Genomic DNA, 57,058 nt, shown 5'->3' on the forward strand with positions numbered 1-57,058 from the left:
TTCGTCGTCGAGGACGGCCGCTACCTGTCCGCCCGATGGCCGGGCGACGCGTATCTGTTCGCCCGCCGCTACCTCGCCCTCCTCGCCCGGGGCACGGCGGGCTGAGGTACGCGGCGCCGCGTGAACCGCGCTCGTGTCAGATCGTGGCCGCGTCGATGACGAAGCGGTAGCGCACGTCGCTGTCGAGGACCCGCTCGTACGCCTCGTTGATCTCGTCGGCACGGATCAACTCGATCTCCGCGCCGATGCCGTGCCCGGCGCAGAAGTCCAGCATCTCCTGCGTCTCGGCGATGCCGCCGATGTTGGAGCCTGCGACGCTCTTGCGGCCGGTGACGACGGAGAAGAGGTCGAGGGCGATCGGCTCCTCCGGGAGCCCGACGTTGACCAGGGCGCCGTCGGTCTTCAGCAGGGACATGTACGCGCTGTAGTCGAGCGCCGCCGAGACGGTGGAGAGCACGACGTCGAAGGTGCCGTCCAGTTCCTCGAAGGTCTTCGGGTCACTGGTGGCGCGGTAGTGCTCGGCGCCCATCCGCAGCCCGTCCTCCCTCTTGCGCAGTGACTGCGAGAGCACCGTCACTTCGGCGCCGAGCGCGTCGGCGCTCTTGACGGCCAGGTGACCGAGGCCGCCCATGCCCACGATCGCCACCTTCTTGCCCGGGCCCGCACCCCAGTGCCGCAGCGGCGAGTAGGTGGTGATGCCGGCGCAGAGCAGCGGCGCGGCGACGTCCAGGGAGAGGCCGTCGGGGATGCGCACCACGTAGTTCTCGTCGACGACCATCGTCCGGGAGTAACCGCCGTAGGTGGGCCGGCCGTCCTTGCCGGTGTCGTTGTACGTCTCGACCTTGCCGCCGCTGCCCGTGCAGTACTGCTCCAGCCCGGCCTCGCAGTTGGCACAGGTGCGGCAGGAGTCGACCATGCAGCCGACGCCCACCCGGTCGCCGGCCCGGAACTTCGTGACACCCGCGCCGACTTCGCGGACCACTCCCGCGATCTCGTGGCCGGGGACCATGGGGAAGATCGCCTCGCCCCACCCCTCGCGGACCTGGTGGATGTCGGAGTGGCAGATGCCGGCGTACTTGATGTCGATCAGGACGTCGAACTCGCCGACCGCACGGCGCTCGATGGTGGTGCGCTCCAGCGGAGCCTTGGGGGCGTGCGCGGCATAGGCGGTGGTGCTGGTCATGTGGGGGATCTCCTGATGGGCTGATTCCGATGCGTTCGGTGAGCGTGGGTCGGGTGACCCGGCCCCGGCTGCCGTGGCCCTCGACCGTCGTCCGGCGCGGCAGTGGACCCCGGCGCCGGCCCGGTGGGCCCTCGCCGTCCAGGACACCACGCGGTCTCCGCCCCGCGGAGGCCGCTTTCCGGCCCTGGCCTGCCGGGGAAGCCGATGCGTAGGACTCGGCGGCCCCCTTTCCCCGGTCCCCCGCACGGGCGCCCCGGCGCAGAATGGAGACGTGGCCAGAAACGTCGAGCTCAGCGAATTCCTGCGCCGTTCCCGCGCCCGCATCACCCCCGAGTCGGCGGGGCTGCCCGAGCGAGGGGCGTACCGGCGGGTGCCGGGGCTGCGCCGCGAGGAGGTCGCCCTGCTGGCCGGGGTGAGCACCGACTACTACACCCGCCTGGAGCAGGGACGGCAGATCAGCCCCTCGGCGGGGGTACTGGAGGCGGTGGCCGCCGCCCTGCGCCTGGACGCCGCGGAACGCGCCCACCTGTTCGACCTCGCCGGGCCCAAGCCCGGCACGGCCCGCCGCAAGGCACCGGCCGTGCAGCGCGTCCGGCCCGGGGTCAGGCGGTTCCTGGACTCCTTCACCGACCAGGCCGGCTTCATCCTCGGGCGCCGCACCGACGTACTGGCCAGCAATCACCTGGCCCGCGCGCTGATCACGGACTTCGACGCGCTGCCCGCGCGGGAGCGCAACCTCACCCGCTGGATCCTCCTCGACGAGGCGGCCCGCTCCCTGTACCCGGACTGGGAGCAGGTCGCCGAGGAGATGACCGCCATCCTGCGGCTCGACGCCGGCCGCCACCCCGAGGACACCCGCACCGCCGAACTGGTCGGCGAACTGGCCATGAAGAGCCGGCACTTCCGCTGCTGGTGGGCCGACCACAAGGTCTACGACCGCACTCACGGGCACAAACGCCACCACCACCCCGTCGTCGGCGACCTGACCGTGGACTATCAGGCCTTCACCATGCCGGGCGAGACCGACCAGACCGTCTTCCTGTACCTGCCGGCCCAGGACCCGGTCTCCCAGGACGCCTGGAAGCTGCTCGCCAGCTGGAGCGCCGGGCAGCCGGCCCGACGGACGGGCTCCGGGGCGACCGGCAAGACCGTCCACGAATAGGAGACCGCGCTCGCGGGGCGCGGCGCGCCCCTGATGACGCGGACCGGCGCTGCCCGGGCCGGGACTCCCCCGGGTCCTCCGGCGTCCCCCGCCCGACGTCACAGGAGCCGCCGGCGACACCTCCCTCGGATACCTCTCGACGTTTTTCGCTCAGGTGTTCTATTCTCTGACCAGAGCAACAAAAGGAGGCGGCATGAGGTGGGACAACCTGAGCCGCGACACGGCGGCGACCACGCCCGCGCTCTTCGGCATGGACGCCGTGACCCGCACGTTCGACACGCCCGAGTTCCGCGGCATCACGTTCCACGAGGTGCGTGCCCGCAGCATCGTCAACCGGGTGCCGGGAGCGTCCCGGATGCCGTTCGAGTGGACGATCAACCCCTACAGAGGGTGCAGCCACGCCTGCGTGTACTGCTTCGCCCGCAAGACACACAGCTATTTGGACCTGGACTCCGGCCTGGACTTCGACTCGCAGATCGTCGTCAAGGTCAACGCGCCGGAGCTGCTGCGCCGCGAACTGGCCGCACCGCGCTGGCAGGGCGAGCACATCGCCATGGGCACGAACGTCGACTGCTACCAGCGCGCCGAGGGACGGTACCGGCTGATGCCGGGCATCCTGGCGGCGCTCCGCGACCACGCCAATCCGTTCTCGATCCTGACCAAGGGGTCGCTGATCCTGCGCGACCTCGACCTGCTGGTCCAGGCGTCGCGTGTCACGGAGGTCTCCACCGCCGTCTCCGTCGGCTTCCTGGACCGGAAGCTGTGGAACACCGTGGAGCCGGGCACCCCGGCGCCCGCGCGGCGGCTGGACGTCTGCCGGACGCTCAATGACCACGGCATCCCCTGCGGCGTCCTGATGGCACCCGTGCTCCCCTACCTCAGCGACTCGCCGGAGCAGTTGCGGGAGACCGTCCGCGCCATCGCACAGGCCGGCGCCACCTCGGTCACCCCGCTCGTCCTGCATCTGCGCCCCGGCGCCCGCGAGTGGTACATGGCGTGGCTGTCGGTGCACCACCCCCGTCTGATCTCCCGCTACAAAGCGCTGTACGAGAGCGGTGCCTACGCCCCGACCTGGTACCAGCGGCGGATCACGCGCCAGGTGCACGAATTCGCCGACGAGTTCGGCATAGGCCCCTCGCGTCCGGCGGCCGCCCGGCGTCTGCGGTCCGTGCCCGCGCTGCCCGCCGACGAGACGGCCGCCCAGGAACCGGTACCGGAGCCGACGCAATTGACGCTGCTCTGAAAAAAGCCCCTGGCCTGCGCCGCACTCGTGCGCATAGCGTCCGGTGCATGACCGATATACGGGCGATGGCCCGCGAAGACATCGACGCCGTGTGCGCGATCCGCGTCAGCGGCTGGCGGGCGGCGTACGCGGGGATCGTCCCGCAGCCCTACCTGGACGCCATGGACGCCGCGGCGGACGCGGAAACGCGCCGGGGGTGGTTCGACGCGGGCAGCGGCCGGGTCGACAACCTTGTCGCGTCCGACGGCGCCGGACTCACGGGATGGGCGGCACTCGGCCCGTACCGCGGCGAACAGGACGGCGGCGAGGTCGGCGAGTTGTACGCCATCTATGTGCGTCCGGACCGCATCGGCCAAGGCGTCGGACGCGCCCTCATGGACGCCGTCCGGACGCGGGCAACCGAACGCGGCTTCCGGCGGCTGCGGCTGTGGGTGCTGGCCGACAACGCGCCCGCGCGGCACTTCTACGTCCGGGCCGGCTTCGGACCGGACGGCACCGACCAGATCGAGATGTACAACGAGGTGCCCCTCAAGGAGCTCCGTTACGCCGCGGACCTGGACTGAGGCGTCCCGCCAGCCTCCGCGTCGCGGCACTGGGCGCCTCCTTGCGCGCCCTGGCCAGCACGGACGCGGCGACCGGGTCGCCGGAAGACGCCAGCGCCCGCACGACGCGCCGCGGGTAGGGCGGCGCGCACAGCCCGGCGAGCGCGGCGGTGGCACGGGGCTCGTCCCGGTAGCGGGCGAGTCCGCGCGCGGCGGCGCTGCGCACCTCCTCGTCCGGGTCACCGGCCGCGGCCAGCAACACGTCCAGCACGGCCGCGCCGCCGATCCGGCCGAGGGCGTCCACGGCCGGGGCGCGCAGGGCCGGAACCCCGGCGGCACGGCCCAGCAGCGGCACCGCTCGCACGTCCCCGAGCCGGCCGAGCTCCTCCGCACAGCCGCGGGCGGCCTGGAGGCCGGGCCGCCCCTCGTCCAGGAGCCACTGCAGGGTGGCCGTCAGGGCCGGCACCGACTCCGGAGCGCCCAGGCGGCCGAGCAGGCGGATCGCGGCGAGGGCGTAGGTGATGCGCAGCCGGTTGGTCGCGAGCGCGGCGGCGGCACGGGCGGTACGGGGGTCCCCGAGCCGGGCGAGGGTGTCCGCCGCGGTCACGTTGCGGAGGGCGTCGCGGTGGTTCAGGAGCAGGACGAGCGTCTCGAAGGCCCGGCGGTCGCCGGCCCGCCCGAGCAGGACGGCGGCGATCTCCCGGTCCCCCAGGGAGCGCGACGGCTCGGTCAGGACACCGGCGAGCGCGTCCCGCGCATCGTGATGGTCCGTCCTCCCGAGCGCCACGAGTGCCGCTTCCCGCACGGCCGCCTCGGGGTCCCGGGCGGCCGCCGTGAACAGGGCGAGGTGGGCCGCGTCCCCGGCGAGGCCCAGGAGATCCAGGGCGAGTGCCCTGGCCCGGGGCACGGGATGGGCGGCGTACCGCAGCAGCAGCGGCACGCTTCCCGGCGCGGGCGGCGCCACCGCCGGGCTCGGTGTCCGGCGCCAGTGCGGGCGCCCACCCCCGTGGACGACGCGGGCGACGGTCCGCTCGAGCCGGTCCGGGTACCAGGAGGGCGCGCCCGGTTCCGCAGCGGCGTCGGCGAGGAGCGCGAGGAGCGGCCCGGCGGTCTCCGGGGCGCGTGCGGCCGTGAGCGCCTCCAGGGCGTAGCGGCGCTCGTCCTCCGTGCCGCCGGGCAGGACGCCGAGCAGGGCGGGGACTCCGGGCGACCGGCCCGCCGCCACGTCGAGCAGTGCCCGTTCCTCCGGGCCGAGGAACGGCCGCACCATGGCGGCGGCATCCCGGGACGCCGCCATGCGCCGTACATAGGCGTCGCGGGACTCACGGTCCCCGGGGGTGGCGAAGGCCAGCAGCCCGAGGACACGGCGCGGCTCGCCCCGCTCCCGCAGGGCGGCCAGGGTGGTGCCGCCGGAGTGTACGGACGGGTACAGGGCGCCGGCCCGTCGCGCCGCACGGCTCCCAGGGAAGCGCGTGTCCTCCGCACCGTCCACAGCGTCCCCTTTCGCCTGCGCTCACCCTAGTGGCCCGCTCATCTGTCATGGGTACAAATCACATGGGCGGAGGGGCTGGCGCGTCGGTTACTCGCCAGTTACCCTCTAACCAACGCACACCGCGGCCTGGTGACGCAGCCGCCGTGTGCCGCCGTTGTCGGTTCGGCACCATCGCGGCGCAGCCCCGGGACAGGGCTCGCCAGCCTCTCCACGCGGGCACGCACACCCACGCGTACGCACCCCGCGGCTCCTCACAACTCCTCTCCCGCCCGCGCCTGTGCCACGAAGACGCACGGCGCGGACCCTCAGCAACTGGAGTTCCGCGATGGACCGTCCACGTCCCTTCCGCACTGTCGCCGTCGTCGGCCTCGGCACCATGGGCACCGGCATCGCCGAGGTCATGGCCCGTGCCGGTCACGAGGTGATCGGCATCGAGACCGACGAGGCCGCGGCGCGTCGCGCCGTCAGCTCCCTGGAGTCCGCCACCGCCCGCGCCGTGCGGCGCGAGCGCATGACGGAGTCGGAGCGCGGCGGCGTCCTGGCCCGCTTCCGCACCTTCTCCGACCTCCAGGCGGCGGCCGACGCCGACCTGGTGATCGAGGTCGTCACCGAGCACTTCGAGATCAAGCGCGAGGTCCTGTGCGGGCTCGACGCGGTCGTCAAGCCCGACGCGATCATCGCGACCGGCACCAACGCCTTGTCGGTGACGGAGCTCGCCTCCCGCACCTCGCGCCCCGACCGCGTCCTCGGACTGCACTTCTTCGCGCCGGCCCCGGCCATGAAGCTGGTCGAGGTGGTCTCGACGGTGCTCACCTCGCCGGAGGCCACCGAGGGCGTCACCACGCTCGTCCGCGGCTTGGGCAAGGAGCCGGTGGCGGTCGGCGACCGTCCGGGCTTCATCGCGGACGGGCTGCTCTTCGGCTACCTCAACCAGGCCGCCGCCATGTACGAGTCGCGCTACGCCACCCGCGAGGACATCGACGCGGCGATGCGGCTCGGCTGCGGTCTGCCCATGGGCCCGCTCGCGCTGCTGGACCTGATCGGCATCGACACCGCCCAGACCGTGCTGGAGGCGATGTACCAGGCCTCCCACGACCGTCTGCACGCCCCGGCACCGATCCTCGGGCAGCTCACCGCGGCGGGCCTGCTGGGCCGCAAGACCGGTCGCGGCTTCTACACGTACGAGGCCCCCTGCAGCGCCACGGTCGTGGCGGACACCGAGACGCCCGCCGCCGGCGGCGGGGCCGCGTCCGGCCGCCCCGTGCGGCGCGTCGGCGTGGCGGGCTCGGGCACCATGGCCACCGGTATCGCGGAGGTCTTCGCGAAGGCGGGCTACGAGGTCGTGCTGGCCGCCCGCGGCCAGGAGAAGGCGGACAACGCCCTGGCGGCGCTCACCAAGTCCCTGGACCGGTCGGCGGCCAAGGGCCGGCTCACCCAGGAGCAGCGGGACGAGGCCGTGGCCCGGGTGACCGCGGCCGGTTCGCTGGACGCGTTCGCGGAGGTCGACCTGGCCGTCGAGGCCGTCGCCGAGGACCTGGCGGTCAAGCAGCAGCTCTTCGCGACCCTGGACAAGGTCTGCAGGCCGGGCGCGGTCCTGGCCACGACCACCTCCTCGCTGCCCGTGGTCGCCATAGCGACCGCGACGTCGCGTCCCGGTGACGTCATCGGCATGCACTTCTTCAACCCCGCTCCGGCCATGAAACTGGTCGAGGTGGTCCGCACCGTCCTGACCGCCGACGACGTGCACGCGACGGCGCACGAGGTCTGCGGCAGGGTCAGGAAGCACGCCGTGGACTGCGGCGACCGGGCCGGGTTCATCGTCAACGCGCTGCTGTTCCCCTACCTGAACAACGCGGTGAAGATGGTCCAGGAGCACTACGCCACGGTGGAGGACATCGACGCCGCGATGAAGCTCGGGGGCGGTTACCCGATGGGCCCGTTCGAGCTGCTGGACGTCGTGGGCCTGGACGTCTCGCTGGCGATCGAACAGGTGCTGCACAAGGAGTTCCGCGACCCCGGCCTGGCGCCGGCGCCGCTCCTGGAGCACCTGGTGTCGGCGGGCTGCCTGGGCCGCAAGACCGGTCGCGGCTTCCGCGAGTATGCCCGGCGCTGAGCCCGCGGACGGCTGGGGCGGCCTGCTGGGGCCGCCCCACAGGCTGCGGAAGCCGGGCCCTGCCCATGAGGCGGCGGGAATGCAGTACGTTCGCGGTATGTCCCAGCCCGCGAAGCCCACTCGTACCTCCTCCGCGACCGCCCAGCGCCATCGCGTACGCCAGGAGCTGGCGGCCTCCGCAATGCACCTCTTCGCGAGCCAGGGCTACGAGGCGACGACCGTGGACGAGATCGCGGCGGCGGCCGGGGTCGCCCGGCGGACGTTCTTCCGGCATTTCCGCTCCAAGGAAGAGGCGATCTTCCCCGATCACGACGACACCCTGGTGCGCGTCGGGCAGGTGCTGGACTCCGCGGAGCCCCACGAGCACCCCTTGGACACGGTCTGCCGCGGCATCACCGAGGTATTGCGGATGTACGCGGAGGCGCCCGAGGTCTCCGTCGAGCGCTACCGCCTGACCCGGGAGATCCCGATCCTGCGCGAGCGCGAGATCGCCTCGGTGGCCCGTTACGAGCGGTTGTTCACGCGCTACCTGCTGGGCCACTTCGACGAGAGCGCCCAGCACGACGGCGACGACGACCCGCTGCTGGCGGAGGTCGCGGCGTCCGCGGTGGTCGCCGCCCACAACCACGTGCTGCGGCGCTGGCTGCGGGCCGGGGGCAAGGGCGACGTGGAGGTGCAGCTCGACCACGCCTTCGAGGTGATCAAGGCCACCTTCGGCACGGGCATCGGCCGCCGGCCCGTCCCGACCCCGGTGCTCGCCTCCCGGCAGGGCGAGGTGGTCGTGGCCGTCGCACGCACCGACGCCTCGCCCGCGGAGGTCATGCGGACCATCGAGAAGGCCCTGAAGGGCGCGTAGGCGCTGCGCCCGGCTCCCGGGGGCGACCCCGGAGGCGCCGCGTCCGGACCCCGGCGCACCCGCGCACGGCATGGGGGTGGCACCCCGTGCCACCCTCCTCCACCGCGCTCCGGGCGGCCGCCGCCCGACTCGCCGCCCGGGCCGGCCGGTGGGACCGTGGGATGTCCCCACCCCGGCCACGACCACCGTCCCGGACAGCCACACCCCGCTCAGATGTGCAGCCGTGATGCCATTTGAGAAAATTTGTTGGCACCCAGTGTCTTGCCGAGTGGCACGCGGTGCCATACCGTGAAAGCAGTCCGGGCGGGCGGCGTGCAGCGAACCCTCGCACGCCGTCTGTCCCCAAAGGCCCGGACGCCTGCGTCACAGGCACTCCACCGCGCCACCAAGCGCTCTTGCTCGATCCGTGCGACCGTCACGGAAAAAGCACAACCGCCGAACCGACGGCACGACCCACCGCAACCCCCGACGTTCCCTCAAGCGTCCCTACGTCGCGCTTCGCCGGAGGCATCACCGTGAAGGACATCCTCGACGCAATCATGGCGTCCGAAAGCACGGCCGCGGACTTCGCGGCCCTGCCGCTCCCCGAGTCGTACCGTGCCGTCACCGTCCGCAAGGACGAGGCCGGCATGTTCGAGGGCCTGGAGAGCAGCGAGAAGGACCCGCGCAAGTCGCTGCACGTGGACGACGTGCCCGTGCCCGAGCTCGGTCCGGGCGAGGCCCTGGTGGCCGTCATGGCCAGCTCGGTCAACTACAACTCGGTGTGGACCTCGATCTTCGAGCCGATGTCCACCTTCGGCTTCCTGGAGCGGTACGGCAAGCTCTCCCCGCTCACCAAGCGGCACGACCTGCCGTACCACATCATCGGCTCCGACCTGGCGGGCGTGGTCCTGCGCACCGGCCCCGGTGTGAACGCCTGGCGGCCCGGCGACGAGGTGGTCGCGCACTGCCTGTCCGTGGAACTGGAGTCCGCGGACGGCCACAACGACACGATGCTCGACCCCGAGCAGCGCATCTGGGGTTTCGAGACCAACTTCGGCGGCCTCGCCGAGATCGCCCTGGTGAAGTCCAACCAGCTGATGCCCAAGCCGAAGCACCTCAGCTGGGAGGAGGCAGCCGCCCCCGGCCTGGTGAACTCCACCGCCTACCGGCAGCTGGTCTCCCGCAACGGCGCCGGGATGAAGCAGGGCGACAACGTCCTGATCTGGGGGGCCAGCGGCGGCCTCGGTTCCTACGCCACCCAGTTCGCGCTGGCCGGCGGCGCCACCCCGATCTGCGTGGTGTCCTCGCCGCAGAAGGCGGAGATCTGCCGCAGCATGGGCGCCGAGGCGATCATCGACCGCAATGCCGAGGACTACCGGTTCTGGAAGGACGAGCACACCCAGGACCCGAAGGAGTGGAAGCGCCTTGGCAAGCGCATCCGCGAGCTGACCGGCGGCGAGGACGTCGACATCGTCTTCGAGCACCCGGGCCGCGAGACCTTCGGCGCCTCGGTGTACGTCACGCGCAAGGGCGGCACGATCGTTACCTGCGCCTCGACCTCGGGCTTCACCCACGAGTACGACAACCGCTACCTGTGGATGTCGCTCAAGCGCATCGTCGGCTCGCACTTCGCGAACTACCGCGAGGCGTGGGAGGCCAACCGCCTCGTGGCCAAGGGGAAGATCCACCCGACCCTGTCGCGGACGTACAGCCTGGAGGACACCGGCCAGGCCGCCTACGACGTGCACCGCAACCTCCACCAGGGCAAGGTCGGCGTGCTGGCGCTGGCCCCGCAGGAGGGGCTCGGCGTCCGCGACGAGGAGATGCGGGCCCAGCACATCGACGCCATCAACCGCTTCCGGAACATCTGAGGTCGGGAACGAGCATGAGCGAGCGTCAGAAGGATCGTCCGTGGCTGATGCGGACCTACGCCGGGCACTCCACCGCCGAGGCGTCCAACGCCCTCTACCGGCGCAATCTCGCCAAGGGCCAGACCGGCCTGTCGGTCGCGTTCGACCTCCCGACGCAGACCGGTTACGACCCCGACCACATCCTCGCCCGCGGCGAGGTGGGCCGGGTCGGGGTCCCGGTCGCCCATCTCGGTGACATGCGCCGGCTCTTCCAGGACATCCCGCTGGACGGGATGAACACCTCGATGACCATCAACGCCAGCGCCATGTGGCTGCTGGCGCTGTACCAGGTCGTCGCGGAGGAGCAGGGCGCGGACATCACGAAGCTCCAGGGGACGACGCAGAACGACATCGTCAAGGAGTACCTGTCGCGCGGGACGTACGTCTTCCCGCCGGTGCCCTCGCTGCGGCTGACGACCGACATGATCGCCTACACGGTCGGCCGCATCCCCAAATGGAACCCGATCAACATCTGCAGCTACCACCTGCAGGAGGCCGGCGCCACGCCGGTCCAGGAGATCGCGTACTCCATGGCGACGGCGATCGCCGTCCTGGACGCCGTCCGCGACTCCGGCCAGGTGCCGCAGGAGCGCATGGGCGACGTCGTGGCGCGCATCTCCTTCTTCGTGAACGCCGGCGTGCGCTTCGTCGAGGAGATGTGCAAGATGCGGGCCTTCACCCGCATCTGGGACCAGGTCACCAAGGAGCGCTACGGGATGGAGGACCCCAAGCAGCGCCGCTTCCGCTACGGCGTCCAGGTCAATTCGCTCGGCCTGACCGAGGCCCAGCCGGAGAACAACGTCCAGCGCATCGTCCTGGAGATGCTGGCCGTGACGCTCTCCAAGGACGCCCGCGCCCGCGCCGTGCAGCTGCCGGCCTGGAACGAGGCGCTCGGCCTGCCGCGCCCCTGGGACCAGCAGTGGTCCCTGCGCATCCAGCAGGTGCTGGCGCACGAGAGCGACCTGCTGGAGTACGCGGACATCTTCGACGGCAGCCATGTCGTCGAGGCGAAGGTCGGCGAGCTCGTCGAACAGTCGCTGGCCGAGATCGGGCGGATCCAGGAGATGGGCGGCGCCATGGCCGCCGTCGAGTCGGGCTACCTCAAGTCGCAGCTGGTCTCCTCGCACGCCGAGCGCCGTGCGCGGATCGAGTCCGGCGACGAGAAGATCATCGGGGTCAACTGCTACGAGGGCACCGAGCCCAGCCCGCTCACCTCGGACCTGGACGGCGCCGTCATGACCGTCGACCCGGAGAACGAGGCCCGGGTCGTCGCCGCCCTGCACGACTGGCGGGACAACCGGGACGAGTCCCGCGCCCAGAAGTCGCTGGAGGCCCTGAAGGCGGCCGCCGCCGGAACGGCCAACCTGATGGAGGCCACCTTGGAGTGCGCGCGGGCCGGCGTCACCACCGGCGAGTGGTCCTGGGCCCTGCGCGACGTCTTCGGCGAGTACCGGGCCCCCACGGGCGTCGGCGGCGCCCCCGTCGCGGTCACCGCCGAGGAGGGCACGCCGCTGGCCGAGGTGCGCCGCAAGGTGGCGCTCACCGCGCGGGAGCTGGGCGGCGGCAAGCTGCGGCTGCTGGTCGGCAAACCGGGACTGGACGGCCACTCCAACGGCGCCGAGCAGATCGCCGTGCGAGCCCGTGACGCCGGCTTCGAGGTGGTCTACCAGGGCATCAGGCTGACGCCCGAGCAGATCGTCTCGGCGGCGGTCGCCGAGGACGTGCACTGTGTCGGCCTGTCGATCCTGTCCGGCTCGCACGCCGAGCTGGTGCCGGACGTCCTGGAGCGGCTGCGCCGTACGGGGGCGGACGACGTCCCGGTCATCGCCGGGGGCATCATCCCCCCGGCGGACGCGGCCAAGCTGATCGAGTGCGGCGTCGCCGCCGTGTTCACGCCGAAGGACTTCGGAATCACGGAGATCATCGGCAGGATCGTGGACGAGATCCGCAGGGCGAACAAGCTGGACCCGCTGGAAGTCCCCGCGTGACCTCAGCGGCAGTCACCCGTACGAGCAAGCACGACATCCCGGAGGCGCAGAAGCGATGCAGTTCGGCCGCACGTATGAAGAGTTCGAGGTCGGCGCTGTCTACAAGCACTGGCCCGGGAAGACGGTCACCGAGTACGACGACCACCTCTTCTGCCTCCTGACCATGAATCACCACCCGCTCCACATGGACGCGAACTACGCCGAGCAGACGACCGATTTCGGCCGGAACGTCGTCGTGGGCAACTACATCTACTCGCTGCTGCTGGGCATGTCCGTCCCGGACGTCTCCGGCAAGGCGATCGCCAATCTGGAGGTCGAGTCGCTGAAGCACGTGGCGCCGACCTTCCACGGCGACACCATCTACGGCGAGACCGCCGTGCTGGACAAGTGGCCGTCGAAGTCCAAGGACGACCGGGGCATCGTCCATGTGGAGACCAAGGGCTACAAGCAGGACGGCACCCTGGTGTGCGTCTTCCGCAGGAAGGTGATGGTCCCGACCGCCACCTACATCAAGGAGCGAGGCGGCGAGCAGCCCGGCCGTCCGTCCGTCGCCCACTGAACTCGTAGGAGAAACGACAGATGAGCCGTCTCGCCCAGACCGACGGGCTGACCGACATCCAGCAGGAGATCCTCTCCACGGTCCGCAGCTTTGTCGACAAGGAGATCCTCCCGGTCGCCAACGAGCTGGAGCACAAGGACGAGTACCCCACCGACATCGTCGAGGGCCTGAAGGAACTGGGCATCTTCGGCCTGATGATCCCCGAGGAGTACGGCGGCCTCGGCGAGTCCCTGCTCACCTACGCCCTGACGGTCGAGGAGATCGCCCGGGGCTGGATGAGCGTGTCGGGCATCATCAACACCCACTTCATCGTCGCCTACATGCTCAAGCAGCACGGCACACAGGAGCAGAAGGACCACTTCCTGCCCCGGATGGCCACCGGCGAGGTGCGGGGCGCGTTCTCGATGTCGGAGCCGGGCCTGGGCTCCGACGTCTCCGCCATCCGCACCAAGGCCGTCCGTGACGGCGACGACTACGTCATCAACGGCCAGAAGATGTGGCTGACCAACGGCGGCACGTCCAACCTCGTCGCGGTCCTCTGCCGCACGGACGAGGGGCACCCGGAAGGGGCGGCCCCGCACAAGTCCATGACGACCTTCCTCATCGAGAAGGAGCCGGGCTTCGGCCCGAACCCGGCGGTGAAGGGCCTCACCGTGCCCGGGAAGATCGAGAAGATGGGCTACAAGGGGGTCGACACGACCGAGCTCATCCTCGAGGACGTCAGGATTCCGTCACATCGCGTCCTCGGCGGCGAGAGCGGCCGCGGTTTTTACCAAATGATGGACGGCGTGGAGGTCGGCCGGGTCAACGTGGCCGCCCGGGGCTGCGGCGTGGCGCGGCGCGCCTTCGAACTGGGGATCGCCTACGCCCAGCAGCGGGAGACCTTCGGCAAGCCGATCGCGCAGCACCAGGCGATCCAGTTCAAGTTGTCGGAAATGGCCACCAAGGTCGAGGCCGCGCACGCCCTGATGGTCAACGCCGCGCGCAAGAAGGACTCCGGCCAGCGCAACGACCTGGAGGCCGGCATGGCGAAGTACCTGGCCTCGGAGTACTGCAAGGAGGTCGTCGAGGACGCGTTCCGCATCCACGGCGGTTACGGCTTCTCCAAGGAGTACGAGATCGAGCGTCTGTACCGCGAGGCACCGATGCTGCTGATCGGCGAGGGCACCGCCGAGATCCAGAAAATGATCATCGGTCGCCGGCTGCTCGAGGAGTACCGGATCCAGGGATGAATGTCTGGGTTGTGACGCTTTGCGCTAGCCAAAGGTCACACCCAGTCATCAATAACCGGCCACGGACTCCGCCACTGGCTTGCCCAGTTGCCCGTCACTGCCGATACCATTCACGGAAAGCCGCCGTCCCCAGAACCATCTTGCGGCACCCTCCGCTACGAAGGTCTTCCATGCCCCACAGCCAATCCTCTGCTAAACGCGACAGCCTGGCCGGCGTACGCCTCGCGCGCGGAGCATCGCCGTGGCTCCTCCCGACCGTGGCCACCGCAGCGGTCAGCCTGGCCCGCGCCCGCCGTTCCGGGCGCTGGGCGGCCGTGGCCGTCCCCACCACCGCCCTCGCGGCGGGCATGCTGTGGTTCTTCCGCGACCCCGAGCGGGAGATCGCCCAGGGCCGCGTCATCTCGCCGGCCGACGGCGTGGTGCAGAGCATCATGCCGTGGAAGGACGGGCGCACCCGCGTCGCGATCTTCATGAGCCCGCTGAACGTCCACGTCAACCGCGCCCCCCTCGCGGGCACGGTCACGTCGGTGGAACACATCCCGGGTGGGTTCGTTCCGGCGTTCAACAAGGAGAGCGAGAACAACGAGCGCGTTGTCTGGCACTTCGACACCGAGCTCGGTGACATCGAGATGGTGCAGATCGCCGGTGCCGTCGCGCGTCGCATCGTGCCCTACGTCCCGCAGGGCACCAAGGTCGAGCAGGGTGACCGGATCGGACTGATCCGGTTCGGCTCCCGTGTCGACATCTACCTTCCCGAGGGCGTCGAGCCCGCCGTCGAGGTCGGCCAGACCACCGTTGCCGGGGTGACTCGCCTTGACCGTGATTGAGCCCGACGCGCAGGCACCGTGGGTCGCCGCGGTGGACGAGGACGACGACGATGACATGCCGCTGTCAACGCGGCTGTCGATAGCGGACGGCCTGACCCTCGGCAACGCGATCTGCGGATTCATGGCGGTGTACTTCACCACCACCGGAGTCCTGGTCCCGCACCTCATGGGCAGCACCGACGGCGGCATGACGCGGCACAGCGCCGCCACCGCCGTACTGCTGATGCTCATGGCGTCGGTCTTCGACCTCTTCGACGGGCTCGTGGCGCGCAAGCTGCGCAGCTCGGCGATGGGCGCGGAGCTCGACAACCTCTCCGACCTCATCAGCTTCGGCCTGGCCCCCGCCTACTTCGTGGTGGTCTGGGGTCTGATCTCCGACGACGCCTACGGCAAGCTGTCGGCGGTGGCCGCCGTCGTCGTGCTGCTCGCGGTCGTGCTGCGGCTGGCCCGGTTCTCCTGCACGACGGTCCGCGAGGGCATCTTCCAGGGCATGCCGAGCCCGTTCGGGGCCATGACCGTGATCTCGGTGGTGCTGCTGGAGCTGCCGTTCATCCCGACGGTGCTGGCCATCGTCGGTGTGGCGTGGCTGATGGTCAGCCGGGTCGAGTACCCCAAGCCGCGGGGCCGGCTCGCCCTGATCACCCTCGCCTGGATCGTCGTCAGCATGGGCTGCCTGGTCTGCTGGGCCTTCGCGGTCCCCGGTGGCGACGTGCTGCTGCAGACAGGCGCGGCCCTGCAGATCTGCGCGGCGGCGGTCATCCCGCTGTTCGCGACGACCCGCAGGGTCAACACGATCCGCAACAACCGCCGTGAGGCGCGTACGGCCCAGCTTCCATAGCCGTACGAGGAACTCCGTGGGGCCCCGAGCCGGGTACGGCTCGGGGCCCCACGTGTCTGCGGCGGCCCGGACGCGACGGCTCAGAGCAGGACGTCGCGCGCGATGTCGACGGCGAGCCGTTCCAGCAGCGGCCCGGCCTCGGCCATGCAGCGCGCCGGGTCCGGCTCGATGTCGGTGAGGGCGTACGCGCGCCGGATGCCCGCGGCGGTCAGCGCGGCCGGCGGCAGGGCGAGGCGCCCGCAGACGGCGACCACCTCCACGTCCCGGGCGCGGGCGGCGGCCGCCACACCGGCCGGGGCCTTGCCGTGCAGGGTCTGTTCGTCCAGGGAGCCCTCGCCGGTGATCACCAGATCGGCTCGTTCGAGCGCCTCCGCGAAACCGAGCATGTCCATCAGGACCTCCACCCCGGGCCGGAACCGCGCCCGCAGCCCGACGAGGGCGCCGAAGCCGACACCGCCCGCCGCGCCCGCGCCGGGCGCCTCGGCCGCCGCGGCGGCGTCCAGTACCTCGGCGAAGCGGGCCAGGGCGGTGTCCAGGGTCGCGACGTCGTCCGGGGTGGCGCCCTTCTGCGGCCCGTAGACCGCGGCCGCCCCCTTCGGGCCGAGCAACGGATTGTCGACGTCGCTGGCGAGGACCACCTCGGTGTCCGCCAGGCGGGCGTCGAGTCCCGACAGGTCCGCCGTCGCCACGTCGGCGAGCGCCGCGCCCCCGGGACCCACCGGCACACCCCGCGCGTCCAGCAGCCGGGCGCCGAGCGCGGCGAGCATGCCGGCGCCGCCGTCATTGGTGGCGCTGCCGCCGACCCCGAGCACGAGGGAGCGGGCCCCCGCGTCGAGCGCCGCGCGCAGCAGTTCGCCGGTGCCATAGGTGGTGGCGGTCAGCGGGGCGAAGACCCCCGGCGGCAGGTGCCGCAGCCCGGACGCCTCGGCCATCTCGACGACGGCGGTGCCGCCGCGCAGCGCGTAGGCGGCCGTGACCGGCTCCCCCAGCGGTCCGGTGACCTCCACCAGACGTCGTTCGAAGCCCGCCGCGACGGCGGCGTCCACGGTCCCGTCCCCGCCGTCCGCGACAGGTACGGACTCGACGACGACGTCCGGGGCGGCGCGCCGCAGCCCGGCGCCGATCCGCTGGGCCACCTCGACGGCGGTGAGTGAACCCTTGAACTTGTCCGCGGCGATCAGTACTCGCGCTCGCCGTGTGTCCGTCACATTGATCTCCCTTACCGCAGGTCGCGCCGCTTGGACCCTATCCCGGGTGCTCCGCGCTGCCCAGCGGCCCCCGCGGCGGCCGACGTCAGGGAGCGGGGCGGTAGTAGGCGGCGACGGCGGGCTGACCGGTCCAGTTGGGACCGGCCTGGGGGTCCGCCCCGAGGTAGTGGAAGGGCAGGTGGACGGCCCGCGTTCCGCGCAGGGTGAGCAGGTGCCGGCGGGAGTCGTAGGTGAAACCCGCCGACCGCAGGGCCGCCAGCACCGGGCGGCCGGCCGGCGAACCGTCGGCATGGCGGACCGAGCCGGGGTCCAGGTGCGCGACCAGCACCCCTTGGGAGCCGAGCCAGGAGGCCGCCCGGGAGAGCAGACCGAGCCGGTCTCCGACGTAGTGCAGCCCGTGGACGCAGGTGATCAGGTCGTACGACCGCCGGGGTGTCCAGCCGGCGACCGAGGCCGTCACGAGCTCCACCATGGGCGGCGCCGGCACCGGGACGAGGGGGCCCACCAGGTCGACGCCGGTCAGCACCGCCGTCGCCGGGAGCCGCGCCGCGGCCTCGCGCAGGGCACGGCCCTCCCCGCTGCACAGGTCGAGCCAGGAAGGCGACGCGTACCGGGCGAGCAGGTCGTCGACCGGATCGAAACCGAGCTCACGGGCGTAGCTGTTCACACCGGACAGGCCGCGCTCGCGGTTCATGGTGCTGTTGGCGACCACGGTGGACCGCTCCAGCTCACCGTCGGGCAGCAGAGGCGGCGTACTCGTCGCGGTGGCCGGACCTGAGGCTTCTGACACCCGGTCATTGTCCCAGCGCACCCCTTGCGCCTGCGGGGCGGAGGCAGGTGCCCGGCGACGCGCCGCGGCCGCGGCCCCGGGCTGCCCACCGGAGCCGTGCGGTTCCGGTAGACCGGGGGCATGACGTCACCAATCCCCGGCCTCCAGGACAGGGTCCTCGGCGGCTGGCTGGGCCGCATCGCCGGCAACATGCTCGGCAAGCCCGTCGAGCGCGGCGACCACTGGACCAGGGACCGCATCGACCGCTACCTGCGCAGGGCGGACGCCCTCCCGCTCACGGACTACCTCCCCGCCCTGTCGCCGCCGCCGGACCCCGACGAATTCGACCTGCGCCCGGAATGGCCGCAGTGCACGCGCGGCGGCATCGACGGCAGCGTGCGGGACGACGACGTCGACTACGCGATCCTCGGCCTGCACCTGCTGGAGACGCACGGGACGGACTTCACCACCGAGGAGGTCGGCGAACTGTGGCTGCTGCGGCTGCCCTACCTGCAGACCTTCACCGCCGAGCGGGCCGCGTACCGCAACCTGGCGAGCGGTATCGGTCCCCCGCTCAGCGCGACGGTCGACAACCCCTACCAGGAGTGGATCGGGGCCCTCATCCGCGCCGACGTGTACGGCTGGACCTCTCCCGGGGACCCGCGCCGCGCCGCGTCGCTGGCCCGGCGCGACGCGGTGCTGTCGCACACCGGCAACGGCGTCTACGGCGCGATGTGGGCGGCGGCCCTGATCGCGGCCGCGTTCACGGCGCCGGACGCGCGGACCGCGCTGGAGGCGGCGCTGACCGAGATCCCGCCCGGCTGCCGGCTGTCCCGCACGGTGCGGCGCACCATGGCGCTGCACGAGGCCGGGCTCGGCTGGGCGGACACCCTGGCGGACCTCGACCAGGAGGCCGGGCACCTGCACTGGATCCACGTCGTGCCCAACGCCGCGGTCATCACCGCCGGACTGCTGTACGGGAAGGGCGACTTCACGTCCACCATCGCGCTGACCGTGCGCGGCGGCCTCGACACCGACTCCAACGGCGCCACGGCGGGCTCGGTGGCCGGCGTGCTGTGCGGGGCCGCCGCGATCCCGCCGCAGTGGACGGAACCGCTGAGGGACCGGGTGCGCAGCGCGGTCTTCGGCTTCGACGGGGTGGCGATCGGCGAACTCGCCCGACGCACGGTCGCCCTGGTGCCGTAGGGTCCGCGTGTGCGGTACATCATCATCGGCGCGGGCGCTGTCGGCGGGTCCATCGGCGGACGGCTGTTCCAGAGCGGGCACGACGTCGTCCTGGTCGCCCGGGGCGCGCACGGCGCGGCGCTGCGGGAACACGGACTGACCCTGCGCACGCCCGACGCGGCGCTCGACCTCGCCGTCCCGGTCGTCGACGGACCGGACGCGCTCGACCTGCGCGACGACGACGTCCTGATCCTCGCCGTGAAGACCCAGGACACCGCCGCCGCACTCGACGCCTGGGCGCCGGTGGCCCAGGGGCTGCCACTGGTGTGCGCGCAGAACGGCGTCGCCAACGAGCGGCTCGCGCTGCGGCGCTTCCCCGACGTGTACGGCATGTGCGTCTGGCTGCCGTCGGCCCACCTGGAGCCCGGCGTGGTGGTCGCCCCGTGCGCACCGCTCACCGGCATGCTCCACCTGGGCCGTTACCCGCACGGCACGGACGCCACCGCCGCGCGCGTCGCCGCCGACCTGGAGACGTCCCCCTTCCTGCGCGCGCCGGTCACCGAGGACGTGATGCGGTGGAAGTACGCCAAGCTGCTGACGAACCTGGGCAACGCCGTCGAGGCGCTCATCGGCCGTGACGCTTCCCTGGCGGCCTTCCACCGGCGGGCGCGTGCCGAAGGCGCGGCGGTGCTCGACGCGGCGGGCATCGCGTACGCGGGCGAGGCGGAGCAGGCCGCGATGCGCGGCGACCTCGTCACAGTGCGCCCCATGGAGGGCGCCGCCCGCGGCGGCGGCTCGACCTGGCAGAGCCTCAGCCGCGCGACCGGCTCGGCCGAGGCCGACCACCTCAACGGCGAGATCGTCCTCCTCGGCCGCCTGCACGGCGTCCCCACTCCCGTCAACGACACCCTCCGCCTCCTCCTCAACCGCGCCGCCCGCGCCCGCCAAGCCCCCGGCAGCCTCCCGCCGGCCGCCCTCGCGGCGGCGGTGGAGGCGGCCGAGAAGGCCTCCGGTCTCTGCGGTGACTGACCTGCCGGAGCACGCGGCGGTGGAACTGCCCAAGGGGTCCTGGTGGGACCGGGACGTCGTCGCGTGGCAGCCCGGCGAGTTCAGGCTCGCCGCCGGCCACGACCTCACGTACCACCACGGGCTCGAACCGGTCTTCACCGATCCGCTGCTCGTGGCCTGCCCGGCCTCCTTCCACGACCCGGAGTTCCGCGCACCCGCGCCGGACGGAGTCCTCGCGGTGGAACGGCGGCTCGGTGGGCGGCCGCCCGTCCTCGTGGCCTTCGAGGCGGGCGCGGGCGGTCCCGGCCCTGTCTCGTGCCTGGTCGCGGCGGAACGGCTCGACGTCGTGCACGGGACCGTACTGCGCCACTGGCGTGCGGACGCCGCCGCCGGTCAGAGGTTCGCCCCCTGGGTGCGGCGCGAGAAGTGACGGGGACGTCCCGGCGTCCTTGGGGCCGCCCCCGGTGGCCGATTAGGTTGGGACCCGTGACAACCTCCGACTTCGCCGCGTACATCGACAGCCTGCCCAAGATCCTCGCCGGCGCGAGCACACTGTTCCGTGACGCCGACGGCCGCATCCTGATCGCCGAGACCACCTACCGCGAGGACGGCAAGTGGGTGCTGCCCGGCGGCACCATCGAGTCCTCCGACGGGGAGACGCCGCGCGAGGGCGCGCGGCGCGAGACGCTGGAGGAGATCGGCCTCGATGTCGAACCCGGCGATCTCCTCGTCATCGACTGGGTCCAGGGCATGGGGCGCATGCCGCTCGCCTCCTTCCTCTTCGACGGCGGCGTGCTCGACGACGCCTCGCTCGCCGCCGTACGCCTCCAGGCGGAGGAACTCTCCGACTGGCGCATGGCCACCCCCGACGAGGCCGAGGCCTACCTCTCCCCCGGCCTCTACCGCCGCGTCCGGGCGGCCCTGGCCGTCGTCGGCACGGTCTCCGCGCCCGTCGAGCTCGTCAACGGCCTCCCGCCGAGGCCGCGGACCTGAGACGGCACCGGCACGGACCCTCAGCGCCCGACCGCGTAGCCCTGCATGCCCCGGGGGTTGGCCGCGGCCGACAGGACGCCGGTGCGGGGGTCGCGCGCGACGGCGCAGAGGCGGCCCTCGGACCAGGGCGCCGCGATGGTGAGGTCGTGGCCGCGGCGGCGCAGGTCGGCGATGAGGGACTCGCCGAGGCGGGACTCGACGGTGAGGCTGCCGGAGTGCATGGCGCGGGGGTGGAAGGAGCTCGGGAAGCCGTCGGTGTGCCAGTTGGGGGCGTCGATGGCGCCTTGGAGGTCCAGGCCGCCGCGGACCCCGTCCCGCAGGGCGACGGCGAGGAAGAACGCCAGCGACCACTGGTCCTGCTGGTCGCCGCCGGGCGTGCCGAAGGCCAGCACGGGCACGCCGTCGCGCAGCGCCAGTGACGGTGTGAGGGTGGTGCGCGGACGGCGGCCCGGGGTGAGGGAGTTGGGCAGCCCGGGTTCGAGCCAGGTCATCTGGAGCCGGGTGCCGAGGGCGAAGCCGAGGCCGGGGATCGCGGGACTGGACTGGAGCCAGCCGCCGCTGGGTGTGGCGGCGACCATGTTGCCCCAGCGGTCGACGACGTCGAGGTGGCAGGTGTCGCCCCGGGTGGCACCGTCGTGCGCCACGGTCGGCTCGCCGACACCCATGGCGTCGAACGTCGCCTCGGCGCCCGGGTCGTGGAGCGGGAAGCGGGGCAGCCGGGGGGTCCGGCCGCCCGGGCTGCCGGGCCGCAGGTCGTACGAGGCCCTGGCCGGGTCGATCAGGGCCCGGCGGGTTTCGTTGTAGGCGGGCGAGAGCAGTTCGCCGAGGGGGACGGCTGCCGGGTCGGCGTCGCCGTACCAGGCCTCGCGGTCGGCCATGGCGAGCTTGGTGCCCTCGACGAGCGTGTGGACCCAGTCCGCGGTGCCGTACTCCGGCATCGCGTCGGCCTCGGGCAGCAGCGCCAACTGCTGCAGCAGGGAAGGGCCCTGGCTCCAGGGGCCGGCCTTGCAGACCGTCCAGCCGTTCCAGTCGTGGGTGACCGGGTCCTCGTAGCGGGCCTCGTAGCCGACGAGGTCGTCCCCGGTCAGGGTGGACGCGTGCCGCTCGCCGGAGGTGTCCATGGCCGGGCGGGCGGCGAAGTCCACGACGGCCTCGCCGATGAAGCCCTCGCGCCACACGCGCCGGGCGGCCTCGATCTGTGCCTCCCGGTCGCTGCCCGCGGCCTGTGCCTCACGCAGCAGACGCCGCCAGGTGGCGGCCAGTTGCGGGTTGCGGAGCAGCTCGCCGGGGCGGGGGGCGGGCAGGTGGAGCTCCGCGGAGGTCGTCCACTCGGTCTCGAACAGCGCGCGTACGGACTCCACGGTCGCGCCGATCGCCTCGACCGCGGGGTGCCCGTGCTCGGCGTAGCCGATGGCGTACGACAGCACGTCGTCCAGCGGCTTCGTGCCGTGGTCGCGCAGCAGCACCATCCACGCGTCGAAGGCACCCGGAACGGCCGCCGCCAGCGGTCCCGTACCGGGGACGAGGTCGAGGCCGAGCGACCGGTAGTGCTCGACGCTCGCGCCCGCCGGGGCCGGTCCCTGGCCGCACAGCACGCGCACCTCGCCGCCCGCCGGGGCGAGGACGATCGGCACCTCGCCGGCCGGTCCGTTGAGGTGCGGCTCCACCACGTGCAGGACGAAGCCGGCGGCGACGGCGGCGTCATAGGCGTTGCCGCCGCTCTCCAGGACCGCCATGGCCGACTGGGAGGCCAGCCAGTGCGTGGACGAGACCATGCCGAAGGTGCCCTGAAGCGTGGGCCGGGTGGTGAACAATTGCCTACTCCTCGCGCCGGATGGCTCCTACACTCGCACGATGCCCGAACAGCTTCACCCCGGACCCCCTGTCGCCGCCATGGCCGACGCCCTGTGCGCCGTCCCCGGCGTCGTGGGCGTCCTGCTCGGCGGCAGCCGGGCACGCGGCACGCACCGGCCGGACTCCGACTGGGACCTCGGCGTGTACTACCGCGGCACTCCCGGCACGGCGGCCCTCGCCGCGCTCGCGGAGGAGGTGACCGGCGCCCCCGTGGAGGTCGCGGGCCCGGGCGGCTGGGGCCCGTGGGTGAACGGCGGGGCGTGGCTGACGGTGGGCGGCGCCCGCGTCGACTGGATCCTGCGCGACCTGGACCGCGTGCTGCGCGTCTGGGAGGACTGCGAGGCCGGCCGCTACGAGGTGGGCATCCAGCCCGGCCATCCGCTGGGCTTCTGGTCACCGGTCTACCCCGGCGAGGTGGCACTCGGCCGGGTCCTGTCCGACCCCTCCGGTGAACTGGCCGCGCTGCGCGAGCGCACCCGGGTGTACCCCGAGCCGCTGCGCGCCGCGCTGACCGGCGCCGCGTGGGAGGCGGACTTCCTGGTGGTCAACGCCCGCAAGTCGGCGGCCGCGGGCGACGTCCTGCACGCCGCGCTGTGCCTGTCGCGGGCCGTCGGCGTGCTCGCCCAGTCCCTGCACGCCCACCACCGCGTCTGGTGCCTGAACGAGAAGGGCTCCCTGGCCGCGGCGGACGCGCTGCCCGGCGCCCCGCCCGGTTTCCGGGACCGCGCCGAGGCGGTGCTGGCCGGGCTGGGCGACCCCGTGGCCGCCGTCGAGGCCGCGGCGGGCCTGGTCGCCGAGGTACGGGAGCGGCTGGGCTGAGCGGGGAGGGGTTCAGGGCCCGCGACTGCGATCCCGTTGCGGGCCCCTGCCCCTGCGGACATCACGCGGATTCCCGCCACCGGTCAGTGCGGAAGCCGGCTATCGGCGACCCCTGCCACCGCGACCGGCTAGCACTTGCCAGGTCGCCAGGAACCGATCCTGTCACCGAAGCCCGCGGTGTTGAGGTTCGGGTAGATCTTGCCGAATCCGACCTGGAACTTCGCGCCGTCGAAGTTGTTGCCGTCGAAGAAGCAGTACGTCTGCGACGAGTTGTTGACGATGGATGAGATCTTGTTGTTGAGCCGGTCACCGCTGGTGCCCAGCTGGTATTGACCGTCACCCTGACCGAACCCGTACCAGCCGTTGAAGTCCGTGTGCTCGTAGACGCAGAGCGTGTACCCGTCACAGGACGAGTAACCGCCCGGCGCGAGGCTGAACTGGAAGAACGCCGCCGACGCCTGCGTTGTGGCGGCGGCGAACGCGGCGGTCGCACAGGCGGCCACCACGGCGGCGCGCCTCATCATCCTGAAGGTAGTCGACACTGCGAAAAGTCCTTTCTCGTCACCTCTCGCGCAAGCGGCGGCACAGCGCCGCCACCACCCGAGTGGTTGAAACTGAAACCTTCTTGGGACGGCTCCAGCCGACCAGATGCAGCAGGACCATGTATTGAACACTGACGCCAAGCTCCCTACCTGACAATCCTGTTACTGCATACACACAAGTGACGATCACTCAACTTCGTTCCGTATGCGCGTCGATGCGAGTCGCCAACTCCTGATCGGGCCCTCCGGAGGCAAGGACCCCGCCACTGATGCATCAACACATCAGTGATACGTGCGTGGACTTGCACCGGAGGCCCCGCCATTGCCCCCTCAGCCCCCCGGATCGTGTCCGGGACCGGCCCCAGAGGGCGCCAGCGGAGACCCTCGCCGGCACCTCGGCGCGACGCGGAAACGCGATGGCCGCGTGCCGCCCGGTCTGCGTACGCTCGCCGCATGAACGCGAAGAAGCCGCTTGTCGCGATTCTCAGCGGCGCGGGGATCTCCACCGACTCCGGTATCCCCGACTACCGGGGCCCGAACGGTGTGTGGCGGAGCGACCCCGGGGCCGAGAAGCTCGTGACGTACGAGCACTACATGGCCGACCCGAAGATCCGCCGCAGGTCGTGGCGGATGCGGAACGACAGCCCCGCTCTGCGGGCGCGGCCGAACGAGGCGCACGCGGCGATCGTCCGGCTTGAGCGGGCGGGGGTCCCGGTCCGGGTGATCACGCAGAACGTCGACGGGCTGCACCAGATGGCCGGGCTGCCCGAACGCAAGGTGCTGGAACTGCACGGGACGGCGCGCACGGTCGTGTGCACGCGGTGCCACGACCGCGCCCCGATGACGGAGGCGCTGGAGCGGGTCCGGGCCGGTGAGGAGGACCCGGCGTGCGCGAAGTGCGGCGGCATCCTGAAATCGGCCACCGTGATGTTCGGGCAGCGGCTCGACCCGGTGGTGCTGGGCAACGCGATGGCCATCGCGAAGAGCTGTCAGCTGTTCATCGCGGTGGGTACGAGCCTGCAGGTGCAGCCGGCCGCGTCGCTCGCGGGGATCGCGGCCGGGAACGGCGCGCGGCTGGTGATCGTCAACGCCGAGCCGACGCCGTACGACCCCTTGGCGGACGAGCTGGTGCGCGAGCCGATCGGCACCGCGCTGCCCGCGCTCCTGGACGGCATCGTCCAGGAGGCGGGCACGGGCTGACGCCCGGCGCGGGCGGGTGTTCCGCGGGGGCTACCAGCGGTGGTGGACCTGGGCGCGGATGCGGGTGTCGTACAGGTCCCGCACCGCGTCCAGGGTGGCCTGCGACAGCGGGGGCAGTGCGGCGGCCTCGGCGTTGGCGCGGGCCTGGGCGACCGAGCGCGCGCCGGGGATGACGCTGGTGACACCGGGCTGCTGGACGATCCAGCGCAGCGCGGTCTGCGCGGGGGTCGCGCCCTGCGGCGACAGCGCGACGAACTCCGCGGCGGCCTCCAGCCCGGTCTCGTAGTCGACGCCGGAGAAGGTCTCGCCCTGGTCGAAGGCCTCGCCGTGCCGGTTGTAGTTCCGGTGGTCGTCGGCGGCGAAGACGGTGTCCTTGGTGTAGCGGCCGGTCAGCAGGCCGGACGCGAGCGGCACGCGCGCGATGATCCCGACGCCCGCCTCGGCGGCGGCCGGGAGCACCTGCTCCAGCGGCTTGAGGCGGAAGGGGTTGAGGATGATCTGCACGCTGGCCACGCCGGGGCGGGCGATCGCCGTCAGCGCCTCCTCGCAGGTCTCGACGCTCACGGCGTACGCGGCGATCCGCTGCTCCTCGACGAGGGTGTCCAGGGCGTCGAAGACCGCGTCCGAGGAGTACACCGAGGTCGGCGGGCAGTGCAGCTGCACGAGGTCGAGGGTGTCGACGCCCAGGTTCGCGCGCGAACGGTCGTTCCACGCGCGGAAGTTGTCCAGCACGTAGTTCTCGGGGACCTGAGCGGTGCGGCGGCCCATCTTCGTGGCCACGAAGACGCCGGCGTCGGGGCGCTCGCGCAGATAGCGGCCGATCAGCTGCTCGCTGCGGCCGTCGCCGTAGACGTCCGCCGTGTCGAAGAAGGTCACACCCGACTCGACGGCGGCGTCCAGCACCGCGAGCGCGTCCTCCTCCCGCACGTCACCCCAGTCGGCACCCAGCTGCCAGGTGCCGAGACCCACGACGGACACCTTGCGGCCCGTCCTGCCCAATACGCGCTGCTCCATGTCGCCGATGCTAACCGCTGCGGCCGGCAGCCGCGGTCCGGGGCCGCCCGGGTCCGCCCCGGCTCAGTCCCGGGGGACCGCCGCGCCCAGCCGCTTCAGGACGGCGCGGGCCGCGTGGTGGCCCGGCATCCCGTGGACGCCGGGCCCGGGCGGGGTCGCGGAGGAGCACAGGAAGACGGTGGGGCGGGAGGTGGTGTACGGGTTCCACTTCGGCTTCGGGCGGAAGGCGGTCTGCAGGCCGGTGAAGGCACCGCAGCCGAAGTCGCCGCCGACGTAGTTGAGGTTGCGGGCGGCCAGCTCGGCGGGGCCGCTGACGGCGCGGGCGAGGACGAGGTCGCGGAAGCCGGGCGCGAAGCGCTCGATCTGCCGCTCGACGGCGTCGGTGGCGTCACCCCGCCAGTCGTTGGGCACGTGGGCGTAGGCCCAGAAGACGTGCTTGCCCTCCGGCGCGCGGCCGGGGTCCACGACGCTCGGCTGCGCGGTGATGAGGAACGGGACGTGCGGTGCGCGGCCGGAGACGGCCCGGCCGAGCGCGTCGCCGATCTCGCCGAAGGTCGGGCCGAGGTGCACCGTCCCGGCCCGCCGCGCCTCGGCGGCCGTCCAGGGCACCGGCCCGTCCAGGGCGTAGTCGATCTTCCAGACCGACGGGCCGTAGTGGTAGCGGTGGTAGGCGTCGCCGAGCCCGGCGATCCGGGCCACCGCCGTGGGCGAGGTGTCGAAGACGTAGGCGCGCGCGGGCGGCAGTTCGTCGATCTTGCGCACCGTGACACCGGTGTGGACGGTGCCGCCCAGCTCGCCCAGGTACGAGGCCAGGGCGTCGGACAGGCTCTGGGAGCCGCCGCGCGGCAGGGGCCACCCGACCTCGTGCCCGGCGACCGCGAACATCATGGCGATCGCGCCGGTCAGCGGGCTGGTGAGCGGGGCGACGGTGTGCGCGGCGAGCCCGGCGAGCAGCCCGCGGGCCTTCCGGTCGCGGAAGCGGCGGGCCAGCAGTGCCACCGGTGGCAGGCCGGTGATTCCGAACCGCGCGAAGCCCAGCGGGTCGCGCGGCAGGCCGTGCCACTGGGGCCGCAGGAAGTCGTGGGCGAGGGTGTCCCAGCGCCCGATGTACGGGGCGAGCAGCCGCCGGTAGGTGCCCGCGTCGCGCGGTCCCAGCGAGGCGGCGGTGGCGCCGACGGTGCGGGCCAGGACGGCGGCGGTGCCGTCGTCGAAGGGGTGGGCGAGCGGCAGCTCGGGGTGCAGCCACTCCAGTCCGTGGTCGGCGAGCGGCATGGCGTTGAAGGCGGGTGAGCCCGCACCGAGGGGGTGCACGGCCGAGCAGGGGTCGTGCAGGAAGCCCGGCAGCGTCAGCTCCTCCGTGCGCGCCCCGCCGCCGACGCGGTCACCGGCCTCGAAGACCTCGACGGACAGCCCCGCGCGGGCGAGTTCGACCGCGGCGGTCAGGCCGTTGGGGCCGGCGCCGACGACGATCGCGTCCAGGACGCGCGCCCGGGTCACCGGTCCCCCGCCATGAGGCCGACGACGCGTCGCGCGGTCGCCTCGTCGCGCGCGACCGAGAAGGGGAAGGCGTTGCCGCCCGCGATCCGGAAGGGCACCCCCGCGGCGGTGACACCGGCCCCGCCGGCCTCACCGACCAGGAGCACCCCGGCCGCGTGGTCCCAGGGCGACTCCCAGGTGAAGGCGACGGCGTCGAGGGCGCCCCGGGCGACCTCCAGGTAGTCCAGCCCGGCACAGGTGCACTGGCGCGCCGTGACGCCGTCGGAGCCGAGCCCTTCGAACTGCCGCCGCTCCTGCTCGTCCAGGAAGGAGAACTGCGAGGTGGCGACCCTCAGCGCAGCGCCCTCGACGGACCTGGCGGTGCGGATCGGCTCGCCGTTGAGCAGCGCCCCCGCGCCGCGCCGCGCGGTGGCCATCAGGCCGAGGCGCGGTACGTACGTCCACGAGGCGTGCACCTCGCCGTCCTGCGCGAGAGCGACGAGGGTGGCGAACTCGGGCCTGCCGGCCACGAAGTTGGCGGTGCCGTCGACCGGATCGACGATCCAGACCGGGTCGCCGCCGCCGATCCGGCGCAGGACGGAGGGATCGGCGTGCACGGCCTCCTCGCCGACGACGACCGAGCCGGGCAGGAGCGCGGGCAGTTCCTCGGTGAGCCGCGCCTCCGCCTCGCGGTCGGCGACGGTGACCAGGTCCCCGGGGCCGGTCTTGTGGCTGATGTCGGCGGCGGTCAGCTGCCGCCAGCGCGGCACGACCTCCGCCTCGGCCACCGCTCGTACCGCGACCTCCACGGCCTTGAAGAGTGCGTCATCGATCACTCCCCCATCAGACCAGATCGCCCCGCGCCGCGCGCAGTCGCGGTGGCATTGGCCGGTTCACGCCATCAGCGCCGTCCGCGCCGTTCACACGGTGCGCGCGTGCCGCCGGGCCGGCCACATCAGGAGCACGTAGAGCACGAAGGAGGTGGCGAGACCGACGGCCCAGCCGTAGTCGGCGAGCGGGCGCAGCGGCGGGATCAGCCCGTCGACGGGGAACGGGCCCTGCTTGGCACCCTTGGCGTCGACCTTGGAGTAGGAGCCGCCGACCGCCAGCAGGGCTCCGGCGGCGAAGGCCGCCACCGCCCGCCAGTTCCAGCCACCGCGGTACCAGTAGCGGCCGCCGCCCGACCGGTACAGCTCGGGGAGCGCGAGGTGGGTGCCCCGGACGATCCAGTAGTCGGCGATCAGGATGCCGGCGACCGTGCCGAGGATGCCGCCGACGACCCCGAGCCAGGTGTAGATGTACAGCTCGGGCGTGGAGATCAGCTTCCAGGGGAAGATCAGCACGCCGACGACGCCCGTGACGAGCGCGCCGGTGCGGAAGTTGATGATCTTCGGGGCGAGGTTGGACAGGTCGTAGGCGGGCGAGACGACGTTGGCGGCGATGTTCACGCTGATCGTCGCCACCAGGACGGTGACCAGGGCGTAGAGGAGGCTGAAGACGCTGTCCGCCTTGCCCGCCAGCTCGACGGGGTCCCAGATCGCCTTGCCGTAGACCGCCTCGGAGCCGGAGGTGACGAGTACGGACAGCACGGCGAAGAGCGTCATGGTCGTCGGCAGGCCCAGGGTCTGCCCGCGCACCTGGGCGCGCTGCCCGGCGCCGAAGCGGGTGAAGTCGGGGATGTTGAGGGACAGCGTCGACCAGAAGCCGATCATGCCCATCAGGGAGGGGAAGAAGACCTGCCAGAACTCCGGCCCCCAGCCGAGCGAGGACGGCTGGTCCAGCAGCTGTCCGAGGCCGCCCGCCTTCCCGGTGATCCAGATGAGCAGCACCAGAGCGCCGACGATGACGAAGGGCGCCGCCCAGTTCTCGAAGCGGCGGAGCGTCTCCATCCCCCGGTAGATGATGGCCAGTTCGAGCACCCAGAAGACGACGAAGCACAGCCACAGCGTCCACGGGTAGCCGCCGATCCGCGCCGCGCCGGCCCAGCCGCCCCAGATGTTGCCGAGCAGGACGAAGATGCCCTGCCCGCCGATCCAGGTCTGGATGCCGAACCACGCGCAGGCCACCGCCGCCCGCAGCAGCGCCGGCAGGTTCGCGCCGCGCACTCCGAAGGAGGCGCGGGCCAGAACGGGGAACGGGATGCCGTACTTGGGCCCGGCGTGGCCGGTGAGCAGCATCGGGGCCAGCACGATGACGTTGGCCAGGGCGATGGTGAACACCGCCTGCTTCCAGTCCATGCCGAGCGCGACCAGGCCGGAGGAGAGCGTCCAGGACGGGATGTTGTGGGCCATGCCGACCCACAGGGCCGTGAAGTTGTACGTGGTCCACTTGCGTTGGGCCAGCGGGACCGGGAGCAGGTCCTCGTTCGCGTAGCGGCCGTGCGGGGCGGCCGCGCCGGGTGCCAGCTCGACGCGGCCGTCGCTGTGCGTGATCTGGGCGGGGGCCGTGGCCTCCTGCATGCGGGCGTGTCCCCGGTCAGCCGGCGAGGGCGGGGATCACGGTCGACCCGTAGGCGTCGATGGTGGCCTCCTTGGCGTCGTGCATGTCGTACAGGGCGAACTGGTCGACGCCCAGGGCCTTGAGGGCGGTCAGCTTCTCGATGTGCTGCTCCGCGGTGCCGATCACGCAGAAGCGGTCGACGATCTCGTCGGGGACGAAGTCGGTGTGCCGGTTCCCGGCCTTGCCGTGCTCGGCGTAGTCGTAGTCCATGCGGGCCTTGATGTAATCCGTCAGTTCCTCGGGGACCGCGCCGGAGTGGTGGCCGTACTTGGTGACGAGGTCGGCGACGTGGTTGCCGACCATGCCGCCGAACCAGCGGCACTGCTCGCGGGCGTGCGCCAGTGCCCGCGGGGAGTCGTCCTCGGTGACGTACGCCGGCGCCGCGACGCAGATCCTCACCTCGTCCGGGTCGCGGCCCGCCGCGACGGCGGCGTCCTTGACCGCCTTGACCATCCACTCGGTCAGATGGACGTCGGCGAGCTGGAGGATGAAGCCGTCGGCCTTCGCCCCGGTCAGCGCCAGCGCCTTCGGTCCGTACGCCGCCATCCAGACGGGGAGCCGCGCGCCCTCCCTGATCCAGGGGATGTGGATGAGATGGCCGCCGAGGTCGGCCTCGCGGCCCTCGGCGAGCTCGCGGATGACGTGCATGGCCTCCTCGATGCGGGCGAGGGTGTTGGGCTTGCGCCCGGCCACCCGCATCGCCGAGTCACCGCGACCGATACCGCAGATCACGCGGTTGCCGAACATGTCCGCGAGGGTGGCGAACGTGGAGGCCGTCACCTCCCAGGTCCGCGTCCCCGGATTGGTGACCATCGGGCCCACGACCAGCCGCTCGGTCTGCGCCAGGATCTGGCTGTAGATGACGAACGGCTCCTGCCACAGCACCGCCGAGTCGAAGGTCCAGCCGTAGCCGAAGCCGTTGCGCTCGGCGCGCTTCATCAGCTCCACGACGCCCGAGGCGGGCGGGTCCGTCTGCAGGACGAGTCCGAAGTCCATGGCTCAACACACCTCTTTCGGGGCTCTCAGGCGAGGTACTGACAGGTGCCGCGCGGCGTGTACCGGCCGTGGCCGGCCCGCCCCACATAGGTGCGGTTCTCGATGACCGGCTCGCCGCGGGAGAACACGGTCTCCACCCGCCCGGTGATCCGCTTGCCCTCGTACGCCGAGTAGTCGACGTTCATGTGATGGGTCTCGGCGGAGATCACCTGCTCCGCCGCGGGGTCGTAGATCACGATGTCCGCGTCCGCGCCCGGCGCGATCGTCCCCTTGCGCGGATACAGCCCGAACATCCGCGCCGGAGCGGCACACGCGATCTCGATCCACCGCCGCCGGCTGATGTGCCCGTCCACCACCGCCTGATGCAGCAGATCCATCCGGTTCTCCACCCCCGGCAACCCGTTCGGGATCTTCGAGAAGTCCCCGCGGCCCAGCTCCTTCTGCCCCACGAAACAGAACGGGCAGTGGTCCGTGGACACCACCTGGAGGTCATTGGTCCGCAGCGCGCGCCACAGGACCGCCTGGTGCTCCCTGGGCCGCAGCGGCGTGGAGCACACGTACTTCGCCCCCTCGAAGTCCGGCTCCGCCAGATTCTCCGTCGACAGGAACAGGTACTGCGGGCACGTCTCACCGAAGACGTTCAGGCCCTCGTCCCGCGCCAGCGCGATCTGTTCGACGGCCTGCTGCGCGGACACGTGGACGACGTAGAGCGGGGAGCCGGCGACCTGCGCGAGGCGGATCGCGCGGTGGGTGGCCTCGGCCTCCAGGAGCGCGTGGCGGACCTCGCCGTGGTAGCGGGGGTCGGTCCTGCCCGCGGCCAGCGCCTGCTCGACCAGCACGTCGATGGCGATGCCGTTCTCCGCGTGCATCATCACCAGGCCGCCGTTGCCGGCGCCGCGCTGCATCGCCCGCAGGATGCGGCCGTCGTCGCTGTAGAACACGCCCGGGTAGGCCATGAACAGCTTGAAGGAGGTCACACCCTCCTCGACCAGGATGTCCATCTCCTTGAGGCTGTCCTCGGTGACATCGGACATGATCATGTGGAAGCCGTAGTCGACGGCGCACTGGGCGTCCGCCTTGGCGTGCCAGGTGTCGAGCCCGGCGCGCAGCGACTCGCCGACGGACTGCACGGCGAAGTCCACGACGGTCGTGGTCCCGCCCCAGGCGGCGGCCCGCGTCCCGGTCTCGAAGGTGTCCGAGGCGAACGTCCCGCCGAAGGGCAGTTCCATGTGCGTGTGCGCGTCGACACCGCCGGGGATGACGTACTTCCCGGTCGCGTCGACGACGCGGTCGGCCGACTCCGTCCAGCCCCGCGCGGCATCGGACTCGTGGGCGGCGAGTGCGGCGACCCGGCCCCCCTCGACGAGCACGTCGGCGTGGATCTCGTCGGCGGCGGTGACGACCAGTCCGCCGCGGATGACGGTGCGGCTCATGCTCCCACTCCTTCCATGGCTGAGGGCGGGGTCGCCGGTGACCCGATGCCATGTCGGAACGGCTCTACGCACGTAGACCCCGGCCGTGGGAAGAACGTACGACCCGTCACCCACGGTGGCAATACCGCTGCGCCGATCGTCGGGCCCGAGCCTTCTTCCGGTGACCGCCCCCAAGGCGAACGCTCACAATATGCCATGAAACGGATGCGGGAGGCAGGACATGAGCGGACGCCGCGCCCGGGCCCCGGGTGGTGAGTCGACGTCACATCCGGTGCCGTCTGCGGCCGATGGGAAGCGGTCCGGGCGGCGGCACGCCGCCCGGACCGGGAACGGACGGGGCGTCAGGCCGCCCCGCCGGCCGTCTCGCTCTGGGCCTGCTTGAGCGCGGCTTCCAGGATGGACGCGCCCTCCTCGGCCTCGGCGACGGTCAGCGACAGCGGCGGGGCGATCCGCAGCGCGTCGCCGGCGCGGCCTCCCTTGCCGATGAGCAGACCGCCCTCGCGGGCCGCCTCCATGACGACCCCGGCGGCGGCCGCGTCGGCGAGTTCGACGCCGAGCATCAGCCCGCGGCCGCGGACCTCGCGGACCACCGGCAGCCCGGCGGAGATGGCCTCCAAGCGGGACTTCAGCAGCCCGCCGACCCGCCGGGCGTTGCCCTGCAGATCGTGGTCGAGGAGGTACTGGAGGTTGGCCAGCGCCCCGGCGGTGGTGATGGGGCTGCCGCCGAAGGTGGAGATGGAGTTGGCGGTCAGGCAGTCCATCACCTCGGCCCGGGCGACGACGCCGCCCATGGACAGGCCGTTGCCGACGCCCTTGGCGAAGGTGAGGATGTCCGGCGGGCCGGAGCCCTCGTGCGCCTGCCAGCCCCAGAAGTGGTCGCCGGTGCGGCCCCAGCCGGTCTGCACCTCGTCGGTGATCCAGAGGATGCCGTGCCGGTCGAGCACCTGCTTGAAGGCGGCCAGCAGTCCGTCCGGGCCCGAGGTGAAGCCGCCGACCCCCTGCACGGGTTCGGCGATGAGGGCGGCGACCCGGCCGTTGGCCTGGCCGAGCACGTCCTCCAGGTCCGCGACGCACGCGGCGATGAACTCCGCGTCCGACAGGTGCGCGTACGGGCCGCGGGTGCGGACGCCGCCGTGCACGTAGAGCGTCTGCAGCGGCGAGAGGCTGGTCGGCGACCACGCGGTGTTGCCGGTGATGCCGATCGCCGAGAAGGAGCGGCCGTGGTAGCTGTTGCGCAGGGCCAGGATCTGGTTGGACCCGCGCAGGGTCGTGGCCAGCAGCAGCGCGGTGTCGTTCGCCTCCGTGCCGGAGGTGGTGAAGAAGACCCGCGCGTCCGGGATGCCGGACAGGGCGGCGATGCGCTCGGCGAGCTCGACGGCCTGGGAGCTCAGGTAGAGCGTCGAGGAGTGCAGGATCCGCCCGGCCTGGTCGCGGACGGCGGCGGTGACCTCCGGCAGGGCGTGGGCGGTCATGGTGGTGAGGATGCCGCCGAAGAAGTCCAGGTACTGCCGGCCCTCGGCGTCCCAGACGTGCCGGCCCTCGCCGTGGGTGATCTCGATCGGGTCGGCGTAGTAGGTCGCCAGCCACTGGGGCATGACGGCCTTGTGGCGGGCGTGGAGTGCGGCGTGCTGCTGTGAGCGTTCGGTCATGGTCATATCAACGATCACGCCTCCGTGAGGGTGCCGTAGGCGTCCGGGCGGCGGTCCCGGTAGAAGGCCCACTGCTGGCGCACCTCGGGGATCAGGTCGAAGTCCAGGTCGCGGACGATCAGCTCCTCCTCCTTGCCGGAGGCGGGCTCGCCGACGAACTGGCCGCGCGGGTCGACGAAGTACGAAGTGCCGTAGAAGTCGTTGTCGCCGTACTCCGGCTCCTGGCCGACACGGTTGATGGCCGCGATGAAGTACTCGTTGGCGACGGCGGCCGCCGGCTGCTCCAGTTTCCAGAGGTAGGCCGACAGGCCGCGATGAGTGGCCGAGGGGTTGTAGACGAGCTGGGCTCCGGCGAGGCCGAGGGCGCGCCAGCCCTCGGGGAAGTGCCGGTCGTAGCAGATGTAGACGCCGACCTTGCCGACCGCGGTGTCGAAGACCGGCCAGCCCAGGTTGCCGGGCTTGAAGTAGAACTTCTCCCAGAAGCCCTTGACCTGCGGGATGTGGTGCTTGCGGTACTTGCCGAGGTAGGAGCCGTCGGCGTCGATCACCGCCGCGGTGTTGTAGTAGAACCCGTCCTGCTCGATCTCGTAGACGGGGACGACCATCACCATGCCGGTCTCGCGGGCGAGGGCCTGCATCCGCCGCACGGTCGGGCCGTCCGGCACCGGCTCGGCCCAGCGGTAGTTCCCGGCCTCCTGCACCTGGCAGAAGTACGGGGCGTTGAACACCTCCTGGAAGCCGATCACCTTGGCGCCCTGGGCGGCGGCCTCGCGGGCGTGCGCCTCGTGCTTGGCGATCATCGACTCGGTGTCGCCGGTCCACGTCGCCTGAACGAGCGCCGCTCGTACGACATTGGGCATGACAGCTCCTTTGACGCGGTGTCACACCGGACCGGCGGGCTCGTCTACGCACGTAGATCCGGCGGTGGGAAGAACGTAGAGCCCACTGCCCACTGTGGCAATACCGGCGCCTTTACTCAACGAAGCCCGTCAGATTTCACGGCCGGACAGACCCGCTCGGCGCAGTGCTGCGACCACGTCGCGCCGCCGCGAGGCCGACACCAGGCCCGCGGCCTCCAGCAGCGGGCCGGTCAGGTCGGGGCGTTCGGCGGCGATCGCCGCCGCCGTCTCCGGGGTCCTGGCGCGCACCAGGGCGACCAGCAGTGTCACCGCCCGGTCCCGCAGCCGCGCCTCGCACAGGACCGCGGCGGTGCCCGCGACCTCGGCGGCCGGGCGCGCGGCGGCCTGGTGCAGCAGCGTGCGGCAGTCCTCGGCCCGGCCCGCGGTGTCCAGTGCCCCCGCGACGGTCGCCAGGTGGTGCGGGGGCAGGGAGGCGAGCTCCCACAGCAGGGTGGCGACGTCGGCGGCGAGCCCTGCCTGCTCCAGCGCCGCCGCGAGCTCCGGGATCCGCTCCGCCGGTCCCGCGGCCGCCTGGCTCATCAGCACGTACGCCTCGCCGCTGCGGCCCGTGCGGCGCAGCTCCGCCATTCGGGCGGCGGTCGCCCACGCCGCGGCCCGGTGCTCCCGTGCCTCGGTGGCGCCGGACTCCTCCCGCCCGTCCGCCGGCGCCCGCTCCCCCGCGGCCCCCGCGAAACGGGCGCCGCGCGGTCCTGCGTGTGCCGCGTCCTCGGGCGGGGCCGCGACGGGCCGGGATTCCCCGGCGGCGGCCTCCGGCGCGCCGGCGAAGCGTGCCCCGCCGTAGCGGGCGCCACCGCGCCTGCCCTCCTTGCGACCGCGGGCGGGGGCCTGCGGGGCCGGCTCGGGCGCGGGACGCTCCTCGCCCGTACCGGGAGCGGGGGAGGGCGGGGGCGCCGGCGCGCGGAACCAGTCCTCGGGGGCGGCGGGGCGCGCCAGGACGGCGTCGAGTCGGGCCTGGAGCTCGGCGCAGCGGACGGCGGCGCGCTCGCGGTCGTCTCGGGCCCAGGCGAGTTCGCCCGCCGTCCGCTCGGCCCGGTCGTGGTCGTGTCCGGCGCGGTGCAGCGCGTCGTCGAGGTCGCGTTCGCGCAGCGTCGCGTACTGGCGCTCGCGGAGCATCAGGTCCAGCCGGGTCCGCAGGGTCTGCTCGCTGCCGGGGGCCGCGTCGTACGCGGCGACCGCGGCCGCGTGGAGGCGCCGGGCGGGTGCGAGGACGCCTTCGCCGACGTGTCCGCCGCGCACCGCCGCGACGTCGTGGATGAGGGCGCGCACGACGTCCCAGGGGGGCACGTCGGCCCCCTCGAAGTAGGCCCGGGCCGCCTCCGGGTCGCGCCGGGCGAAGACCGCGTACCAGCCGGGGGACGCCCCCAGCGCGGCCGCCAGCCCGCGGAACCAGTGCGTGAACTCTCCCGCCGCGTCGCCTGCCCGGGTGCTCGCCCCGCGTTCCACGTTCGCTCCTCCCTGCCCGCCGCCGGGCGGCGTAAGCGTGTGGTCCGCCTGGCATTCGACACCAGTCCTGTTACGGGAGCGCTACAGGGAGTTTTCACCCGGGGTGCGGCAGGAGCGCGGGCGCCCGCGCACGCCCCCCGCGTCGTGTCGCCGCCCGCCGTCATCTTCCCTACGGCGGGCGGCATGTGATGTTGCGTCAGGTGTCAGTGGCGGCTGCTCCGGACCACCATCGCGGATCCGCCGCCGCGGCGTACGGGCTCCGCGGCGGCCAGCCACCGGCCGTCCGGCAGCCGCTGAATGCCGGTCGCCGCGCCGATCTCGGCGCCCTCCACCAGGTTCTGTCCGAGCGCCTTCAGCTGCGCCGCCGCGGGACCGGCCAGGAATGCCGCCTCTGCCTGGGTCGTGGCGGTGTTGCGCTGGCTGGCGCGCGGGGCCGCGATGGCGTCGACGAGCGGCAGGCCCCGGTCGACGTGCTCGGTCAGCACCTGCAGGACGGTGGTGATGATCGTGGCGCCGCCCGGTGAGCCCAGCGCGAAGTCGACCTTGCCGTTCTTGAGCACGATCGTCGGCGAGATGGAGGAGCGCGGCCGCTTGCCGGGGCCGGGCAGGTTGGGGTCGTGGACCGCGGGGTTCGCCGGTACGAAGGAGAAGTCGGTCAGTTCGTTGTTGAGCAGGAAACCGCGGCCGGGCACGGTGATGGCGCTGCCGCCCGTCTGCTCGATGGTGAGGGTGTACGCGACGACGCCGCCCCACTTGTCGGCGACGGTCAGGTGCGTGGTGTTCTCGCCCTCGTAGGTGGTGGGGGCGGCTGTGCCGCCCGCGCCGCAGGTCGCGGGGTGCGCCGGGTCGCCGGGTGCGAGCGGGCTGGTCAGCACCGCGTCGTCCTTGATCAGGCAGGCGCGCGAGTCGGCGAACCGCTGGGACAGCAGCCCGGCGGTGGGGACCTTCTCGAAGGCCGGGTCACCGACCCAGCGCCCCCGGTCGGCGAACGAGATCCGGCTCGCCTCCAGGAAGCGGTGCAGGTACTGGGCGTCGGACAGCCGGGACAGGCTGCCGGTGCGCTCCAGGATGTTGAGCGCCTCGCCGACCGTGGTGCCGCCGGACGAGGAGGGTGCGATGCCGTACACGTCCAGCCCGCGGTAGGCGACACGGGTCGGCTTCTGCACCTCGGCCCGGTAGGCCGCGAGGTCGCGTGCCGTGAGGTCCCCCGGCCGCACGACGCGTGTGGCGGCCGGGTCGACGGGGGGCTTGCGCACCGTCTTGACGATGTCGGCGCCGATCTCGCCGTCGTAGACGGCCGAGATGCCCTTGTGGCCCAACTCCTCGTAGGTGCGGGCGAGATCGGGGTTCTTGAGGGTGGAGCCGACCGCCGGCAGCCGCCCGCCGGGCAGGAAGAGGGCGGCGGTGGCGGGGAAGTCCTTGAAGCGGGCGAGATTGCCCTCGGTCTGGCTGCGGAAGGTGGCGTCCACGGTGAAGCCGTCGCGCGCGATCCGCTCCGCGGGCTTCAGCACCTCGCCCAGGCTCCGGGTGCCCCAGGCGTCGAGCGCCGTGTCCCAGGTCGCGGACGTGCCGGGGACGCCGACGCTGAGACCGCTGGTGACGGCGGCGTCGAAGGGCAGCGGCTGGCCGTTCTCGACGAAGAGCCGGTCGGTGGCGCTGCGGGGCGCGGTCTCCCGGCCGTCGATGGTGTGGACCTTGCGGTCCCCGGGGCTGTAGTACACGAAGTAGCCGCCCCCGCCGATACCGGAGGAGTACGGCTCGGTGACGCCCAGCGCGGCCGCGGTGGCGACCGCGGCGTCCACGGCGTTCCCGCCGCGCCGCAGCACCTCGATGCCGGCGGCCGAGGCGTCGGGGTCGACGCTGGAGACGGCGCCGCCGTAGCCGACGGCGAGCGGTGCCTTGCCCGGTGGGCCGTGATGGGTTGGGCCGCCGGGCGGGGCCGCCGCGACCGACAGGGCCGCGGTGGCGGTGACGGTGAGCAGCGACAGGATCCGTGCGGCGTGACGACGCATACGTGGACCTCCACTAGGGCGACCGTTCAGGCAGCGTAACCCGACCCCGGGTTCCTCGTCAGGAACACCTCAACTACCATCGCGGCCCATGAGCGACGACGTGCGCAACATCGTGCTGGGTCTGGCCGCAAGCGGCCTGAGCGCCGCACTGGGGTGGTTCGTGCGCACCTATGTGTGGCGCCGCCGGCTCCGCCGCAAGCAGCGCTTCTTCGGGCTGCCCGCCGGTTCCGAGTGCCTGCTGGTGGTCAACCGTGATCCGGGCGCACGGGAGTGGAGCGTGGCGCGGCACGACGTCTTCGCGCTCATCGAGCTCTCCGCGCTGATCAAGGAGTGCCGGGCCAACGCCGAGATCCTGCCGCACGACACCGCCTGGCAGGGCTTCGGCGCGCGGACCGAGTTCTGCATCGGCGGTCCGGTCTCCAACCACCGCATGGCGGCCCACCTGCGGTCGATGCTGCCGGGCGTCGAGGTCGGCAGGGAGAAGTCCGGCCCGGACCAGGGCGCGCTGACCGTGGGCGGCGAGACCTACCGCATGGACAAGGGCACCACCGAGTACGTCCTGCTGGCCCGGCTCGCCGCCGACGAGAACACCGGCAACAGCCGCCCGGTCTTCCTGGCCTCGGGACAGCGCGCGGTCACCAACCAGGCGGCGGTGCGCTACCTGGCACGCCACTACGGCCGGCTCACCCGCAAGTACGGCGTCAACGGGACGTTCTGCCTGCTGCTGAAGGTCGTCAACTCGCAGGCGTACGGGCCGGACGTCGTGGAGATCGTCTCGGACGTGACCCGGGCCGCGGTCACCCCGGTCGTCCGCCCGGAGGCCACGGCCGCGGCCGCGGCGGCGACCGCGACCGCGGAATGATCATGTGACCACCGGGCCGGCCGCGGGTGCGGCCGGTCTCACCCGCGGACGTGCAGCCGGTCCAGGACCGCGGCGGCCATCGCCTTCTCGCCGAGCGCGTTGGGATGGGCGGGGGCGGCCGGGGCGGCGGGGGTCAGCGGCTCGATCCAGCGCACACCGGGGGCGGTGCACATGTCGTGCCCGACCGTCGGCGTGTAGGTGTCCACATAGGTGGCCCGGGCGGCCTTCGCGCGCCGGGCGAGCATCGCGTTGAGGCGCTTCTCGGTGTCCCGGAGGTACGCGAAGTCCCCGTCGGCGAAGGGCACGGCCGGCCGGCAGCCGACGCCGCTGTCGGGGAGCAGGTCCGGGTAGCCGACGACCACCACGCGGGCGTGCGGGGCGCGCCGGTGGACGGCGTCGAGCACGGCGTCGATCTTCGGTGCGGTCGCGTCGATCGCCGCGCGCAGCTGGTCGCTGCCGCCGGAGGAGTAGTACCGCTGGCAGGGGTTGCCGGTGGGGTCGCCGAGCGCCGCCCCGGCGCAGGTACGGATGATGCTCCCGAAGCCGACGTCATTGCCGCCGATCTGGACGGTGACCAGGGACGTCCGACGGGACAGGGCGTCCAGCTGCGGCGGGTTGGTGCCCTGGGCCTGCCACATCTCGGCGGTGGTGGCGCCGCCGCAGCTCACGTCGGTGAGGACCGCGCCGCGCAGTCGCCCGGCCACCAGCGAGGGGTAATTGCGGTCGGAGCGGGCACAGTTGACGTCCACCTGCGTGGGGATCAGCGGCCCGGAGGTGTACGAGTCACCGAGCGCCACATAGGCGTCGCGGTGGCCGTGCCCGTGTCCCGGCCCGTGGCCGTGTCCGTGACCGGCGCCGCCGTGCGCGGCGGCCGGCACCGCGCTCCCGGCCGTGAGCAGAAGTGCGGCGGCGGCAGCCGCGACACCCAGGATCGACGCACGTCCGACAGCCATCGGGCCCTCCCCCTGTCAACGCTGACGGTCCAGATTCGGCGCGGGACGAGGCGAAAGTCAATGACTGTGCAGGAAGTGCACACCACGGTGACCGCCGTCCGCGGCCCACGGCGCCCGAGGCGCGTCGTGCCACGTCGCGGTCGCGCCGGAGCGCGGCACGGCGCCCGGTGCCCGGTGCCACGGCAGTGGCCGTGACGCCGACGCGACGGGACCCGGGCGCGACAGGGGGACGCGGGAGCGCCGGAGCTACTGGCTCCCCGCGGTGGCGTCGGCGTGTCCCTCCCCCAGGACCTGCCCGGCCAGCGCGTCCCGCTCGGGCTTGGGGATGGCGGTCCAGCGGGTGCCGCGGATCGCGCCCTCCAAGGCGAACAGGGTGTGGCTGCGCGCGTCCTCGGGAAGGTCTCCGCGGATCATCGCGAAGGCACGTCCCGCTCCGAGGCGCCGCAGCTCGTCGGCGTCCGTCACGCCGACCCGGCGGAGGCGCTCCGCCAGTACAGCTCCGATGTTGGGCATCTGCTGCAGGGAGTCCATGCCCACATCATGCACCTCCCGACGCCCCGTCAGACGGCGATCTCGGCCCAGACACGCTTGCCGGCCGGGAGAAGCTCGGTGCCCCAGCGGAAGCTGAGGGAGGAGACCGCCTGCAGACCGCTGCCGTTCTCCGGGCAGGTGGGGGGCGGCCCGACGAGCCTCAGGCAGGGCAGCGCACGCGAGCCGTCGCGCACCGACAGGTGCACCAGGGACAGCCGCCGCCACAGCGTGATACCCAGGTGGCGGCCACCGGCGTGCCGCACGGCGTTGCCGACCAGTGCGGCGAGAACGGCCTCGGCGGTGCCCAGCAGGTGCCCGAGGCCCCAGGTGTCGAGAGTCGCCGAGAGGATGCGCCGGGCGTGCACAGCCGCCAGGTCGTCGCACGGGAGGAAGACCTCGTCGAGGAACGTGCAGGCACGCGGCGCGCCGGGAGGCTCGGCCCGTCGCTCCCGGGTGTCCACGCGGTCCGGGGGCGTCGCGGCCGCCTCGTCCGGGCCGCAGGCGGGGGCGAGGCTCAGGGCGGGCGGTCTCGCGGCCGGGTTCTCCCGCATGTGTCCACCTCACAGGTCTCGTAGGTGGCGCCGAGCATTCCCGTGAAGCCGCTGTGCACGCGATACCCCCGCGCTATTCTCACCACGACATACCCGCTGGTAACGCCGGTGCTGCCGTGGCGTGGACGGGAGGCGTGGATGTCGGAACCGGGTTCCGGCGAAGGTGTCGGGATACCGTCCTGGGCGTGGGAGCGGGACGAGATACGGGAGGCGCTGCGCTCCCGTGACGCCGGGGCGATCCTCCGCTTCGCCCAGCAGTTCGGAGGCGCCAGCCAGTCCCGCATCGCCGCCGCGACGGGGCTGCTGCAGGGCCGGGTCAACGAGATCGTGCGCGGGCGCCGCTCGGTGGTGCGCCTCGACGTCTTCGAGCGGATCGCGCAGGGTCTGCGCATGCCGGACCCCGCGCGGATGCTCCTGGGGCTCGCCCCGCAGCGTTTCAGCGGTTACGGCACCCGCGATCTGACGGACCATCCGCGTGTCGCGGCCGTGGCCCTGACCAAGTCGGAGGCGGCGGCCGAGATCCGCGACGCGGCCGCGGGGGCGGAGTCGGTGGACGTGGTGGGGGTCAGGGCCCTGGGACTGGTCGCGCTCGGCGACTCACTGCTGCGCGGCCCGCTGACGGGCGAGGGCCGAGCGGATGTGCCGCATCTGCGACTGCTGCTGCTCCATCCCGAGAGCCCCGCGGCGGCGCGCATCGCCGAGGAGGTCGGCGAGACGCCGCGGTTCTTCGTGTCGAGCCTGCGGTTCGCCGAGGACATGCTTGCCGCGCTCGCCGAAGAGGGAACGATTCGCCTGGAGGTGTACCGCTACCGGACCACGCCGGTGTGGCGGCTGGTCCGGCTCGACGGCCGCACCTACGTCTCGGTCATCGGACGGCCCGGCGACGCGCGCGGCTCGATGGTCTACCGGCTCTCCGCCACCCCGCCGGGCTCGGTCCTCTACGGCTTCGACCGCTTCTTCGAGGCCATGCTCGGCGAGGCGGAACGCGTCATCTGACCTTGGGGTCGGCGGCCTACGGCTCCGAGGCCTCCGCGTACACCTGCGACAGTTCGGGGGTGCCGCTCTCGGCCCAGTCGTGGCCGGCCTCGACGACGTCCAGCTCGCGTCCCGAGGCGAGCATGACCACGGGGCGGCCGTTGGGCCAGATCTGCCAGGCGGCGCCCGGCACCGTGCGCACGATGACCGTGCCGAGGTAGAGCCCGGCGTCATTGCCGAGCCAGGAGAGCTCGTCGGGGTCGTCGCGCCAGCGCGGCTGCAACTGGTCGACCCTCCCCAGCGACGCCGGAGTGTCGTCGAGCGCGACCCCCTCGGACTCGGCACGGGCGCGCAACAGCTCGCATTCGGCGAGCAGTTCACCGACGCCCTCGGGGTCGTCCACGACCGGCCCCGTCATGGCCGTGCCCACGACCTCACCGTACTTTTTGCGCCACTTGTCGAGGAACGAGATCTCCATGCAGGTCAGCGTATGCCGTCCGCACGAAAAGCCGGATGGTGACGTCGTACGCCTTCCTCAAAGTCTCGTGCACAGTCTGTGTCGAGTGCTCCCCTCGCCCGCACCGGCCCCAGGAGTGTTCGGCCGGATGCCCCGTATCGGACTCGGTCGGGTGATTCCCGCGGCGCCGCCCCCGGGCGGTGGCCCGTGCGCGGCCGGGCAGGAGCGGCAACGGCACGCTGTATACGTTCCGTTGCCGCACAATACATAGCGTGAAGCCGCCCGGTGCGAGAAGGAGCACGGGATGTCTGATGAACGGGAGGCCGCCCTGCGGACGGCCGACCGCGCCTGGCGCCTGCTCGAGGAACTGGCGGAACGCGCGCCGGGAGCGGTGCGCCTGACCCCCGGCGCCGACGAGGGCGAGATCGACGGCTGGGGCGTGCCGCTGCCGCCCGAGGTGCGCCGCCTGGTGGGGCGGGTCCGCGCGGTCAGGATCGGCGGGCTGGAGGAGTACCGGCTCGCGCCGGAACGGGGGCTGGCCACGGGCGGCTGGGCGGTGGGGCCGCCCGGCTCGGCGCATCTGCTGCACGAGGCGGGCGAGGACACGCTCTTCGTCGACGTGGACGCGGGCACCGGCGCCTGGGGGCGGGTGTTCGCCACGACCGGGGTGTTCCAGGAGACCTGGGCCTATGTGGCGCCGTCCCTGGTCGCCTGGGTGACCACGCTCGCGTGCGCGGGGCTGGCGGCGCTGGAGCGCACGGGGACTCAGATCCTGGAAGGCCATGGCCCCTCGGCCGACAACGCCACGGTGCTGGAACGGCTGGCCGAGACCTCGCACGTGGTCTCCTACCGGCCCGACCTGCGCGGCGTCCCGGTCGCCGCGGCCCGCCGCGGCGCCGACCCGGAACTGGCCGCCGCCCTGGCCGGACTGCCGGACGAGGCGGTGGTGGTGGACCTGCGCGAGGTGGCCGCCCCGGCCACCCTCCACCTGCCCTGCCCGCCCGGGCCGCGCGGTGGCTGGGTGGAGTTCCAGCGCCGGCACGGCGGCCGCTTCGCGGTCGGGATGCCCCGCAGCGCTCAGACGTCGAGGTCGACGACCACCGGGGCGTGGTCGGAGGCGCCCTTGCCCTTGCGCTCCTCGCGGTCGACGTAGGCGTCGCTCACGGCCTTGGTGAAGGGCTGGTTCGCGTAGACCAGGTCGATGCGCATGCCGCGGTTCTTGGGGAAGGCCAGCTGGCGGTAGTCCCAATAGGTGTAGGGGCGGTCGTACTTGAGGGGACGGGGCACCACGTCGCTCAGTCCCGCCTCGCGCAGGCTCGCCAGCGCCTCCCGCTCGGCCGGCGTGACGTGCGTCATCCCCTCGAAGACGGTGGGGTCCCACACGTCCTCGTCGGTGGGGGCCACGTTGTAGTCGCCGAGGACGGCGAAGGGGCGCTCGGCCGCCGCGTCCTCGGCGACGGCGGCACGCAGCGCCTCGAACCAGCGGAGCTTGTAGGCGTAGTGGTCGTGGCCGACCTCGCGGCCGTTGGGCACGTACACCGACCAGACGCGGACCGCGCCGCAGGTGGCCGACACCGCGCGGGGCTCCTCGACGTCCTCGTACAGCGGTCCGCCGGGCAGGCCGACGACGACGTCCTCCAGGCCGACACGGGAGAGCAGCGCCACCCCGTTCCACCGGCCGGTGGCGTTGACGGCGGTCTCGTAACCGAGGGCGCGCAGCTCGTCGAAGGGGAACTGCGCCTCGGCGCACTTGGTCTCCTGGACGCACAGCACGTCCGGGGTGCTGTCCTCCAGCCAGGCGAGCAGCCGCGGCAGGCGGGCGGTGATGGAGTTGACGTTCCAGGTGGCGATGCGCATGGCACCGAATCTACCGCCCGCGTCCGACAACCGGCCCCGCCCGCCTCCGCGCGGGGCGTCAGCCCAGCTCGACGCTGTCGCCGGGGGCCAGCCTGCCGTGCTCGGCACCGGCCACACCGGGGCCGTCGGGACCGAGCAGCCGGCCGTAGAGGGTCGCGGCCACATCGGTCAGCAAACCGTCGTGCACGTCGATGGCCCGGGCCGGCTTGAGCTCGCGCAGGTAGTCGATCACCTCGGAGACCTTGCTCCAGGGTGCCTGCACCGGCAGCAGCACCGTCTCGACGGAACGGCCCGGGACGGTGAGGGCATCACCGGGGTGGAAGACGGACCCGTCGACCAGGAAGCCGACGTTGGTGATCCGCGGGATGTCGGGGTGGATCACCGCGTGGAGCTGTCCGTGCACCTCGATGTCGAAGCCCGCCGCGCTGAAGGTGTCCCCCTCGCCGACGGTGTGCACCCGGCCGGGGAACGCGGCGGAGACCTGGTCCGCGACGCTCTTCAGCGTCCAGACCTCGGCTGCGGGGTTGGACTCCAGAGCGGCGCGCAGTTGCTCCTCGGTGAAGTGGTCGGCGTGCTCGTGGGTGACGAGGACCGCCTCCGCCCCGGCCGCGGCCTGCGGCTCGGTGAAGGCCCCGGGGTCGATGACGAGCGCGCGCCCGTCCTTCTCCAGCCGGACGCAGGCGTGGCCCCTCTTCGTCAGTTTCATGACTCTCCTCCGCGGCGGTGATCCTTTGCATGGCCATCATGGCCGAGGCCGGGCGCACCGTCCTGGTGCGGGAAGTACCGGGATACGGGCGCCGCGCGCGGTCTCACTCCCCCGGGTGAGTCTCCTCCCGGATCACCTGGCGCGCCACCGTGAAGGCGGCGCCGGCGGCCGGGACCCCGCAGTGCACGGCGGTCTGGAGCAGCACTTCCTCGATCTCGGCGGGGCTCAGCCCGTTGCGCAGCGCCGCCCTGATGTGCGCGGCCAGGTCGTCGTGGTGACCGCCGGCCACCAGCGCGGTCAGGCTCACCACGCTGCGGGTGCGGCGGTCGAGCCCGGGCCGGTTCCAGACCTCGCCCCAGGCATAGCGGGTGACGAAGTCCTCGAAGTCCACGCCGAAACCGTCGGCCTGCTGCGCGGCCCGGTCGACGTGGGCGTCGCCCAGCACCTCGCGGCGGATGCGGTCGCCCTCGTCGTAGGCGCCGGGCCGGACGCCCGCGGCGGCCGCCGATCCGGCGAAGGGTGCCACCGGGGAGGGCGCCCCGGACAGCGGCGTGGTCATGGGCGCGACGGGCGCGGTGGGGGCCGGCGCCATGGTGTACGTGCCGGTCGGCTCGGACCACGGGGCCTCGAAGTGGCGGACCAGCAGTTCGGTCACCGCCGCGGGCTGCTCGACCGGCACCAGGTGCGAGGCGCCGGGGACGACCGCAAGCCGCGCGTCGGTGATCCCGGCCACCAGCGCCCTGGCGTCCGCCGGGGGCGTGACCGGGTCCTCGGAGCCGTTCAGCACGAGCGCCGGTACGGCGATCCGGTCCAGGTCGGCGCGGACGTCGTGGGAGGCGAGGGCCTCGCAGGCGGCGACGTAGCACTCGGGGTCGGTACTGCGCACCATCTGCACGGCCCAGTCGACGATGGCCGTCTGCGCGGTGCGGAAGCCGGGGGCGAACCAGCGCTCCGGGGCACTCTGGGCGATCTGGTCCAGCCCGTTGGCCCGGACGATCACGCCGCGCTGACGCCAGGCGTCGGGGGTGCCGTAGCGGGCGGCCGAGGAGATCAGCGCGAGGGCGGCCACACGGTGCGGGGCGCGCAGCGCCAGCTGGGTCCCGATGGCACCGCCGAAGGAGCAACCCGCGTAGCCGAAGCGCTCGATCCCGGCCTGGTCGAGAGTGCGCAGGAGCCGGTCGGCCAGTTCGGCGGTCGAGGCCGAGGGATCCGCGGGCGCGCCGCCGTGCCCCGGCAGGTCGTACCGCAGGACGCGCCATTGGCGCGTCAGCTCGGGCACCTGCCGGTCCCACATGTGCCAGGTGGTGCCGAGTGAGGGGCCGAGTACGAGGACCGGGGCGTCCTCGGGGCCGTCGAAGCGGTACTGGAGGGTCTTCGGGGTCTGCTCGTCGCTCACACTTGTCACGCTATCGAGCGAACGGCCGGGCGGTGCCACCGCCCCCCGCCCGGCCGATCCGGCACGGGCGTCAGGCGAAGTCCATGGTCGAGACGACGTAGACCACGGGCGCGTCCGGGCTCGTCAGGTCGACCGTGATGTCGTGGTCGGGCTTGTCGCCGTGCTGCTGGAGCCGCACCCCGGCCCAGTGCTGGCCGGAGCCGAAGGCCCAGCGCACGGTGCGCGCCTGCTTGGGGCTCACCGTCACCTCGCCGTCCTTGAGCGCGGCCCGGCTGCTCCCCACCTGGGCCAGGAACGTGTCGAGGCCGCCCTGGCTGGTGGTGAACTGCACATAGAGCGAGCTGGCCGCCCAGTTGTTGGTCTCCAGGTAGGCCACGGGGCGCGACCTGGCGGGAATCGGCACCTGGTAGATGCGGCGCTGCACCTTGGTGGGCCACAGGTAGGTGAGCGTGGTGGCCGCCGCCTGCTTCTGCTTCTGCTCGCCGCCGTCGCGGCTCTGCTCCGCGGAGATGATCACGTAGAAGATGGGCACGAGGACCAGCAGCGGGACGACCGTCCACTGCACCCAGCGGGGCGGCTTCCTCATGGGGGGACTGCTCACTTGCCGACAACCTTCGCGTAGCGCTCGTACCGCTCGACCCGGCGGCGGTTCGCACGCCGGAAGCGACGGGCGACCAGCCGTGCCAGGTCCGCGGCACCGACCATCCCGGCCTCGGGGCCGAGCTGGGCCTTGACGATACGCGCTTCGGGCCGGTAGCCGCGCCCGGTCAGGTGCCGCCGGAACGCGTCCCGGGCGGGGGCGATCAGCAGATCGTCGGCTGCGCTGACGCCGCCGCCGATGACGAAGCAGGAAGGGTCCAGGGCAGCGGCGAGATTGGCGATGCCGACGCCCAGCCACTGGCCGATCTCCTGGAAGAGCTCGACGCACATCGCGTCACCCTCACGGGCGAGCTCCGTGATGAGCGGACCGGTGATCTCCCGCACCTGGCCGCCGACCCGGTCGATGATCCCGTAGGCGACCGGCGAGTCCGCGGCCGCCAGCTCGCGGGCCTCGCGCACCAGGGCGTTGCCCGAGCTGTACTGCTCCCAGCAGCCGCGGTTGCCGCAGGCGCAGCGGTGGCCGCCCGGCACCACCTGCATGTGGCCGAATTCGCCCGCCACCCCGTAGCGGCCGCGCTTGACGTGGCCGTCCTCCAGGATGGCGCCGCCGATGCCGGTGCCGAGCGTGATCATGACGAGGTCGTTCTCGCCGCGGCCCGCGCCGAAGCGCCATTCCGCCCAGGCGGCGGTGTTGGCGTCGTTGTCCACCATGACCGGGACGCGGAGGCGCTCGGTGAGGCGGTCCTTGAGCGGCTCGTCCCGCCAGGCCAGGTGCGGCGCGAAGAGCACCCGGGAGCGGTCGGCGTCCACCCAGCCCGCCGCGCCGATGCCGACGGCGTGCACATCGTGGCGCTCGGACAGGTCCAGGACGAGCTCGGTGATGGTGTCCTCGACGACCTTCGGGCTCTTGCTCTTGTCCGGGGTCTCCGTGCGCAGCTTCTCCAGGATGTTGCCGTCCGCGTCGACGACGCCGGCCATCACCTTTGTGCCGCCGATGTCGATGCCGACGGTCGGCACCCGCGGGGCGGTGAGGTGCGAACGCCGCTCACGGCGGCCCACGGTGCTCAGGAGGGTGGAACTGCTGGAGGAACGCGCGGAACCTCCGCGGTAGGTGCGCTCACGGTACGTGCTCATCTGTTCACCGCCGCGGTTCCGGTCCGGGGCTGCTGCTCGGTCGCTCGCAAGGCTCGTCTCTCCGGCGGTCGGGGCTGGGTCCTCAGTGATTCTAAGTGCGGGCCTTCGACGCCCCCGGGGGGCCGCCCCTCGCGCCGCGCGACAGGGTGCTTCTGCCCCGCCGGTGCCCTGCCACTGCACCGGCGGGCGGGAGGTCCGTCAGCCGGTGGCGCGGCGCAGCTCGTGGGTGAGGGCTTCGAGGTCGCTGCCCCCGGCCATCTCGCGGGTCAGGTCGTCCAGGGAGATGCCGTCCCTGGTGTACGCGCCGGACACCGCGCCGCGGCGCAGGAGGACGAAGCGGTCGCCGACGAGGTGGGCGTGGTGCGGGTTGTGCGTGATGAGCACCACGCCAAGGCCCGCGTCCCGCGCCGCGGCGACGTACTTGAGCACGACACCGGACTGCTTGACGCCGAGCGCCGCCGTGGGCTCGTCCAGGATCAGCACCTTCGCGCCGAAGTGGACGGCGCGCGCGATGGCGACGGACTGCCGCTGGCCGCCGGAGAGCGTGCCGATGGGCCGGTCCACGTCGGGCAGGTCGATGCCCATGCGCAGCAGTTCCGCGCGGGTGGTGGCGCGCATCGTGGCGACGTCGAGCCGCTTGAAGGGGCCGCGCCCGACGCGCGGCTCCGAGCCGAGGAAGAAGTTGCGCCAGACCGGCATGAGCGGGACGACGGCGAGGTCCTGGTGGACCGTGGCGATGCCGCGGTCCAGCGCCTCGCGGGGCGAGGTGTGGCGGACCGCCTCGCCCTCGATCTCGTAGGTGCCGGTGTCGTGCGGGTGGAGCCCCGCGATGATCTTGATGAGGGTGGACTTGCCCGCGCCGTTGTCGCCGAGGACGCAGGTGATCTCCCCGGCGTGGACCTCCAGGGACACGTCCTCCAGCGCGCGGACGCTGCCGTACGACTTGCCGACACCGGTCAGCTTCACCAGGGCCGTCACTTGGCCGCCTCCGCCCGCTTGCGCACCCACGCGTTCAGCAGCGTCGCCAGCAGCAGCATGGCGCCGAGGAAGAACTTGAACCAGTCCGGGTTCCACTGCGCGTACACGATGCCCTTGCTGGTCATGCCGAAGATGAACGCGCCGACCGCCGACCCGATGGCCGAGCCGTGGCCGCCGGTCATCAGGCAACCGCCGATGACCGCGGCGATGATGTACAGGAACTCGTTGCCGACGCCCTCCCCCGACTGCACCACGTCGAAGGAGAACAGCAGGTGCTGCCCGGAGATCCACGCGCAAAGGGCGACGGCCGTGTACAGCCCGATCTTGGTGCGGGCGACGGGGACGCCGACCGCGCGGGCGGCGTCGGGGTTGCCGCCCGAGGCGAAGATCCAGTTGCCCGCGCGGGTGCGCAGCAGCACCCAGGTCGCGAGGGCCACCAGCGCGACCCACCAGGCGATGGTGACCTGGAGGTCCACGTCGCCGATGGTCAGGTGCGAGGCGAACAGGGCCCGGGCGGAGGAGAAGCCCTCCATGTCGGCGATGGACTTGGTGCTGACCGTGCCGTCGATGAGCTTGGTCAGGCCCAGGTTGGCGCCCGTGAGCATCAGGAAGGTGCCGAGCGTGACGATGAAGCTCGGCAGCTTCGTGCGCACGAGCAGGACGCCGTTGAGGAAGCCGATGGCGAGGGTGACGAGCAGCGAGACGGCGACGCCGACCCAGACGTTGGCCGTCATCTGGTAGCTGAACATCGACGACACCAGGGCGGAGCTGGTGACCAGGACACCCGCCGACAGGTCGAACTCGCCGCCGATCATCAGCAGCGCGACCGGGACCGCCATGATCCCGATGGTGGACGCGGCGTACAGGATGGTGCCGACGCTCTCGGGCCGCACAAAGGAGTCGGCGGACACCGCGAAGAACACGAAGACCGCGGCGGCGCCGACGACCGCGCCCAGTTCGGGGCGGCCCAGCAGGCGGTGGGTCAGCCGGCGCGGCGGCAGGAGGGTTTCCGCGCTCACCTGGTGCCCCGCTTCGCGTAGTCCTCCAGGGCCGCCGCGTCGTCCTTGGTGACGATCTGCGGGCCGGTGAGGACCGGCTTGCCGCCGCCGAGGACGTCGGCGTTGTAGCGGTGGAGCCACAGCAGGTCGATCGCCTCGTAGCCCTGCAGATAGGGCTGCTGGTCGACGGCGAAACCGATGGTGCCCGCCTTCAGTGCGGCCGCGACCTGGGCGTTGAGGTCGAAGGTGTCGACCTCCGCCCGGCTGCCCGCCTGCTCCTTGGCCTTGGCGGCGGTGGCGGCGAAGGGCGCGCCCAGGGTGACGACGGCGTCCACCGAGGGGTCGGACTGGAGCTTGGCCTGGAGGGCGGACTGGACGTCGGGCATGTTGGTGCCGTTGACGTACAGGTTCTCCGTGGTGCCCTTGAAGGTGGTCTTCACACCCGCGCAGCGCTGCTCGTGGCCGACGTTGCCCTGCTCGTGCAGGACGCACAGGACGTGCTTCTTGCCGCGGCCGTTGAGCTCGTCGCCGACAGCCTCGCCGGCGATCGTCTCGTCCTGACCGATGTGGGCGAGGGCGCCGTACTCCTTGGACTCGGCAGAGCCGGAGTTGATGGTGACGACCGGGATCCCGGCCTTCTCCGCCTTCAGGACGACGTCCTTCATGGCCTCCGGCTTGGCGAGCGTGACGACCAGGCCGTCGACGCGCTGGTCGATGGCCGTCTGGACGAGCTGCGCCTGGTCCTTGCCCTGGTCGCTGTTGGAGTACAGGAAGGTGATGTTGTCCTTGGCGGCGGCCTGCTTGGCGCCCTTCTGGACGATGTCCCAGAAGGTGTCGCCGGCTCCAGCGTGGGTGACCATGGCGATCTTCCACCGCGGGGTGTCGACGGCCGAGCCATTGGCCCGCGCCTCCTTGGCACGCTGCTCCGCGCGCAGGCCGCCGGTGCTGCTGCAGCCCGCTATCGTCGCGCCGATGGCCACGGTCAGTAGCGCGCCGAGCACGCGCCTGCCGATGTTCGCCCTCTCCACCTGGGTGCCTTCCCTGCCGATCCTGGAAAGGACCCAGTATCCGTCACTCGGAGCAATGCTCTGCCCCAAGGGTGACGGACGACTCAGGCGCGCACGAGGAGCTGGAACTCGAATGCGTAGCGGGAGGCGCGGTAGATGTGCGTGCCGTACTCGACGGCCCGCCCGGTGTCGTCGTACGTCGTGCGGCTCATGGTCAGCAGCGCGGCGCCCGGGTCCTCCCCCAGCAGTTCGCCCTCCTCCACGGTCGCGGAACGGGCGCCGACGGACTGACGGGCACTGTGCAGGGTGATGCCGGCGGCCCGCATCATGCGGTACAGACCGGTCGCCTCCAGCCTGGCGGTGTCCAGGTCGATGAGCCCTGGCGGCAGGTAGTTGCACATGTGGGCCATCGGCTCGCCATGGGTGAGCCGCAGCCGGTGCAGGACGCGGACCTCGCTTCCCTCGGCGATGCCGAGGGCGGCGGCGACCTCGGCGGAGGCGGCCACGGCGTCGTTGCGCAGCACCCGGGTCGCGGGGCTCTGACCGGCGGCCTGGAGGTCGTCGAAGAGGCTGCTCAGCTCCAGGGGGCGCTTGACCTGGCTGTGCACGACCTGGGTACCCACACCGCGGCGGCGCACCAGCAGTCCCTTGTCGACCAGGGACTGGATGGCCTGGCGGACGGTCGGCCGCGACAGGCCGAGGCGTCCGGCGAGTTCGATCTCGTTGCCGAGCAGGCTGCCCGGGGCGAGCCGGCCGTGCTCGATGGCGCCCTCCAGCTGCTGAGCGAGCTGGTAGTACAGCGGCACCGGGCTCGAGCGGTCCACTTCGAACTCGAGCGGCGCGGACTCTGCTTTGGACACAGAGGGAGCGTATCCGCCGGTCTCGACCTCAGGAAACTCTGACATCACATTGTCCGAACATTTGAGTCCCGCGCCTTCTGGAAGGGCCCGTGGCCAGGGCGGCCACCGACCGGTGGTGTGCGGTGGGTGTGCCGGTGACCGGCGCGCGCCGGCCGTCGGCGCGCGCCGGCCGACGTCACAGGTGGCGGCGGCGGTCGGCGAGCCGGCTCTCGTAGTTCTTGCGGGCCGCCACGGCGGACTCGCGCGTCGCGGTCTCGGCGACCGGGACGTCCCACCACGCCTGCGCGCCGGGTGCGGTCGGCGCCGGGTCGGTCTCGACGTACACGCATGTCGGCCGGTCCGAGGCGCGTGCGGCGGCCAGGGCCTCACGCAGCTCGCGCACCGTTCCGGCCCGCAGGACGTCCAGGCCGAGGCTCGCGGCGTTGGCGGCGAGGTCCACCGGGAGCGGGTCGCCGGTGAAGGTGCCGTCGGCGGCGCGGTACCGGTAGGCGGTACCGAAGCGCTCTCCGCCGACCTCGGAGGACAGCCCTCCGATGGAGGCGTAGCCGTGGTTCTGGATGAGGACCAGGTTGATGTTGACGCCCTCCTGGACGGCGGTGACGATCTCGGTCGGCATCATCAGGTACGTGCCGTCGCCGACGAGCGCCCAGACCGGCCGGTCGGGAGCGGCCATGCGGACGCCGATGCCGGCCGGGATCTCGTAGCCCATGCAGGAGTAGCCGTACTCCAGGTGGTACTGGCGCGGGGAGCGGGCGCGCCAGAGCTTGTGGAGGTCGCCGGGCAGGGAGCCCGCGGCGTTGATGACGACGTCCTCGTCGCCGACGACGGAGTCCAGGGCACCGAGCAACTGGGTCTGGGTGGGCCGGACGGAGTCGTCGGGCGCGGCATAGGCGGCGTCGACGACGCGCTCCCAGCGCTCCTTGCCCGCGCGGTACTCGTCCTCGTACTCGGCGTCCACCCGGTGGCCCGCCAGCGCCTCGGTGAGGGCCTCCAGGGACGCGCGGGCGTCGCCGACGAGGGTGCGGGCGCCCAATTTGTGGGCGTCGAAGCCGGTGATGTTGAGGTTGAGGAAGCGCACCCCGGGGGTCGCGAAGAGCGTCGAGGAGGCGGTGGTGAAGTCCGTGTAGCGGGTGCCGACCCCGATGACCAGGTCCGCGGTGCGGGCGAGGTCGTCGGCGACGGCCGTGCCGGTGTGGCCGATCCCGCCGAGGTCGGCGGGGTGGTCGTGGCGCAGCGAGCCCTTGCCGGCCTGGGTGGACGCGACGGGGATGCCAGTGGCGTCGGCCAGCGCCTTGAGGGCCGCCTCGGCCTCGCTGTGGTGGACACCTCCGCCCGCGACGATCAGCGGCCGCCGGGCCCCGCGCACCGCCTGGACGGCGGCCGCCAGTTCGGCGTCCTCGGGGGCCGGCCGGCGGACGTGCCAGACCCGCTCGGCGAAGAACTCCTCGGGCCAGTCGTACGCCTCGGCCTGGACGTCCTGCGGCAGGGCGAGCGTGACGGCCCCGGTCTCGGCGGGGTCGGCGAGCACCCGCGCGGCCTGCAGCGCGGCCGGGATCAGCGCCTCGGGCCGGGTGACCCGGTCGAAGTACCGGGAGACCGGGCGCAGCGCGTCGTTGACGGACACGTCGCCGGACCACGGGTGTTCCAGCTGCTGGAGCACCGGGTCCGGGACGCGGTTGGCGAAGGTGTCCCCCGGCAGCAGCAGCACGGGCAGCCGGTTGATCGTGGCCAGCGCGGCGCCGGTGACGAGGTTGGTGGCGCCGGGGCCGATGGAGGTGGTGACGGCCTGCGCCGACAGCCGGTTGAGCTGCCGGGCCCAGCCGACGGCGGCGTGCACCATGGACTGCTCGTTGCGGCCCTGGTGATACGGCATCACGTCCTGGTGCTCCAGGAGCGCCTGGCCGATGCCGGCCACATTGCCGTGGCCGAAGATGCCCCAGGTGCCGGCGATCAGCCGGTGGCGGGCCCCGTCGCGCTCGGTGTACTGCGCGGACAGGAAGCGCACCAGGGCCTGGGCGACCGTGAGGCGGCGGACGGACTGGGTCATCGGGACCTCTCGGAGGCTCGGTCTTCGGCGGGGGCCGCGTACAGGGGCAGTCTCGGATCGACGGGCTGCTCGGGCCAAGTGGCGCGGATCCAGGCGTGGTCGGGATGGTCGCAGATCAGCCAGGCGCGCTCGTCACCCGGGCCCGCCATGACGTTGAGGTAGTACATGTCGTGGCCCGGTACGGCCATGGAGGGGCCGTGCCAGCCGTCGGGGATGAGGACGACGTCGCCGTCGCGGACCTCGGCCAGCACATCGGTGTTGCGGCCGTTGCCCGAGGGCGAGACCCGCTGGTAGCCGATGCCCTCCCTGCCGTGCGCCGGCGCGATCTCGAAGTAGTAGATCTCTTCCAGCCGGGACTCGCCCTCCCGGTCCTCGTCGTGCTTGTGCGGCGGGAAGGAGGACCAGTTGCCGCCCGGCGTCAGCACCTCGACCGCGATCAGCCGGTCGCACTCGAACACGCCGGCGGCACCGAAGTTGTTGACCTGGCGGCTGCAGTTGCCGCTGCCGCGCAGTTCGACGGGGACGGCGGAGGCGGGGCCGTACCGGGCGGGCAGCCGGCGTTCGCAGCGCGCGCCGGTCAGCGCGAAACGGCCGCCGCGCTCGCTCACGAGGAGCACGCGTGCGTCACGGGGTACGTACGCGAAGTCGCTGACGCCGGCGAAGACGCTCTCGCGGCCCGCGAGCCGGAAGCTCTCGCCGTCCGTGTCGACGGTGCAGGATCCGGACAGCGGGAGCACGATCCACTCGCTGTCGCCGGTGGCGAACTCGTGCCGTCCGCCGGGCGGCAGTTCCAGGACGCGCAGCGACGAGTGGGTCCAGCCGGCGCGTTCCGGGTGGACGGCGACGGTGTACGGGCCGGCGGCGGCCTCGCCCGCGGCCAGATGGTTCTCGGTGCCGGTCATCTCGTGCGGCTCGCCTCTCTCGCGGTTCGTCCCGGTCCTCACAGCAGGCCCACGGCGGTGTCGACGGCCGTCTCCACGCTGCCCTCCGCCGGGTAGAGCAGCGACCGGCCCACCACCAGTCCCTGGACGGTGGGCAGTTGCAGCGCCTTGCGCCACTTGTCGTACAGCACGTCCTGGTCCTTGCCCACCTCGCCGCCGAGCAGGACGGCGGGAAGGGTGGAGGTCTCCATGACGGCCGCCATGTCGTCCACGTTCTCCGTGACCGGGACCTTGAGCCAGGTGTAGGCCGAGGTGCCGCCGAGTCCGGAGGCGATGGCTATGGACGTGGTGACGGCCGGTGCGCTCAGGTCGTTGCGCACCCGGCTGCCGGCGCGGCGGGACATGAACGGCTCGACGAAGACGGGGAGCCGGCGCTCGGCCATGTCGTCGATGGCGCGGGCGGTGGAGACCATGGTGGTCAGCGAGCCGCTGTCCTCGTAGCTGATGCGCAGCAGGAGTTTGCCGGCGTCGAAACCGAGCCGGGCGATGTCCTGGGCGCGGTGGCCGGTGAAGCGGTCGTCGAGCTCGAAGGAGGCGCCGGCCAGGCCGCCGCGGTTCATCGAGCCCATGACGACCTTGCCCTCCAGCGCGCCGAGCAGCAGCAGGTCCTCCAGGACGTCGGCGGTGCCGAGGACGCCGTCCACCCCGGGGCGGGAGAGCGCGGTGCACAGGCGCTCCAGCAGGTCCGCGCGGTTGGCCATGGCGAACTCGCGGTCGCCGACGGCCAGGGCGCCCCGGGCCGGGTGGTCGGCGGCGACGATCATCAGCCGGCCGCTGTCCCCAATCAGGGGCCGGCGGACACGGCGGGCGGCCGCCTCGGCGATCGCCTCGGGGTGCCGGGTCCGCACCTTCACCAGGTCGGAGATGCTGATGCTCAAGGGGAGCTCGCTTTCGGGCTTTCAGGTGGGGGCGGGCCGCTCAGCGGCGGTCGAGGAGGTCGCGCACCTCGGACCCGGTGGGCATGGCGGAGGAGCAGGCGAGACGGGAGGCGACGATCGCGCCGGCCGCGTTGGCGTGGCGCATGATCTCCTCCAGGTCCCAGCCGGCCAGCAGCCCGTGGCACAGCGCGCCACCGAACGCGTCACCGGCGCCGAGGCCGTTGACCACCTCGACCGGGACGGGCGGCACCTCGGCCGAGGTGCCGTCGCGGTGGACGGCGAGCACGCCCTTGGGGCCCTGCTTGACGACGGCCAGTTCGACGCCCGCCTCCAGCAACGCCTCGGCGGCGGCGCGGGGTTCGCGGACACCGGTGGCCACC

The 57,058-nt window shown here is 72.6% G+C and carries 52 protein-coding genes and 1 pseudogene (1 of these 53 cut by a window edge); 20 read left to right on the forward strand and 33 right to left on the reverse strand.

What is annotated here, in order from left to right:
• Positions 1–136 precede the first annotated feature (136 nt).
• Positions 137–1,183, reverse strand: a complete 1,047-nt coding sequence (locus ACIP98_RS27615) for an NAD(P)-dependent alcohol dehydrogenase (RefSeq protein ID WP_401978480.1) — start codon at positions 1,181–1,183, stop codon at positions 137–139.
• 271 nt (positions 1,184–1,454) lie between these two features.
• On the opposite strand from ACIP98_RS27615, the gene ACIP98_RS27620 reads away from it, so the two are divergent.
• The 3 genes from ACIP98_RS27620 (at position 1,455) to ACIP98_RS27630 (ending at position 4,151) form a co-directional block, all read left to right on the forward strand.
• Positions 1,455–2,345 carry a helix-turn-helix transcriptional regulator gene (locus ACIP98_RS27620; RefSeq protein ID WP_319664800.1) on the forward strand — a complete coding sequence of 297 codons (891 nt, stop codon included), beginning with the start codon at positions 1,455–1,457 and terminating at the stop codon, positions 2,343–2,345.
• A gap of 193 nt (positions 2,346–2,538) precedes the next feature.
• Complete coding sequence (locus ACIP98_RS27625; protein ID WP_401978482.1) at positions 2,539–3,588, forward strand: Rv2578c family radical SAM protein; 1,050 nt, start codon at positions 2,539–2,541, stop codon at positions 3,586–3,588.
• A gap of 47 nt (positions 3,589–3,635) precedes the next feature.
• The gene (locus ACIP98_RS27630; RefSeq protein WP_401978484.1) at positions 3,636–4,151 is read left to right on the forward strand and encodes a GNAT family N-acetyltransferase; all 516 of its coding nucleotides are present in this window, start codon (positions 3,636–3,638) and stop codon (positions 4,149–4,151) included.
• Positions 4,152–4,317: 166 nt separating this feature from the next.
• Here ACIP98_RS27630 and ACIP98_RS27635 read toward each other — a convergent pair.
• Positions 4,318–5,427, reverse strand: a pseudogene (locus ACIP98_RS27635) (HEAT repeat domain-containing protein); the annotation flags it as partial.
• A gap of 520 nt (positions 5,428–5,947) precedes the next feature.
• Between ACIP98_RS27635 and ACIP98_RS27640 the strand changes: the two are divergent.
• The 8 genes from ACIP98_RS27640 to pssA all read left to right on the forward strand — a co-directional run bounded on the left by ACIP98_RS27640 (position 5,948) and on the right by pssA (position 15,927).
• A complete protein-coding gene (locus tag ACIP98_RS27640; protein WP_319664794.1) occupies positions 5,948–7,735 on the forward strand; it encodes a 3-hydroxybutyryl-CoA dehydrogenase in 1,788 nt (595 codons plus the stop codon).
• Between the two features lie 97 nt (positions 7,736–7,832).
• Positions 7,833–8,591: a TetR/AcrR family transcriptional regulator gene (locus tag ACIP98_RS27645; protein WP_401978486.1), complete on the forward strand. Its 759-nt coding sequence runs from the start codon at positions 7,833–7,835 to the stop codon at positions 8,589–8,591.
• Between the two features lie 515 nt (positions 8,592–9,106).
• Positions 9,107–10,444, forward strand: a complete 1,338-nt coding sequence (ccrA, locus tag ACIP98_RS27650) for a crotonyl-CoA carboxylase/reductase (RefSeq protein ID WP_319664791.1) — start codon at positions 9,107–9,109, stop codon at positions 10,442–10,444.
• A gap of 14 nt (positions 10,445–10,458) precedes the next feature.
• Positions 10,459–12,471: a protein meaA gene (locus ACIP98_RS27655; protein WP_401978488.1), complete on the forward strand. Its 2,013-nt coding sequence runs from the start codon at positions 10,459–10,461 to the stop codon at positions 12,469–12,471.
• A gap of 55 nt (positions 12,472–12,526) precedes the next feature.
• The gene (locus ACIP98_RS27660; RefSeq protein WP_319664788.1) at positions 12,527–13,030 is read left to right on the forward strand and encodes a MaoC family dehydratase; all 504 of its coding nucleotides are present in this window, start codon (positions 12,527–12,529) and stop codon (positions 13,028–13,030) included.
• A gap of 20 nt (positions 13,031–13,050) precedes the next feature.
• A complete protein-coding gene (locus tag ACIP98_RS27665) occupies positions 13,051–14,262 on the forward strand; it encodes an acyl-CoA dehydrogenase family protein (RefSeq protein WP_319664786.1) in 1,212 nt (403 codons plus the stop codon).
• A 170-nt stretch (positions 14,263–14,432) separates the two neighbouring features.
• Positions 14,433–15,089: a phosphatidylserine decarboxylase gene (locus tag ACIP98_RS27670; protein WP_319664784.1), complete on the forward strand. Its 657-nt coding sequence runs from the start codon at positions 14,433–14,435 to the stop codon at positions 15,087–15,089.
• Entirely contained in the window at positions 15,076–15,927 is an 852-nt protein-coding gene (gene pssA, locus ACIP98_RS27675; RefSeq protein WP_319664783.1) for a CDP-diacylglycerol--serine O-phosphatidyltransferase, read from the forward strand. Before ACIP98_RS27670 ends, pssA begins: the two co-directional genes overlap by 14 nt.
• Before the next feature lie 80 nt (positions 15,928–16,007).
• On the opposite strand, the gene ACIP98_RS27680 is transcribed toward pssA, so the two are convergent.
• Positions 16,008–17,135 carry a glycerate kinase gene (locus ACIP98_RS27680; protein ID WP_401978490.1) on the reverse strand — a complete coding sequence of 376 codons (1,128 nt, stop codon included), beginning with the start codon at positions 17,133–17,135 and terminating at the stop codon, positions 16,008–16,010.
• Positions 17,136–17,220: 85 nt separating this feature from the next.
• The gene (locus ACIP98_RS27685; RefSeq protein ID WP_401978492.1) at positions 17,221–17,925 is read right to left on the reverse strand and encodes a class I SAM-dependent methyltransferase; all 705 of its coding nucleotides are present in this window, start codon (positions 17,923–17,925) and stop codon (positions 17,221–17,223) included.
• 120 nt (positions 17,926–18,045) lie between these two features.
• Between ACIP98_RS27685 and ACIP98_RS27690 the strand changes: the two genes are divergently transcribed.
• Genes ACIP98_RS27690 through ACIP98_RS27705 form a run of 4 tightly spaced genes read left to right on the forward strand, consistent with a single transcriptional unit; the run spans position 18,046 to position 21,090 of the window.
• On the forward strand, positions 18,046–19,110 hold the full coding sequence (locus ACIP98_RS27690; RefSeq protein WP_319664778.1) for an ADP-ribosylglycohydrolase family protein: 1,065 nt from the start codon (positions 18,046–18,048) through the stop codon (positions 19,108–19,110).
• A gap of 9 nt (positions 19,111–19,119) precedes the next feature.
• Complete coding sequence (locus ACIP98_RS27695) at positions 19,120–20,118, forward strand: 2-dehydropantoate 2-reductase N-terminal domain-containing protein (RefSeq protein ID WP_319664777.1); 999 nt, start codon at positions 19,120–19,122, stop codon at positions 20,116–20,118.
• On the forward strand, positions 20,111–20,527 hold the full coding sequence (locus ACIP98_RS27700) for a hypothetical protein (RefSeq protein ID WP_401978493.1): 417 nt from the start codon (positions 20,111–20,113) through the stop codon (positions 20,525–20,527). The genes ACIP98_RS27695 and ACIP98_RS27700 overlap by 8 nt, the downstream gene beginning before the upstream one ends.
• Before the next feature lie 56 nt (positions 20,528–20,583).
• A complete protein-coding gene (locus ACIP98_RS27705) occupies positions 20,584–21,090 on the forward strand; it encodes an NUDIX hydrolase (protein WP_319664774.1) in 507 nt (168 codons plus the stop codon).
• A gap of 20 nt (positions 21,091–21,110) precedes the next feature.
• On the opposite strand, the gene ACIP98_RS27710 is transcribed toward ACIP98_RS27705, so the two are convergent.
• Positions 21,111–22,904 carry a gamma-glutamyltransferase family protein gene (locus tag ACIP98_RS27710; RefSeq protein WP_401978494.1) on the reverse strand — a complete coding sequence of 598 codons (1,794 nt, stop codon included), beginning with the start codon at positions 22,902–22,904 and terminating at the stop codon, positions 21,111–21,113.
• Between the two features lie 40 nt (positions 22,905–22,944).
• Between ACIP98_RS27710 and ACIP98_RS27715 the strand changes: the two genes are divergently transcribed.
• Positions 22,945–23,763, forward strand: coding sequence for a nucleotidyltransferase domain-containing protein (locus ACIP98_RS27715; protein WP_401978496.1), 819 nt, complete (start codon positions 22,945–22,947; stop codon positions 23,761–23,763).
• Between the two features lie 128 nt (positions 23,764–23,891).
• On the opposite strand, the gene ACIP98_RS27720 is transcribed toward ACIP98_RS27715, so the two are convergent.
• Entirely contained in the window at positions 23,892–24,305 is a 414-nt protein-coding gene (locus ACIP98_RS27720; RefSeq protein WP_401978498.1) for a peptidase inhibitor family I36 protein, read from the reverse strand.
• Between the two features lie 453 nt (positions 24,306–24,758).
• On the opposite strand from ACIP98_RS27720, the gene ACIP98_RS27725 reads away from it, so the two are divergent.
• The gene (locus ACIP98_RS27725; RefSeq protein WP_401978499.1) at positions 24,759–25,505 is read left to right on the forward strand and encodes an SIR2 family NAD-dependent protein deacylase; all 747 of its coding nucleotides are present in this window, start codon (positions 24,759–24,761) and stop codon (positions 25,503–25,505) included.
• A 30-nt stretch (positions 25,506–25,535) separates the two neighbouring features.
• On the opposite strand, the gene ACIP98_RS27730 is transcribed toward ACIP98_RS27725, so the two are convergent.
• The 10 genes from ACIP98_RS27730 to ggt all read right to left on the reverse strand — a co-directional run bounded on the left by ACIP98_RS27730 (position 25,536) and on the right by ggt (position 38,947).
• Entirely contained in the window at positions 25,536–26,519 is a 984-nt protein-coding gene (locus tag ACIP98_RS27730) for an aldo/keto reductase (protein WP_401978500.1), read from the reverse strand.
• A gap of 63 nt (positions 26,520–26,582) precedes the next feature.
• Complete coding sequence (locus ACIP98_RS27735) at positions 26,583–28,016, reverse strand: NAD(P)/FAD-dependent oxidoreductase (protein WP_319664768.1); 1,434 nt, start codon at positions 28,014–28,016, stop codon at positions 26,583–26,585.
• Positions 28,013–28,831, reverse strand: a complete 819-nt coding sequence (locus ACIP98_RS27740; protein ID WP_319664767.1) for an inositol monophosphatase family protein — start codon at positions 28,829–28,831, stop codon at positions 28,013–28,015. The genes ACIP98_RS27735 and ACIP98_RS27740 overlap by 4 nt, the downstream gene beginning before the upstream one ends.
• Before the next feature lie 84 nt (positions 28,832–28,915).
• Positions 28,916–30,454: an NCS1 family nucleobase:cation symporter-1 gene (locus ACIP98_RS27745; RefSeq protein ID WP_401978502.1), complete on the reverse strand. Its 1,539-nt coding sequence runs from the start codon at positions 30,452–30,454 to the stop codon at positions 28,916–28,918.
• A gap of 16 nt (positions 30,455–30,470) precedes the next feature.
• Positions 30,471–31,490, reverse strand: a complete 1,020-nt coding sequence (locus tag ACIP98_RS27750; RefSeq protein WP_401978503.1) for a TIGR03842 family LLM class F420-dependent oxidoreductase — start codon at positions 31,488–31,490, stop codon at positions 30,471–30,473.
• Positions 31,491–31,516: 26 nt separating this feature from the next.
• Entirely contained in the window at positions 31,517–32,923 is a 1,407-nt protein-coding gene (gene hydA / locus ACIP98_RS27755) for a dihydropyrimidinase (RefSeq protein WP_401978505.1), read from the reverse strand.
• A gap of 341 nt (positions 32,924–33,264) precedes the next feature.
• Entirely contained in the window at positions 33,265–34,572 is a 1,308-nt protein-coding gene (locus ACIP98_RS27760) for an aspartate aminotransferase family protein (RefSeq protein WP_319658834.1), read from the reverse strand.
• A 14-nt stretch (positions 34,573–34,586) separates the two neighbouring features.
• Positions 34,587–35,432 (reverse strand): nitrilase-related carbon-nitrogen hydrolase, encoded by an 846-nt coding sequence (locus ACIP98_RS27765; RefSeq protein WP_319658835.1) that lies wholly within the window; start codon positions 35,430–35,432, stop codon positions 34,587–34,589.
• 129 nt (positions 35,433–35,561) lie between these two features.
• Entirely contained in the window at positions 35,562–36,935 is a 1,374-nt protein-coding gene (locus ACIP98_RS27770; RefSeq protein ID WP_401978507.1) for a hypothetical protein, read from the reverse strand.
• A gap of 203 nt (positions 36,936–37,138) precedes the next feature.
• Positions 37,139–38,947: a gamma-glutamyltransferase gene (ggt, locus tag ACIP98_RS27775; protein WP_401978509.1), complete on the reverse strand. Its 1,809-nt coding sequence runs from the start codon at positions 38,945–38,947 to the stop codon at positions 37,139–37,141.
• Between the two features lie 88 nt (positions 38,948–39,035).
• On the opposite strand from ggt, the gene ACIP98_RS27780 reads away from it, so the two are divergent.
• Complete coding sequence (locus tag ACIP98_RS27780) at positions 39,036–39,809, forward strand: hypothetical protein (protein WP_401978510.1); 774 nt, start codon at positions 39,036–39,038, stop codon at positions 39,807–39,809.
• 38 nt (positions 39,810–39,847) lie between these two features.
• Here the strand turns inward: ACIP98_RS27780 and ACIP98_RS27785 are convergent, their stop codons facing one another.
• The 3 genes from ACIP98_RS27785 to ACIP98_RS27795 all read right to left on the reverse strand — a co-directional run bounded on the left by ACIP98_RS27785 (position 39,848) and on the right by ACIP98_RS27795 (position 41,844).
• Positions 39,848–40,762, reverse strand: a complete 915-nt coding sequence (locus tag ACIP98_RS27785; RefSeq protein ID WP_319658839.1) for an SGNH/GDSL hydrolase family protein — start codon at positions 40,760–40,762, stop codon at positions 39,848–39,850.
• A gap of 246 nt (positions 40,763–41,008) precedes the next feature.
• On the reverse strand, positions 41,009–41,293 hold the full coding sequence (locus ACIP98_RS27790) for a TfoX/Sxy family DNA transformation protein (RefSeq protein ID WP_319658840.1): 285 nt from the start codon (positions 41,291–41,293) through the stop codon (positions 41,009–41,011).
• 29 nt (positions 41,294–41,322) lie between these two features.
• Complete coding sequence (locus ACIP98_RS27795; RefSeq protein WP_401978511.1) at positions 41,323–41,844, reverse strand: ATP-binding protein; 522 nt, start codon at positions 41,842–41,844, stop codon at positions 41,323–41,325.
• A 138-nt stretch (positions 41,845–41,982) separates the two neighbouring features.
• On the opposite strand from ACIP98_RS27795, the gene ACIP98_RS27800 reads away from it, so the two are divergent.
• The gene (locus tag ACIP98_RS27800; protein WP_401978512.1) at positions 41,983–42,840 is read left to right on the forward strand and encodes an XRE family transcriptional regulator; all 858 of its coding nucleotides are present in this window, start codon (positions 41,983–41,985) and stop codon (positions 42,838–42,840) included.
• A gap of 16 nt (positions 42,841–42,856) precedes the next feature.
• On the opposite strand, the gene ACIP98_RS27805 is transcribed toward ACIP98_RS27800, so the two are convergent.
• Complete coding sequence (locus ACIP98_RS27805; protein ID WP_401978514.1) at positions 42,857–43,297, reverse strand: DUF6278 family protein; 441 nt, start codon at positions 43,295–43,297, stop codon at positions 42,857–42,859.
• Positions 43,298–43,580: 283 nt separating this feature from the next.
• Between ACIP98_RS27805 and ACIP98_RS27810 the strand changes: the two genes are divergently transcribed.
• Positions 43,581–44,429: a hypothetical protein gene (locus ACIP98_RS27810; protein WP_401978516.1), complete on the forward strand. Its 849-nt coding sequence runs from the start codon at positions 43,581–43,583 to the stop codon at positions 44,427–44,429.
• Here ACIP98_RS27810 and ACIP98_RS27815 read toward each other — a convergent pair.
• The 13 genes from ACIP98_RS27815 to iolC form a co-directional block, all read right to left on the reverse strand.
• Positions 44,354–45,133, reverse strand: coding sequence for an exodeoxyribonuclease III (locus tag ACIP98_RS27815; RefSeq protein ID WP_401978517.1), 780 nt, complete (start codon positions 45,131–45,133; stop codon positions 44,354–44,356). The genes ACIP98_RS27810 and ACIP98_RS27815 overlap by 76 nt on opposite strands.
• Positions 45,134–45,191: 58 nt before the next feature.
• Positions 45,192–45,839: an MBL fold metallo-hydrolase gene (locus ACIP98_RS27820; RefSeq protein ID WP_319658846.1), complete on the reverse strand. Its 648-nt coding sequence runs from the start codon at positions 45,837–45,839 to the stop codon at positions 45,192–45,194.
• A 103-nt stretch (positions 45,840–45,942) separates the two neighbouring features.
• Positions 45,943–47,235, reverse strand: a complete 1,293-nt coding sequence (gene pcaD / locus ACIP98_RS27825) for a 3-oxoadipate enol-lactonase (RefSeq protein ID WP_319658847.1) — start codon at positions 47,233–47,235, stop codon at positions 45,943–45,945.
• A gap of 70 nt (positions 47,236–47,305) precedes the next feature.
• Positions 47,306–47,821, reverse strand: coding sequence for a hypothetical protein (locus tag ACIP98_RS27830; RefSeq protein WP_319658848.1), 516 nt, complete (start codon positions 47,819–47,821; stop codon positions 47,306–47,308).
• 11 nt (positions 47,822–47,832) lie between these two features.
• Positions 47,833–48,969, reverse strand: a complete 1,137-nt coding sequence (locus ACIP98_RS27835; protein ID WP_319658849.1) for an ROK family glucokinase — start codon at positions 48,967–48,969, stop codon at positions 47,833–47,835.
• A 198-nt stretch (positions 48,970–49,167) separates the two neighbouring features.
• Positions 49,168–49,947: an ATP-binding cassette domain-containing protein gene (locus tag ACIP98_RS27840; protein WP_401978520.1), complete on the reverse strand. Its 780-nt coding sequence runs from the start codon at positions 49,945–49,947 to the stop codon at positions 49,168–49,170.
• Positions 49,944–50,966 (reverse strand): ABC transporter permease, encoded by a 1,023-nt coding sequence (locus ACIP98_RS27845; protein WP_319658851.1) that lies wholly within the window; start codon positions 50,964–50,966, stop codon positions 49,944–49,946. Before ACIP98_RS27845 ends, ACIP98_RS27840 begins: the two co-directional genes overlap by 4 nt.
• Positions 50,963–51,973: a sugar ABC transporter substrate-binding protein gene (locus ACIP98_RS27850; protein ID WP_401978522.1), complete on the reverse strand. Its 1,011-nt coding sequence runs from the start codon at positions 51,971–51,973 to the stop codon at positions 50,963–50,965. Before ACIP98_RS27850 ends, ACIP98_RS27845 begins: the two co-directional genes overlap by 4 nt.
• Positions 51,974–52,056: 83 nt before the next feature.
• On the reverse strand, positions 52,057–52,812 hold the full coding sequence (locus tag ACIP98_RS27855) for a GntR family transcriptional regulator (protein ID WP_319658853.1): 756 nt from the start codon (positions 52,810–52,812) through the stop codon (positions 52,057–52,059).
• A 175-nt stretch (positions 52,813–52,987) separates the two neighbouring features.
• Entirely contained in the window at positions 52,988–54,859 is a 1,872-nt protein-coding gene (gene iolD, locus ACIP98_RS27860; protein WP_319658854.1) for a 3D-(3,5/4)-trihydroxycyclohexane-1,2-dione acylhydrolase (decyclizing), read from the reverse strand.
• Positions 54,856–55,761, reverse strand: coding sequence for a 5-deoxy-glucuronate isomerase (gene iolB / locus ACIP98_RS27865; protein WP_401978523.1), 906 nt, complete (start codon positions 55,759–55,761; stop codon positions 54,856–54,858). Before iolB ends, iolD begins: the two co-directional genes overlap by 4 nt.
• Positions 55,762–55,799: 38 nt before the next feature.
• On the reverse strand, positions 55,800–56,678 hold the full coding sequence (locus tag ACIP98_RS27870; protein WP_401978525.1) for a deoxyribose-phosphate aldolase: 879 nt from the start codon (positions 56,676–56,678) through the stop codon (positions 55,800–55,802).
• Between the two features lie 40 nt (positions 56,679–56,718).
• Positions 56,719–57,058, reverse strand: partial view of a 5-dehydro-2-deoxygluconokinase gene (iolC, locus tag ACIP98_RS27875; RefSeq protein ID WP_319658857.1) — the 3' end only. It continues 608 nt past the right edge of the window; the window shows 340 of its 948 coding nt (coding positions 609–948); its start codon lies beyond the right edge, outside the window; it ends in the stop codon at positions 56,719–56,721.

The sequence above is a fragment of the Streptomyces sp. NPDC088354 genome (assembly GCF_044753585.1).
GTDB lineage: Bacteria > Actinomycetota > Actinomycetes > Streptomycetales > Streptomycetaceae > Actinacidiphila.

Coding starts and splice junctions, on each gene's coding strand:
- ACIP98_RS27615 (WP_401978480.1), bottom strand. CDS start 1,183: ATGACCAGCACCACCGCCTATGCCGCGCACGCCCCCAAGGCTCCGCTG.
- ACIP98_RS27625 (WP_401978482.1), top strand. CDS start 2,539: ATGAGGTGGGACAACCTGAGCCGCGACACGGCGGCGACCACGCCCGCG.
- ACIP98_RS27630 (WP_401978484.1), top strand. CDS start 3,636: ATGACCGATATACGGGCGATGGCCCGCGAAGACATCGACGCCGTGTGC.
- ACIP98_RS27640 (WP_319664794.1), top strand. CDS start 5,948: ATGGACCGTCCACGTCCCTTCCGCACTGTCGCCGTCGTCGGCCTCGGC.
- ACIP98_RS27645 (WP_401978486.1), top strand. CDS start 7,833: ATGTCCCAGCCCGCGAAGCCCACTCGTACCTCCTCCGCGACCGCCCAG.
- ACIP98_RS27655 (WP_401978488.1), top strand. CDS start 10,459: ATGAGCGAGCGTCAGAAGGATCGTCCGTGGCTGATGCGGACCTACGCC.
- ACIP98_RS27660 (WP_319664788.1), top strand. CDS start 12,527: ATGCAGTTCGGCCGCACGTATGAAGAGTTCGAGGTCGGCGCTGTCTAC.
- ACIP98_RS27665 (WP_319664786.1), top strand. CDS start 13,051: ATGAGCCGTCTCGCCCAGACCGACGGGCTGACCGACATCCAGCAGGAG.
- ACIP98_RS27670 (WP_319664784.1), top strand. CDS start 14,433: ATGCCCCACAGCCAATCCTCTGCTAAACGCGACAGCCTGGCCGGCGTA.
- ACIP98_RS27690 (WP_319664778.1), top strand. CDS start 18,046: ATGACGTCACCAATCCCCGGCCTCCAGGACAGGGTCCTCGGCGGCTGG.
- ACIP98_RS27715 (WP_401978496.1), top strand. CDS start 22,945: ATGCCCGAACAGCTTCACCCCGGACCCCCTGTCGCCGCCATGGCCGAC.
- ACIP98_RS27725 (WP_401978499.1), top strand. CDS start 24,759: ATGAACGCGAAGAAGCCGCTTGTCGCGATTCTCAGCGGCGCGGGGATC.
- ACIP98_RS27730 (WP_401978500.1), bottom strand. CDS start 26,519: ATGGAGCAGCGCGTATTGGGCAGGACGGGCCGCAAGGTGTCCGTCGTG.
- ACIP98_RS27745 (WP_401978502.1), bottom strand. CDS start 30,454: ATGCAGGAGGCCACGGCCCCCGCCCAGATCACGCACAGCGACGGCCGC.
- ACIP98_RS27750 (WP_401978503.1), bottom strand. CDS start 31,490: ATGGACTTCGGACTCGTCCTGCAGACGGACCCGCCCGCCTCGGGCGTC.
- hydA (WP_401978505.1), bottom strand. CDS start 32,923: ATGAGCCGCACCGTCATCCGCGGCGGACTGGTCGTCACCGCCGCCGAC.
- ACIP98_RS27760 (WP_319658834.1), bottom strand. CDS start 34,572: ATGACCGAACGCTCACAGCAGCACGCCGCACTCCACGCCCGCCACAAG.
- ACIP98_RS27765 (WP_319658835.1), bottom strand. CDS start 35,432: ATGCCCAATGTCGTACGAGCGGCGCTCGTTCAGGCGACGTGGACCGGC.
- ggt (WP_401978509.1), bottom strand. CDS start 38,947: ATGCGTCGTCACGCCGCACGGATCCTGTCGCTGCTCACCGTCACCGCC.
- ACIP98_RS27780 (WP_401978510.1), top strand. CDS start 39,036: ATGAGCGACGACGTGCGCAACATCGTGCTGGGTCTGGCCGCAAGCGGC.
- ACIP98_RS27785 (WP_319658839.1), bottom strand. CDS start 40,762: ATGGCTGTCGGACGTGCGTCGATCCTGGGTGTCGCGGCTGCCGCCGCC.
- ACIP98_RS27790 (WP_319658840.1), bottom strand. CDS start 41,293: ATGGACTCCCTGCAGCAGATGCCCAACATCGGAGCTGTACTGGCGGAG.
- ACIP98_RS27795 (WP_401978511.1), bottom strand. CDS start 41,844: ATGCGGGAGAACCCGGCCGCGAGACCGCCCGCCCTGAGCCTCGCCCCC.
- ACIP98_RS27800 (WP_401978512.1), top strand. CDS start 41,983: ATGTCGGAACCGGGTTCCGGCGAAGGTGTCGGGATACCGTCCTGGGCG.
- ACIP98_RS27805 (WP_401978514.1), bottom strand. CDS start 43,297: ATGGAGATCTCGTTCCTCGACAAGTGGCGCAAAAAGTACGGTGAGGTC.
- ACIP98_RS27810 (WP_401978516.1), top strand. CDS start 43,581: ATGTCTGATGAACGGGAGGCCGCCCTGCGGACGGCCGACCGCGCCTGG.
- ACIP98_RS27815 (WP_401978517.1), bottom strand. CDS start 45,133: ATGCGCATCGCCACCTGGAACGTCAACTCCATCACCGCCCGCCTGCCG.
- ACIP98_RS27820 (WP_319658846.1), bottom strand. CDS start 45,839: ATGAAACTGACGAAGAGGGGCCACGCCTGCGTCCGGCTGGAGAAGGAC.
- ACIP98_RS27830 (WP_319658848.1), bottom strand. CDS start 47,821: ATGAGGAAGCCGCCCCGCTGGGTGCAGTGGACGGTCGTCCCGCTGCTG.
- ACIP98_RS27835 (WP_319658849.1), bottom strand. CDS start 48,969: ATGAGCACGTACCGTGAGCGCACCTACCGCGGAGGTTCCGCGCGTTCC.
- iolD (WP_319658854.1), bottom strand. CDS start 54,859: ATGACCCAGTCCGTCCGCCGCCTCACGGTCGCCCAGGCCCTGGTGCGC.
- iolB (WP_401978523.1), bottom strand. CDS start 55,761: ATGACCGGCACCGAGAACCATCTGGCCGCGGGCGAGGCCGCCGCCGGC.